This window comes from Deltaproteobacteria bacterium, from assembly GCA_029860075.1.
GTDB lineage: Bacteria > Desulfobacterota > JADFVX01 > JADFVX01 > JADFVX01 > JAOUBX01.
This window is the reverse complement of sequence record JAOUBX010000015.1, coordinates 1-57,671: the sequence shown is the minus strand read 5'-3', so window position 1 is coordinate 57,671 and position 57,671 is coordinate 1. Positions and strand designations below refer to the sequence as shown.

The 57,671-nt window shown below is 46.9% G+C and carries 18 protein-coding genes (1 of these 18 running past the window's edge); 16 read left to right on the top strand and 2 right to left on the bottom strand.

Annotated features, from left to right (window positions below):
• The 5 genes from OEV42_06670 to OEV42_06650 all read left to right on the top strand — a co-directional run.
• Window positions 1-1,770: the 3' portion of a hypothetical protein gene (locus tag OEV42_06670; GenBank protein MDH3973947.1), read on the top strand. It extends 405 nt beyond the left edge of the window; the window shows 1,770 of its 2,175 coding nt (coding positions 406-2,175); its start codon lies off the left edge, out of view; its stop codon occupies window positions 1,768-1,770.
• Window positions 1,770-4,982 (top strand): hypothetical protein, encoded by a 3,213-nt coding sequence (locus tag OEV42_06665; GenBank protein MDH3973946.1) that lies wholly within the window; start codon window positions 1,770-1,772, stop codon window positions 4,980-4,982. The genes OEV42_06670 and OEV42_06665 overlap by 1 nt, the downstream gene beginning before the upstream one ends.
• Before the next feature lie 67 nt (window positions 4,983-5,049).
• Window positions 5,050-15,237: a LysM peptidoglycan-binding domain-containing protein gene (locus OEV42_06660; protein ID MDH3973945.1), complete on the top strand. Its 10,188-nt coding sequence runs from the start codon at window positions 5,050-5,052 to the stop codon at window positions 15,235-15,237.
• 127 nt (window positions 15,238-15,364) lie between these two features.
• Window positions 15,365-18,910 carry a hypothetical protein gene (locus OEV42_06655; GenBank protein MDH3973944.1) on the top strand — a complete coding sequence of 1,182 codons (3,546 nt, stop codon included), beginning with the start codon at window positions 15,365-15,367 and terminating at the stop codon, window positions 18,908-18,910.
• Between the two features lie 141 nt (window positions 18,911-19,051).
• Window positions 19,052-22,018 carry a hypothetical protein gene (locus OEV42_06650; protein ID MDH3973943.1) on the top strand — a complete coding sequence of 989 codons (2,967 nt, stop codon included), beginning with the start codon at window positions 19,052-19,054 and terminating at the stop codon, window positions 22,016-22,018.
• A gap of 42 nt (window positions 22,019-22,060) precedes the next feature.
• Here the strand turns inward: OEV42_06650 and OEV42_06645 are convergent, their stop codons facing one another.
• Window positions 22,061-22,861, bottom strand: a complete 801-nt coding sequence (locus tag OEV42_06645; protein MDH3973942.1) for a C1 family peptidase — start codon at window positions 22,859-22,861, stop codon at window positions 22,061-22,063.
• 567 nt (window positions 22,862-23,428) lie between these two features.
• Window positions 23,429-23,617 carry a response regulator gene (locus tag OEV42_06640; GenBank protein ID MDH3973941.1) on the bottom strand — a complete coding sequence of 63 codons (189 nt, stop codon included), beginning with the start codon at window positions 23,615-23,617 and terminating at the stop codon, window positions 23,429-23,431.
• Window positions 23,618-24,092: 475 nt separating this feature from the next.
• Here OEV42_06640 and OEV42_06635 point away from each other — a divergent pair, with 475 nt between their 5' ends.
• From OEV42_06635 to OEV42_06585, 11 genes are all read left to right on the top strand, one after another.
• The gene (locus OEV42_06635) at window positions 24,093-28,028 is read left to right on the top strand and encodes an amino acid adenylation domain-containing protein (protein ID MDH3973940.1); all 3,936 of its coding nucleotides are present in this window, start codon (window positions 24,093-24,095) and stop codon (window positions 28,026-28,028) included.
• 163 nt (window positions 28,029-28,191) lie between these two features.
• The gene (locus OEV42_06630) at window positions 28,192-29,343 is read left to right on the top strand and encodes a radical SAM protein (GenBank protein MDH3973939.1); all 1,152 of its coding nucleotides are present in this window, start codon (window positions 28,192-28,194) and stop codon (window positions 29,341-29,343) included.
• 613 nt (window positions 29,344-29,956) lie between these two features.
• The gene (locus OEV42_06625; GenBank protein MDH3973938.1) at window positions 29,957-30,304 is read left to right on the top strand and encodes a cytochrome c; all 348 of its coding nucleotides are present in this window, start codon (window positions 29,957-29,959) and stop codon (window positions 30,302-30,304) included.
• Between the two features lie 10 nt (window positions 30,305-30,314).
• On the top strand, window positions 30,315-46,079 hold the full coding sequence (locus OEV42_06620) for an RHS domain-containing protein (GenBank protein ID MDH3973937.1): 15,765 nt from the start codon (window positions 30,315-30,317) through the stop codon (window positions 46,077-46,079).
• A gap of 19 nt (window positions 46,080-46,098) precedes the next feature.
• Complete coding sequence (locus tag OEV42_06615) at window positions 46,099-46,770, top strand: hypothetical protein (protein MDH3973936.1); 672 nt, start codon at window positions 46,099-46,101, stop codon at window positions 46,768-46,770.
• 120 nt (window positions 46,771-46,890) lie between these two features.
• Window positions 46,891-48,303: a D-alanyl-D-alanine carboxypeptidase/D-alanyl-D-alanine-endopeptidase gene (gene dacB, locus OEV42_06610; protein ID MDH3973935.1), complete on the top strand. Its 1,413-nt coding sequence runs from the start codon at window positions 46,891-46,893 to the stop codon at window positions 48,301-48,303.
• Window positions 48,300-51,740 carry a hypothetical protein gene (locus OEV42_06605; GenBank protein MDH3973934.1) on the top strand — a complete coding sequence of 1,147 codons (3,441 nt, stop codon included), beginning with the start codon at window positions 48,300-48,302 and terminating at the stop codon, window positions 51,738-51,740. The genes dacB and OEV42_06605 overlap by 4 nt, the downstream gene beginning before the upstream one ends.
• A 43-nt stretch (window positions 51,741-51,783) precedes the next feature.
• A complete protein-coding gene (locus OEV42_06600) occupies window positions 51,784-52,593 on the top strand; it encodes a rhodanese-like domain-containing protein (GenBank protein ID MDH3973933.1) in 810 nt (269 codons plus the stop codon).
• A 575-nt stretch (window positions 52,594-53,168) separates the two neighbouring features.
• A complete protein-coding gene (locus tag OEV42_06595; protein ID MDH3973932.1) occupies window positions 53,169-53,948 on the top strand; it encodes a response regulator transcription factor in 780 nt (259 codons plus the stop codon).
• Between the two features lie 164 nt (window positions 53,949-54,112).
• Window positions 54,113-55,066 carry a hypothetical protein gene (locus OEV42_06590; protein ID MDH3973931.1) on the top strand — a complete coding sequence of 318 codons (954 nt, stop codon included), beginning with the start codon at window positions 54,113-54,115 and terminating at the stop codon, window positions 55,064-55,066.
• 94 nt (window positions 55,067-55,160) lie between these two features.
• Window positions 55,161-57,671, top strand: a 2,511-nt coding sequence (locus OEV42_06585) for an Ig-like domain-containing protein (GenBank protein ID MDH3973930.1), incomplete at its 3' end; no start/stop codon positions are given.

The window sequence follows — 57,671 nt, the reverse complement described above, 5'->3', positions numbered from 1 at the left end:
GTCAGGGCGTTGATCAGGGACGATGGCGGCTCCCGCCTTGATCATGGCTCCGTCAAGTTTCTTCTCGACGGCAGTCCCGTCTCCCCTGTCATAGAGCCAAACCCCGAAAGCAGCAAATCCCTGGAGGTTGTCAACCTGGAGTACATGCCTTCCGCCGCCCTGGCTGACGGCCCGCACAGCGTAAGTATTTCTGCCAGCGATCAGGCAGGGAATGAGAGTATTCCCGTGACTCTTTCCTTCATAGTAGACACCACGCCTCCTGTCATAGAATCGATTTTTCCTTCGGGCAAGGTTTCCAAAGAGAGATTGGCTGAACCGGTGGTGATTGAAACATACGATAAAGATTCAGGCATCGTATCATCTTCGGCATGGGCAACTTTAACGGCAGCTAATGGAACAATTTACACCTTGAAACCCGCTAATGCGGAGAACTATGGTGCCGGTGTTAAGGGGAAAATAAACTTTGGCCCTTTGCCGCATATTGGATTATTGGGAATTGGCAGTCACCAGATGGAAATCGAATTAGCTGATTTGGCGGGAAACAAAATATCTAAAACATATAGCTTTGAGATTGCAGACGCTATCCCTTTTAAGAACGGCCTTTTCCAGGTTTTTCGCAACTTTACGGATTCCGCAGGCCAGACGACGCCTGAACCGTTCCTTTTGCCGCCTGACTTTTCCTATGGGGAAGATTTTCATGTAGAAGTTGGGGGTGTTGCAACAGGTGATACCGGTTTTTCAAGCAAGGTCGATACTCTGGAGGCATCCGTCTGCAAGGGAACAGACAAAGTGGTGCTGAAAATTCCGGGGGACTTCTTATGGAACTCTAAAAGTGAATCGCGGCTTTCCTTAAAAGAAAATTTCGAGAAACTTCTTGAGGAATTTGAACTGAAAGAGGGAACCAACTTAAAATACGGCGCTGCCGATTTGATCCGCAGTCGGGCGGTCAGGTCGCTGCCTCTGGCCATTTCCGAGGTTTTGATATGGTCTACGGGGATAGACCCTTTCACCCGGGGAGTTCCGCTTCGACCCGGTTTTCGCCTTAGGGTAACTGGGGCGTCTTTCCAATATTGCGGACCGGGTCGCGATGAAATCAACGGTATGGTTCCCTCGGGCGAGATGCTTCTTCCCGTCAGTCGCCAGCGGTTGAAGAACGGCTCTTTTATAACGTCGCTTAATCCAATGGCTACAGTTTTTTGGGAAGAGGGGTATACCACTTCAACGGAACCGGAGGATGGTATGATCGGCGGTCCGGACGATCTCCATGCCGGAGACCTGAAACGAAAGCATCTGGCTGTCGTTTTACCTGCAACCCTTTCGTCATCTGCGACCGCTTCAGCTGTCGATGAAGAGCATGCGGCGCTCGTGGCGGCCGACAACTCTTCCGCCCTTGTTGCCGGCATCAGGCATGCCGCCGGTGAATATAATGATTCTGCCGGTCAATACGTTATACGACGGTTCAGGGGGCGGACAGGCGTTGTCGTGGAAATTCCTGTCATTATAAACGGGAAGAAAAGTTTTGTTCCTATCGGCTCGACCCTTAGACAGATATGCGAAGAGCACCTTCACTGGTTCAGCCCGGACATGGTTGTACAGGGCCGGGTAAAATGGCTGCGCCAGTGGTCTGACTTAAACGGCGCCGGGGACACGATAAAAGTAAAAAGTACCGTCTGGTCCGACCTGGGGCTCGCACCGTCAGACCTTCATACCGATATTTCCGACGCGCCTCTCTTGCCGGGAGATCAGGTCGAATTTACGATGGGTTCATAATGTCAATCGTATTTTCAGACTACGGTGACGGGCTCTACGCTTCTGAAGCCTATCCTGCCCTCTTTCTTCATGACCGTGCAGGGAGTGCCGGTGAAAGAAGCCTGTCCGGTTTTGCCGATGATGAGAGTTGTCTCATCTTTTGCGATACCCCGCCCGCCGATATTGCCGATTTCAAGCTGCGTGTGAGTGCCTTCCGCCGCGACCCTCTTCTCAAGGTCGCCTGGTTGAAGTCGCCTGAACTGTTCGACGACCCCGGCGCGCTTTGCGGGCTGAGGGTTAAAGAGGGGAGACTTGCCGACCGGGGCCTGGTCCGCTTCAGGAACCACATTCTCTTCATTCACCCGGGCTCGGTTCTGACACCGGGTGACGGCTGCCTGATCCTCAGCGCATCGGGCGGAGAGCCGGCGCCTGCCCGCCTGCTGACGGCCTACGGTAAAAAGCAGGCAGGGAGCTTGCAGGGTGACCTGACTATCGAACTGGCTCGCCACCGACCGGGGCGGATTAAAATAGATATGGAAATGGATGAACCCGACCTGGACCTTCTCGATGCAGGGATTCGCTATTTTTTCCCCGATGAGGCTCAAGGACCGGAGGGAGTCGGCTCCATGCGTTTCCCTGTTTTTTCACCGGGTAGCCGGAAACTGAAATGTTCCGCCCTGCTTCATCCCCTTTATCCCCTCAGGAGGGACCACGAACCGCCCGAGACGCTATTTAAATTCTCACCTTCCGAAAAGATCAAAACCTATTACAGAACACCCCTCGGGCAGGTGTTGAGGCTGACTCCTCAGGAAGAAGCGGGACTGGTCTATGAACGGAAAATGGAAACGCTCGAAGGCAGGGATTCAGATGCCTGGTACCTTGCTCCATGGGGTTCTTTTGAACTTGGCGGTTTAAAGAGCGACTTCCCGGCCCTGATGCCGGGGGCGGTGGGAACAGAATTCTTTCAGGGCGGTTTTGATGGAAGCCCCTTTTACTTAACCTTTCGTAACGGCTGCAGCGCATATCTGCCCGGTTTTATCGCAACACCCGCCAGTCGGGCCGGCAGTGACAATGAAGAGGATTCGCTTGTAATCGAAAACCGCGCTACCACCTCCTACCTTCGTTTTCACGGTGGACTTGCAACCTATTTCGCACAGCCTTCTGAACAGCCATTTTATCTGCCGGCCGGACCCGATGATTCTGCCGCTTATCTCTCTACCCCTTTTGCGAACCTGGCCGATCGTCCTCCCGGCACTATCCCGCCAAACAAGGAGTGCGTACCGGTTCTTCCCCTGGCAGGAATTGATCCCGACAAAAGCGCTCTTGCGCTGCGACTGGAGTTGCGTATGGCGGCGGTGCTGCGGGGAGAGAATATGAAGTTTTTTCAACGCAATGAAGATGGTTCCACCCGGGAGGTTTATTCACCGCTGCCGGTTAATAGCGTGGGCGGAAGTTCATTTAAAATCGGAGGAATTACAGATAGTGCCGCTCCGGCGTCGGATGGACTTTCCATAGTAACCCCCGGTGGCTATATCGGTAATTTCTCGCATGATCTTTCAGAGTGGCGGCGCATGCTCATCACCACCGGCAGTGATCATAATCCATTTGCCATCGTAAATATCAACGGTCCGCTGCGTAATGCTTTACAGGCTGGCCGTCGCTTTACCGTTATCAGCGACCCCATTCTCTTTCTGGAAGATAACGCCGCCTTTGAAAATTTCCTCTTAAATATTTCCGGCTGGGGTTTTGATCTCGATCCTGAAGAGTGGCTGAAATACGGCACCGTACTACTTTTTAAAGATCATACGGAGTCGATGGCGGAGTTGGCTCGTCGTCCAGGCGAATGGACTGAGGGGCAGTATCTCAATCTCGATCCCTGGGATGTTTCCGAAAAACTGATAGCAGCCGGAGAGACTGCCAAAGGTGCTGTAGAGGGCGGAGACCTTGATTTTGCCCCTTTTCTCTATCAAATTTGGGAAAATCCCGGCTGGAACGGCTTTATTGCCTTTAACGTCAGGGTATCGCCGCTGGGTTTCCCCGACGATCTTGCCGTCATCGCCGGTGGCGTCGATCCGGCGCGCCTGATGGCGCACCATGTGGGGGTTAGCACTTCTTCGCTGGAACGTCAGGATTCGGGCGCTATCACCAATGGCCGTGGCGCCTTATTCGGTCTCGTCGATTATGAAGATGAAACACCCGTCGACACCGATTACACCTGGGAATGGACGGTTCGAAAGCTACGCGCCCGCTTTCGCAACTCCCGTCTCCAGAATTTCCAGGCCCGCATTGATCTCGGCATAGGCGAACTTTTCGGCGACAAGGCCTCCTGCCCAACTCCGGACCCGGAAGAACGCCCGGCTGACACCATTATACTGAACGGACACTATGAAGAGCACGATGGCAAAGGTCGTTACACTTTTCTAAGTAAAGAGAAGCTGCTCTACCAGATGTCGAGCGGCGTTTTGCAGGAGGTAATGCTAAATCGCGCAGGTTTTGAGACTATTTCAGTGACTAAATCGACAGATGGAAAGAATATGGACATGCGCGGCCGCTTTCTTCTGGCCGGTCATCTCAAGTTTCAGGCCCTGAAAGAGTTTGATATCTTCTCCTACGATAAAATTCCAATGCAGAATATGGCACTCAACCTCGCTTTTTCGATTTCGGCAGATGTAAGCGAGCGGCCCCCCTCAGAAATGACCTTTTCAATCGAACCTATGCGGATTCAGGTTGCTGCGGCTGAAGCGCGTGAGCGCTCGCTTGCAAACCGCTTTCCACTGGCCCTTGATTCGGTGCGGCACCTCCCTCCGGGGGGAGTGGCCACATTGAAGCTGGCTTCAGTAGTATCACCGCTATCGCAGACAACCCGCGAGGAAGAGGGTTTTCAAATGGAGTATCGCATCGATCTTGGCATTGGCATTAAAAGCTTTTTAAACCTGGCCTGGTGGCCTTCCGGTAAAGAGGCGGCGGTCAATCTGGGCCTGCGCATCCCCGGTTTTGACGGCGCATTCGATATTGTCGACGATCTCATCAAAATCGGTCCTGAACGGATTCAATTCATGGTCAATCCCGAAAACGGCGAAATAATTTTGCTATTTCGCCGCATCGGAATCGAAATGCCCCTTGGGCTCTCCTTGCCGCCCGAAGGGAGTATCGATGCCGCCCTCTTTGGCGATCCTGATGCGGGCGGTTCGGGCAAGATTGCCTGGTATGCCGCCTGGAACAAGCCAGGTTAACAGTACAGCGAAGATTAAATGAAATCGGTTTAAGATATAGATATAAAAAAGGAAGAAGGAAAAGAATTTGGCCTTAACTGCAGAAGATATAAAAAATCGATTGGATGAACAGCTAATCGATTCAGAAGAGGGCGTGTTGCTTTTGCAACCTCACGAGGATCTCCCCTGTATCTATGATCTTTTGGAGGCTTACCTGCCGGAACAGGCGATGGGCCTGGAGATCCTCCATACGGACATTAAGGCGAACACCACCACTACCGTTGTCAAGGGTTACGCCGCCCTCTTCGGTCTGCCGCCTGTTAAAATAGAGGCCACCTTTTTCATCGAAGGCGAAGAGATTCACCTGAAGCTCGATGTAAAACCGGAGATGGGCGTTACCCCTTCCGGACTTTTCCCCGAACTGACCGGTTCAGGCCTCTGGATTCCACTGGGCGCACTTGAGCTCGGGCTCCACAGTAACGCCTATGATCCCGGCAAGATCGAGATCAAGGCGGGACTCAATCCCGGCCTTGACGATCTGCTGGCGCCGCTCATGCCGCTACTCGCTGAATATGCGCCGGTGACCGGCCACGGTTCAATAGGTGCAACCGGTACGCTGGAGAGTCTGCGTATTGAAACCGACGCCTTAAAATCTGTCAGTTTTGGCATGGTAACTCTCTCCGATATCCGCATTGCACTTGTGGCTGAGGAGAACGAAAAGGGACTGCTCCAGGCTGCGCTGCAATTAGAGGGAAAGCTGACACTGGAACTGGACGGCAAAACCGTAATTGTCGATTTCAACCTGATACCGGCACCGCCCGATCGGCCCTTTCATGTTTTATACGCCGCGCTGGACGAAGAGGATGGCGACAGTCTGGACTCCGCCGGGCTCGGATTGCCGTTGCCCGATGAAATCCCGGCCGAACTGAAGCTACAGAGTATCCGGGTGCTCCTCGGCGCCGTCTCCGGCGTGCCGGAAGATATCACCATCGCCGCCCTTCTGGAGGGCGAGATGCAGCTGTTGCCGGGTATCACAATTTATCAGATTGGCGGCGCCTTTACCCTCTGGCCCACGGCCGATCCTGTTTCCGGCCGAGCCGATATCTACGGCAAGGTTTCGCTGGGCGGTGCAGTTCTCGATTTTACCCTGGAGATACCGGAACAGGCGTTTTCCATTGAACTCGATCCCGCCACCGCCCCCAACATCAAGCAAAGCATGGAAGATCTGATCGGTACCTCCCTGCCCGCCTCTTTTCCCGATATGGATATTGTCGGTTTTCGCATCGCGGGCAACGCCGGGAAAAAGAACTACAACTTCTACTTTGCCCTCGATGGCACCTGGGATTTTGAAGGTCTCATTGGACTGGATCTCAGTTTAAAGTCAATCTCGCTGCGGGGTAATGTCGACGCAAGTCAGGCCGAGACCCGCTACTACGGCGTACTGGCTGGAACCATACAACTGGGTGAAGAGGCGGCTGAAGGAGAGACGCCCGATGGAGTGTTGGATCTCAGCGTCGAACTGACCAGCGGCGGCGCCTGGATTCTCGAAGGGGGACTTGCCTCCGGCTCGGTGCTTTCTCTGCCCCAACTGGTTTCAGTCGTTGGCATAGCTGAAAACGATGTGCCTGCAGACCTGCGGACCCTGGTGATTACGGAGTTGAATGCCAGACTCAATACTGAAAGCGGACAGGCCGGCTTCAGGGCCGCTTCCGATTTTTCACTCAAGCTCCCCTTTGGCGGCAGCGGTCTTGATTTAACGGGTAGAATCGCTCTGGAGCGAGAGAAGACCGGTAATCCCTGGATAGGCGAAGCCTCCGGCGAGATGCGCTATAAGACGCTGCGACTGAAGGCCTCTTTCCCCATCAACGATCCTGATATGAATCTCTCTGTAGGGCTCTGGCTGCCAGAGGGGGGCAATCCTGATAACGGCGATTGGCTCGATTGCAGTCTGGATAAAAAGGGGACCGAATCCATACAGCTCATCACCGTACAATTCAATGGGATGAATATCTTTAACGCCATTGAACGTTTTATCAACCTGATGATTCCCGGGTATTATATCGATTTTCCCTACCCCTGGAGTGAACTTGAAAAAATTGATATGCCGGATACGGAGCTCAAAATCGACCTCCGGACCAACGCTGTTACGCTGTCGATGAGCGATTGCTTTGGCTTTATCAATGAGGTTCCCGGTATCGATATAAAATCGATTGCGCTCACCTACGACACCGATGATTCCAGGATAACTTTTAATATAGATGGGAAAATCTTTGACAGCCAAATAGAACCTTTCGATCCCGTTACCGAAGACCCGCCGGCCTTGCCCGTCCCCGATATCGGTTTTGAGCTGCGTTATCTCGGCCTGGGCCGTCATGTGGCGATGCGCAATGCCGCCGGTTATGATAAGGTCGCTCAGGCGATAGACGATTTGCGAAGCGCCTTTGACGAAAATCCACGCAAGGGCGGTAGTGCACTCGGGCCGCTTACTTATAACGCCGATAGTGAATGGCTCATCGGGTTTGATTTCACCGCCGCCGGTTTTCTCAGCATTGGCGCCATCTTCAACGACCCGCTCTTCTATGGACTCGTAATACGGCTCGACGGGCCCGCCGCCAAGGCCTTCTCCGGTTTTGAGTTTGAAATTCTCTATAAACGCATCGCGCCGGGCCTCGGGGTTTACAGCATGGAACTGGAACTGCCTCCCGCTTTTCGCGTTATAGAGCTGGGCGCCGTAACACTGAAACTGCCTGTCATCGGGGTAGATATCTTTACCAACGGCAACTTTAAGCTCGATTTCGGTTTTCCCTACGGCGGCAACTTCGGCCGCTCATTTTATCTTTCAGTGCTGCCTTTCACCGGCGCCGGAGGCTTCTATTACGGTTCATTGAACGGCGCCACCTCAACCACGGTGCCGCAGATAATCAACGGTGAATTTGATCCGGTTATTGAATTTGGCATCGGCTTTACCGTTGGGGTGGGCAAGAGCATCGGTTCCGGCTGTTTTTATGCCGAGATCAATATCGGTATTATGACCATAGTGGAGGGAACCTTCGCCACCTACCTTCCCTACGACAAAAACCAGGGCGAAGATCTCTTTTATCGCCTCTCCGGCACCTTCGGTATTTTTGCCTATGTGCGGGGACGGATCGACTTCAGCATAATCTGTATCAACTTCAGTGTGGATGTTTATCTCATCGCCAGCGTGACCTTTGAATGTTATATGCCCATCAACATAAACGCCCGTGCCGGAGTGCGTGTTAAGGCCAGGATAAAAATCGGCTGGTTTAAGATTACTCTCAGCTTCAGCACTGAGGTGCGCGTTTCCTACACCCTGGGCAGCCGACAGCCGACGCCCTGGATTGTGGGTACGAGGGCGCTGCCTGCCAGTATGGGACGCGGCTTCCACTTCCATAATGATCCCAGGCATCAGCCTTCGCTCCGGATGACGATGGGCAACGGTGCAGCACTCCACGAACTGACCGCTTTCGACTGGACGCAGCCGCCTGCGGCTGAACAAAAAGAGGATCTGACCTGGCACTCCTGGTACGGCGTCAGCATCGATCTCGACGCCAATAACGGCGACAAATCTTTTGCCGGCTACGCCGTCGCCTCGCCGCTGGCCGGTTTTGCCGAAGAGATAGATTCTGATAATCCCGAAAGCAGCCAGACGCCGCCCGTCCAGTTCGAGACCTGGCTTCGCGGTCTTTTCAACTGGCTCTTAAGCGCCTGGCATGGCGAACTGCCGCAGAGTATCCATATTTTTTCGGCAGAGCGGATGGACAGGGTCTTGCAGAGCGAAGCGTCGGTAAAGGGTATCGGCTGGAGCGAGCTTAACGCCTTTATTAAAAACAACTTTGTCATAAATCTTAAAAGCCAGCCTTCAGCCACTGAAGAGAGTCAGTACAAACTGGCGCTTGTGCCGCTGCCTCCCGCCCTCAACATCAAATTTGAGATCGAAGGCGTGGACAAAGAGGATGTCGACTTAAGTGCAGGACCGGTTGTGGCGAAGGAGTCCCTGGCTGATATAAAAGAGCGGGCCGGCCGTTACGCTCCCCTCCTCAGCGGCTTGAAGGGCAGCGGCTCCGGGGCGCCGGAAGAAAACGCTCCCATGTCGGAGTGGCTATGGCGCGATATCATTTCCCTTCAGCTTAAGGAGCTTGCAGCGAGGCTCCTCGCCTTGATGGAAAAATGCCCCCTTAAAATGGAGGGGGCCAACAGCTATACAAAGCTGGGGGATATCTATAAAAACCTGGTTTACGATCCCCACCCCAACGACGCCGACCGCGAACCCTTCTTTGAAGAATTTATCGAAGCCAATATGACGAAAACCGAGCTTCTCGATATTGGTGTCTCAATAACCATACCGCTTTCGACGGGCGCTGTTGAATATACTATAGAGGAAGATGACACTCTGGAAAAGATCGCCGGGGAGTACGGTCTGGCTGCGCTGGAACTGGCGGCGGCCAATCTCTATGTAGAGCTGGTTAAGCCGGGCAGCGAATGGCTGATCCCTTTTATAAATGAACTGACGCCTCAGGAGGCCTGGGATAAGCTAAGAGAGCTCAACGCCTATAGCGACATATCCGCCATGACCTCGCGCTTTCTTCTGCACGGCGTCCGCCTGCCGGTGGATGGCGACTGGCAAAATCTCTACGAGGCGAGCGCACTCCAGTTCAAACTGCCCGTTAGCGAAACCACCGGAGAAAGCGGCGCCGAATATAATATTGGAAAAGTGAAACTGACGCTCACTCCCGCCAACAACGGTCACCGGGCCGACTGGCTCCTTTTTAACGGTCAGCCGGTAACAGAACCGCCAAAGGCTACTGATGCAGAGGACACTACTGAAGGCGAAGCGGTAGAGCCGCCGAGCGTCAAACTCCATTTCGGCGACAGCGAAGTGGATGCCATTAGGAGCATTCTGGAAGACCCCGAATTCGACCCGCAGGCAACGGTCACCGCCATGGCTATGACGCGTGAGGAGATGGTCGATTTCAGTCTTGCCCGCTCCATCCAGTTGCGGCAAAAAAACGGCGACAAAATCGAAAACAGCGGGCGCCTGCGCACGCTGCCCATCACCTTTTTTAACCACCTGAAAGGATTGCCGCCAGCAGACTATACTACTTTCGAGTGGCTGGCGCTGCCGGCCAAACGCTCCCGCACCCGGACACAGGCTGCCGCGCCCGCCAGCGCAAGCGATCCGGAACGGATGGCTTTCAGTTGGGCGGCCCGTCTTGATATGGAAGTAACACGGCTCGACGAGGAGACGGCCGTCAAAGGACGCAGCATCTATCGTATTACCGGTATCGAACCCACATCAAGGCTGCTTCTGGAACAGACGCTGGCGGACCTCAAAGTTGGAAGCATAGGAATGGCTATCGCGCCGGCGCTAGGAGTAGCGGGGCCTTCCAGTAACGACGGCGGACTGGTCATGGGGAGCGTTGATGTCCAGGGGATTACCCTTTTTAGAAACGACGCCGACGAGCGGCCCGAAACACCGGCCTTTGCCACCAATCTTGCGCCCCTCGATTTCCTCCAGCTACTTGGCGAATCGCTCCATGAAGAGAGCGGCACCTTCTTTCTGGCCGACGTCCTGCCCGAACTCTCCGACGCTGACGAGCGCATCTTTGCCGGTTCCAAAAAGGGGATCGTTACCGTTGTTCTTTTCCCCACGGGCGATGTCGACCTGCTGCACCATGTGGATGCCATATACCTGGCAGAGGGAATTGATAAGGGGAGCGAGGCGCTGCGATTTACCGCCCCTGGACTTACCCGCAGGCGGGCCAGGTATAAGGCCGATATGCTGCACTTCCGCATTGAACGGCCGGAGCCGGATGTTACAAAGGATGGACAACTGGAGTCGCTCTACAGTCTCTTCTCCTACTACTTGAGCGATGAGAACGGAAATGATTGTTCGCCGCCCAGTCTGCCCGTCGGTCCGCGCGAAGAGACTACAGGGACCTGGCTTTACGAACAGGTAATCCCGGCGGAGAGCGCTCTTGAAAATCGCAGTGAGCATCCCCCCTACAGCCTGGTGGGAAGCACCCGTTATCTCAACATCACCTGGCGCGATATTTTCGGCAACGAGGCCGGCAGCGACGATTTTACCTTTACCGGTTTTTCCGTACCGCCCGAACCCGGACGGGAGCCGGCGGAAGATGAACTCAATCTGACCAGGCTGCCTCTAAAGTGCTGCTACTATGACGATATTATCGGCGTCAATCGCTGGCCCGGCGTCCAGGCCGCTCACCGCTTTGTCGGAACAAGCGGCAGCCCTGAACTCGAGGTGAATATAAACTTCGATCCTTCGCTGCTCGGCGCCCGCGAAGAAAACAGCGACGAGGCGGCAGGTATTATAGAGGAGTTGGCCCGGGTGATAGCCCAGCTTCAGGATGAACGGCTGATAGTTGAGATAGGGACCACGCTGGAGGAGCAGCCCGACAGCGAAATCAGGGAGATCTGGAAAAGCAAGCTCCTCAGGTTTGTGCAGGATGTTGAACTCCTGATGAGGCAGGCGGAAGATCTAAAACCGATGGAACTGACGCCCGAGAGTGATTCAACGCTCAGGGACTTCCGTGATGCCAACCGCATAACGGCTGAAGAGCTGGCCCGCCCGCTTAAGACGCTGCCGCTCGGCCAATTCCTGGATAGGGGCAACGGCGCTACTCTGCCGCTCATAAAGATTCCCATCAAATGGCAGGTGGGCCGTGATTCGCTCAATTCCATCGCCGGGGCGCTGGATGTAACCATCGACCTTTTGATTGAATCGCTAAGCGGCGCTTACGGCAATGAAGCGGGACTTTTGAAAGAAGGCCTGCTGAAGAGAGATGTAAAGGATGAAGGGGTGAAGGTTCGGGCCGACCACACCATTAACGCCGCCGCCGCCGATTTGAAGCTGTCGCCCGTTGAATTCCTGCAGGAGTTCGCTGACCGCGAAGAACTGCTTACGCCAAAAAAGGTGCTGAAACTTGTGGAGCGCAGCGAAGTACTGCAGCCTGACGAGAGCCTTGGCATGCTGCGAAGACGACTTATCTACGAAATCGAGACGGTAGAGGCAGGTAGCGCAGCTACGAGCGGCCTGGCCCTTGCTCCCGAAGCAAGCGAGATCGTAAGCGCCAACGATAATCTGATTTTAAACGGCGCAGCCCCCATCATGCTGGAGAATCGCCTGACGGCGCCGACTGAGGCGAGCGATTGGCATAACAGTGCGCTTGTGTCACCTGTTGCCGTGGCGGCGGAAATGGGCATCAGCCTGACTGATTTTCTGGTACTCAACGCCAGGCGCTCCGATGTCATTCAAAAAGATATTGTCATCTCTATCGAGGCGGAGACCAGGACTGGCGGCGCCCCCCTTTCCTTTGCACTGACGACCGTGGAGAGCGACAGCTTCGAGACGCTGCGCCGGGCCTGTTCGGGGCGGGCGGGGCGAACGGTTACCATGGAAGAGTTTGGCGCGGCCATTGGCGGGGCCAATCTGCTTCGCGGTGATGCTCGTTATCTCAAACCGCCGCCGCCGCTAAAATTGACGCGGCCCGTAGTTCCGCGCCAAAACCCCGCCGCCTTTGAACTGAAGGCGATGCTGGTGCTGCGTCGCTTTGCGCAGGTACCGACGGAAGAGGATTTTGAACTTATCCATCCCGAACTGCACGATGAGGAGCCGGTCTGGTTCATGAGTTCCGACATTGCGCCCGCCCTGGCCGGGGCGGTGAGCGATGATAAGACTACCGCCCTCCAGGGTTATGCAAAGGACTTTCAGAATGCGCTGGCTGCCGACACCCTCCATCTGGGCCTCGGAACGCCGCGCCGTGCAGGGAGCGAAAAACCTTCGCTCTGGGCGGTGAGGCTGGGCGCAGGCGGCTACAACTATCAGGTCGAAACGCAAAAGCCCGCTTTCTTATCGCTGCGGCCCCTTGCCACCACACCCATGAATCGCAAAAAGGTGCCCGTCTATAAATTTATCGAAGATAAGCCCAATCTCACTTTGGGCAAAATGGATGCCGAGAGCGGCAAATTTGTGGAAAATAAGGCGTTTACGCTCCGTAATTATTCCGATATCGATTTTGACGAGTGGGCGTTAACAACGCTTGCCCAACTCGACCGGCTCCTGCGTCCGGCCACAGCGCTTGCACTGGCCGAAGCGGGGCTTACGCCTGAAAGCAACAGCTACGACCGTCTGCTGGAGGCGCGGGCTGAACTGGCAAGTGCTCTTACGACGGGGCTTACAGAGATTATCGATTATGCCGACGGCGAACCGGCAAAAAGCGAGGTTACGCGCCGCATTATGAAAGAGCGGATAGGCAATCGTCTCGCTGCTGCCTATGATATTGACACGGCCGTCTTTTTCCCGCTCACTTTTGACGAAAGCGGCGGTGAACCCTTTATGGCGACCGGCAACTTTGTGGAGGACAAAACGGTGGCCCTCGATACGGGCTATACGCTCCAGCCGACGAGCTTTAAGCGTGAAGAGGATCACCTGGCAATGGCCGTCGATGTGCTCAAGCCCGAAGAGCACCGCACCATCGATACCGGCGTTGCCTTTCAACTGAGTGGTCTGGAAATTCAAAACAGTGCAGGTGAAGATATCCTCCTCTCCTTTGTCATACCGCCTTCGCCTACCGAACTGGGTGAGCTGTCGATCCCGGTACCGCTGCGCGATCTGCCCACGCCGCCCAGGCTGTCGCACCAGCAGGGAGTTGCCGATTACGAGATGGACGAAAAGGGCTATCCGGCGCTGGACTCCTACGATGACCTGCTCGCCTGGCGCTACGAGGTAGACTTTCAGGCCGAGTTCGCCGAGCAGGACACGCACAGCATGGAGATCTTTTTTAACCTGAAGGCTTTGGAAGAACTGGCACCCATGCTGGGCGTAAAGGGCCGTCTCTTCCAGGATCTCTTCCACGCCCTCGCCCAGTGCGATACTACGCTCATTAAGTATATCGATCTTCTCGAAAAACGTGTCGCGGCCAAGTATGAGGCGGGCGCCGGCGAGCGCGCCGACTTGCACTGGATCATCGACGATATGGTTGTGCTCATTAAGGAGTTGGCGCTTCACTGGCGAGAGCATTACGAGCGGGGCGGACCGCTTCAGCCGGTAAGCCTCGGCGAAGGGCTGCGCACCACGAAGCACCGCTACGATTTTACCGAAGAGCGTGTGACCGAAAGCAACACAGCGGGTGCGGTGGTGAAAGACGACCTTGTCTATACCTTCCGGTGCGCGCCGGGCGACCCGCCGCCCATGGTGCGAGTGGACGGCATTGAAGGAGAGACGGAAGGTCCCGAAATAGAGACAGGGGATGAGGACAGAGAGATAGCGGTCTTTACGGTGACCCTGTCCGACTGGTTTGCCAAAAAGGGGAAAAATACGGACGAACTGGAAGAGTTGCCGCGCCGCTTCGGCTTTACTGACCTCCATATCCTGGAAAAGCAGAATGTGCGGGTGCGCATTAAAACGGTGCGAAATGCCGAACTGCTGGAAGGGCAAAAGACGGCCGAGGCCTTTATCTACCGAACGCCGGTGGTAACCCTGCCCGATCGCTTCTTCCCCTCGGTGGAACTGGAAAAACGGATTAAGATCGACGCGCTTATCCCCGGCGGAGCGCCCAGGTTCAGCCATCCCACCGAGCTGCTGGCCGACGTGCTCCATCGTTTGCTGGGACTCGGCTTTGGCCCGGAGGCGGCGGGGATCAAACGGCGCCTGGCGCTGAGCGTGCGTTACGGCTTCGGGGTGGCCGGTGACTGGAGCGATACCGATTCCTTCGGCAGCGAAACGCCGCTATTCTTCGAGCCCCGTTTCATCCTGGACCATGTGCCCGATACTTCGAAGGGCGTTAATCCCGGTGCAGACGACGCCGTAAGCCGTCTCGGACGAGAAATGGCGGAGTGGCTCGATAACGCCGGAGCGCGCCGTGAAAATGCAGGTTTTGTTATAGGCATCGATGTCTATACGGATGAGACGATAAATCCGGCGCTGGCCGAGAAGAATGCAGGCGACCAGGGTGCGCGTGACGATGCGCGGTTGTTGAGGATAATGCGGCTGGAAGCGGATTTTCCGGGGATGGGGAAGTGGACCAGAAAAAATAAGTATTATATCAACATGAATGCCCAGGCCAATGGCGACCACGAAGTGCACCTTACGGATTGCCGATGGCTCCCTAACACAGAGAACAGGGCTTACCTGGGTGAATTTGCCAGCGGCAGTGACGCCGTTGCCGAAGGGAAGAAGCGTTATGATGCGGCTGATGGCTGCGCCCACTGCCTGCCGGAATGTCATACGAGTTAATCTTATGTTGATGAGATTGAAATAAAGGTTGCGTTAGAGCTTAACCTGGAACGGCGCGGATCGAGGGACGATGCAAGGGCGATGAGGATTATGCGATTGGAAGCGGATTTTCCAGGAGGGGAGTGAGGTGCAAAACACCGAAGAAAATATAATCGAACTGCAAGAGGTCGTGCGCTGCCAAACGCCGCGTTTGATGCGAATTCCCGGCGTAAAAAACGTTGCCGTAGCACTTAAGTTTAGAAAAGGCCAGCCAACGAATTTACTCTGCATACGGGTATCAATAAAGGAAATTAAAATTGAAGAAGCGCTTGCAGAAAATCAAAATGTAAACGGTCAGAACGCTCTTTCAGGCCAAGCATCTGTCTCGCCTTCTACAGAAAATCAGACGCAAAAAAACAAAGCCAATAAAGAAGCCGCCCGCAAAGAGGCTGAAAAAAAGAAAGAGCTGGAACTCCAGAAAATCAAAAGCCAGGTACGGCTTTCGGGGTATCTGATCGATGTGGTTGAGGTGGCAGATGACTTTGTTACGGCATTGGAAGAAACCAATGTCAGGATTCAACCCAAAGTATTGGAACAACTTGGCTGGGCAAATACAGGACCGCAGGAAACCCTGCAAAGCGGCATCAACATTCAAAAAGAAGGCAGCGACAATATTGGAACATTAGGCGCAATTGTCTATGGCCAACACGATTCATTTAATGAACCATTTATTTTAAGCAACGCCCATGTTATTGCAGACAGCCAAACAAGTGAAAACATTGAAGACACATATGTTTGCCAGGGGGGGCAGGCCGAAGAATATAGAATCGGGGCAGTAGAAAGTTCTATCTTTGGAGTAAGAACTATAGACGCAGCCATTGCCAGTGTAGAAAAAGATACAGGTTTTCCCATGGGCGATTTTTACAAAATGGAAGTGAAAGAGATCGGAGAAATACCTCGTGAAATAATATCGCCGGTTATCGGCATGAAGGTCATTAAATACGGGGCCAGAACGGGCAAAACTGAAGGAAAGATTATCTGCAGCCATTTATCACCAACCGATTTTCTGTTTTGCACCACTGACAAAGAAAATCAGCCTCATGTGGTAGCGCCGGGCGATTCGGGTTCCATTATCGTTGATGCCGAGACAAAAAGGGTCGTGGGTCTGGTGAAACGGGCGGTTCCATTTGAAAATGAAACCTGGGGTATTGCAAGCCGTATTGATGTGGTGTTGAGTAAGCTGGGTGTACGTCTTGAAAGTAAGTCCAATTATTTGCACTACTTTAAAAACCCTAAAACAAAAGATGTTTATTTGTCAGAAATGAAAGAAGGTTGCCACAATAATGGTTATGAATACCTGGAACCTGCTTTTAAAGGCATTGATAAGGATCATCCAAAAGCTGTTCCGCTTTACAGGTTTAAACAGGGTGATAACAAAACAAAATGTGTCGTTGGTGATAGAAGTGAGAGCAAAATTTACGACGGTACTTTTGATGGGCTTATTGGTTATGTGAGCACTTCAGGCGGGAGAAACCTGGAGAAGGTTAAATTTTTATATGATCAGAGTATCGAAATTCAAGCAAATTATAAAAATGTAGAAGTATACCTGGATGTTAAAAAAAGTTTCTGGAGTGTCGAAAGTCCAAAAGAAGGCGCACAATTTGATATGGACTCATTTCATTCATTTATAAACGAATTTTCTGTTGCTCCTTATTCTAAATGCCCCTTTGTAAAGCGTACAAAAGTTTTCTTTAATATTCCCCATGATGCAGAAATGAAATTCAAGTTTTATGAAGCTGAAGATATGGCTGAGCTAGTAGAAGATAGTGACTGGGTAGAAGCCCTTGAGAACCAAAAAATTGTCATCTCTTTAAACAATGCAAAGAGAGACAAAACGGATTCATACTTATCTATAATTAAAGCAGATATTAAGAAAAAGGGAGGGGATGCAAATGCAATAGATGTGTGCCGTGAATGGTTAAGCGATAATCAGCTAATGATTTGTGAATATGAAAAAGGCAAGGGAAATCAGGCTGATGATTATTATAAACTACTAATGGAGAAATTAAAAGATTACAAAAAAAGTTTTACAGAAAGGGACTTGATTATAATCATAACCAGCATAAAAGTTATACTTAAAAAAATAAACTTCATGATATGTAAAAAAACACAGGTTGAAGTAAGCTGGGATGGCCTAAAAAAGACACTTATCGCTGGCGAATATACAATGAAGGAAATTTTAGTAGACTACCCAGCTAAATTAGTAGAGCGAAATCAAGATATTTTTAATCAAGACAATGGGCCTTTAATATTTTTTAAAAATACCGTTTTTGAAAATTTTATAAAACTGCCAGATTTTCTTCAAGAGTATAAGGATAAAAAAACAATACTGGAATGGTTTAAAAATCAATTGTTACATTGGATAAAAATTAAAATCTACTTAAATAGTGTTCGCATTAGAAGTGAAAAGAAAAAATTTAAAATCTGGTTGGATGCAATAAAGTTTTATAAATCAATAAAGAAGGATTTATATAAAGAAGAGAAAGATGGTAAGTTTGGAATGGCGAGCACGCTATTACTGGCATATTTTCAGGAGTTATATAGAATAAATTATGATATTTTTAGATTAGAGACACTAATAAAGGTGAGGGGGAAAGAAAAAATACAGTATAAAATGGTTAAGCCTCCATTAGAAAGAGGCTTAATATCTAAAAAAATATTTCTATTTATCGTACTATATCATCAATACTCTCAACGATACCAATTTCCATCCTGGGACGCTTTGCTTGAATTTTACCCCACATTAGAATTATCTGAGATAAAAAAATATTATCCCCCAACAGAACAACCATTTGATCCATTACACCCATACTATATTGCTCTTGAAAAAGAATCTCTTGATCTGAGTTATATAGTGAATACAGCAAAGAAAAGAGAAATAAAAATGCAATCCTTTAGTTATATGAGTGCGAGAAATCTTTCTGTCAAGACTCTTGGGGAAGACAAAAGCTTGGGCATATATAATTCCATATGTCTCGTTAAGCCATCTTTTTGGAAAAACCTTAAAAGAATCATTGAAGATTTTAATATAGAAACACTCACGGTAAATAGTTTTTGTTATTTTAGACAGGACTGGAACACGCATAAGAGAGGTTTAGCTATGGATTTACATAGTATAAAGATGAAAGACGAAGCAAAAGAGTATCCCTTTCATGACCTTCAGTGGATGAAAGAGGCATTGGAATTTCACAGTAAAAATCACCCAAACTCCTTGATTAAAAAAATAGCGACAAATGCTTTGTCTAAAATCAGAAATGAAAGGGATTTATCATTTGCTAAGTTAAATTCTATAGCAAAGGCTTTGGATATTGATTTTATGAGATTATTTGGAACTGGGTCAAGACAAGACAGACATGATGATGACTATACACAAGAACAAATAGGGAAGCTTATGACTAAACACGCAACTGCAGCAAATAGAAATTCTAAAGCAATAAAATTCTTGAAGCAACTTACAGATGAAAAAGGAAAGTATAATGTAAGGTATTACAATACTCCATGGTATAACTGCATCGGTTGGAAGCAAGGTAATAATTGGATTTTTAGCAGAAAAGAGAATGTTTATTTAAATAATAGTCACGATACGCATGTACATCATCTCCATATTGATTTTTATGATAAAGATCCTGAATAGATGCCTTTGCTATGATGGTGTAAAGTGACGTGTATTTATGTGCGTTAAAATTGATCGATACATTAATCTCTACACCAGCTTCGCACATACACCGCACTAACGCCCTCAGAAATTCAACCGGCAAATGGAAGAATGGATTAAATGCAAATAACTGTCGAAAACATAAGGGAATTGAAAGAGGTTGTTAAACGGGAGACGCCGGGGTTGATGCGGAAAAAAGGCGTTATGAGTGTCGGTGTTGCTCTCAAGTTGAGAAACGGTAAACCTACTGAAACACTCTGCATTCGCGTTACGGTCAAGAAAAAGAAAGAACAAAAACTTCCCGGTGAAAATCAAACAGAAACTGGCGGCACAGGCGGTCAACCTGCGCCCGCCACCCGCCCGCCTGCTGAAAACAGTCAACCTATAGAACGTACAGAAGCACCGCGCCTTGAAGGCGTAATCCGCATTCCCGGCTATCCTGTCGATGTAATTGAAATAGCAGATAAGGTAGCGCCCGAAGAGCGCAAATGCCCTACCCCCGAATCAGAAGCCCGTACCGGCACCTATGATGAGCTTAAAGGGGGCATCGCCATCTATGCCGAGCAGGATGGCGTCAAACAGCCTTACGGTACGCTGGGCATGGTTGTTTATGATCGTTTAACCTGCCGGCCGATTATACTTACTTCGCGGGATATTCTCGGCGCACTGTCAATTAACAAAAAGGGGCAGCTTGAGCATAGCGACCTCATCTATCAAGGAACCTCCGGCACACCTGTCGGTGAGGCTTATAAGTCTGATCTGGACTATTACGAAGCAAGCGACGACCTGGTCTTTACTTCTAATTTTCTCCTCATAAAACCCACGGGTGAACGTGAGCCTTCAACGGAAGTCGAAGGCATCGAATTCGAGCGGATATTCCTTGAACCGCAATACGGCATGAAGGTATGGAAGTCCGGGGCACGCACCGGTGTTACACAAGGCATTATAACGCAAGTAGAAGGATATGATTTCCGGGTTGGCGGCGTGTCTGCCATTCCTTTTGCATGTGAAGGAGATACCGGAGCAATTGTCTTTGGTGAAAAGGACGGTAAAAAAAGACCTGTAGGCATTTTAACCCGTTTCATAGATGAATTAGGCGAGGTGCGCTGTGTTAGTTTGAGACCTGCTTTGATTGCGAATCCGGGCTTGGATATTTCATTAACGTTTAATTGTGTAGCAGATGTAGTACATGAATTTAATAACCCTAGTTACCATCTACATGCTTATACAAATTTAAGTCAGGGGTATTCTGACTCGCAACTGGGTTTGCAGTATCAGTATAGAGAACCAAAATTTATTTCTTTAAGTAAATATGAACCCAATGCAAAACCATTATATTGCTGGCATAATCATGAATTAAATAGATACCACTATTCGACTGATAATGGATCATGTAAGGATAACTTTGTTGGCATTACAGCGTATATAAGTACGGTGCAACAAGAAGGTATGGTGCCGTTATATTTATATGAAAAACCAACTGACAGTGATATGCGCCTTGTTACACAAGGTGAAGTTATAGCTATGACTCAGGACGGTTATAGCAATGCGGGGATAGGTTGTTCGCAAAATAGAAGCAATTTGTTAAATACTCAAGGACCAAATGACATAATAGAAAATACCAATGGTCGGGTAGGTTATGTAAAAGACAAGTCAGCCAAGGTTATGCCTTTCGAAAATTTTATGGATTTGACAGTCGAAATAATGGCTAACCGAATTAAAGAATTAGTTGATAAAAGAACGGGGGGGGCTGAAGAGGAAGAGATACTTTCTATTTTTCTTATGTTTTCAGCGGATACATATTTTATTAAACTTTTAAAAAAGCTAAGTAGCATGCGTGATGGAAGAAAAACCTATCTCGAGCGATTATATGAAGATATGCATAATGATAATTTTGATCTCTATTTAAAAATATATAATGCAAAGCTCGTAGCTTTGCACGCAAAAGGTAACTCAAGTCTGGAGAAAAGTATTAGCAAGCTGGAGGCGGGTCAGGGTGTGAAGAGCGTGCATGTTTATGCGCCTTCTGAAATCACTAGCCCTGGCACCTGGAGTTATAGGGAATATCCACAAAAAGCCAAATATGACATGAAAGGAATAGTGGATATAAGATGGAATGTACATGATGGTATTACAGCGATTAATGCAAAACATCATTATTATCAATTGTCGTTCAGTGATATTGCTTTGGTAAAATTTCGCGAAAATAATTATGAACCGCGACTTATGACCGCACCTGAAATGATAGCGCTTACTAAAGAGCACGTTAGTTCAGCAAGATTTGCTAAATTATTTTTGATTACATTGCCACTTTCAGTAGGTAGTTCCTTTGCTAAAACATTGATTGGGAAGTCATTATTAAATGTGGCAAAAGTGACTTTTCAAGTTGCAACACAATATATTATTGATCATCAAGAAGAGATTATGAAAATGGAAGGTGGTCCTGCTTTTCTTCGTGTTTGGAAAATATTTAATTTAGCTTTACTCGCTTATCATGTGGTTCCTTTCTTTGTTCGTGGTGGTTATCGCTTACTTAATAGAGTTCAAGATTCTTCTGAAGACTTGGTTACAAAGAACTCAGGCAACACTGTGGCTAATGGTGTAATGAGCGAAACAAGTAAAGTAAGTACCGTTTTGCTAGAAACAAAACAAAAAATTGATTTGATTAAAGCTAGGTTAACTAATTCACAACTATATAAAGTATTGTTAATAGACCCACGCAATAAAGGTCAGGTGTATAACGTTTATTTAGGTATTGATAAAATAAATCGTGAAATTGTATATGTTGGCATCACTCTGCAAGGTATTACGAAACGGGCTGCACAACACATAAGTAAAGGTAGAAATTTTGAGATAGCTCAAATTAACTTGACTCCTCTTTATTATAGGCAGGCACGCGCCATAGAGGAAGCATTTTATGTTTACAATAAAAGCAAAGGGCTTGATGAAGTGTTTGGTTTGAGAATGTTTAATGTGGATTTCGAAAATGCAATTCACAGCATACGTTTATCAAGGAGTTGGCGACCAGAAGCATTAGAGTGGGGAGAAATGTGGTTGCAATATCACAATTACATACCTTTTAAGTAATAAAAAACGAAGTAAATGCTAGGTTAATAGTGACAGCAACCGTTATTTACCCGTAGCGGCTTTCTCCACCGCGCTCACGCTGCCCGACATTTTCACCGGCACACCCAGTCGTCCCACCCAGACGTCCTGGCCGTGGGCGAGCCAGTCGTCGTATAACAGCTTGGCAAAGCCCTTGTAGCCCCACTTTTCTCCCCAGGAATTTTGCACCCAGAAGCCTTCCGAGTCGTAGCCGACGAGGGCAAAGGCGTGGCCGCCCACGGAGCGGGATTCGCGCCGGATGAGGGCCTCTTTTTTATCCAGGTTTTCCCCCATCTTTTTCCACCCCCCATGCACTATGGAGGCGGCGAAGAGGACGCCGCATTCGGCAAGGGCCGCGTGCATGGCGCTCAAGTCTTTGGGGGGGACCCGGTAGTAGACGCCGAGAGGACGCCTGGCCGCATCGGCGGCGCGTTCGTCCGTCAGTAGGCGGTCCGGGTTTTTGGGGTCGTATCCCCACAACTCTTCGGCACAGATGCCGTGCTTATACCACCCCTTCATTGCACCCCGCGCGCTGGATCCCAGGTAGTTCCGCCCCGGCCACTCGTCGTAGCGCCTGGCCATCTCGTAGATCATCCCCACGCTCACCTGCTTCCTGTCCGGTTCCCGGCGTGTACAGAGCTGGTAATGGATCATAGTCGCCATGGCGTAGCCTATGCAGGCCCCTTCGTCCACCTGGTCGAGTACGGGCACCTTGTGCTTCATGTACTCCTCCAGCGGCATTTGGGCGGGAACCTCCACGAGGGGCGGGACATACATCCTGTCCCTGAAATCCATCGAATCGGGCCGGGCCGCATAGCCCGGCATGGCTTTGCTTTTTTCCTTCATAGAGACAATGATACTACTATAAAAAACGATAATCCGAAAACAATTAATAATCGGATTATTATGATGGTTTCAAACTGTCAGGATTTAGCATCCGCAATTTGTGTGCTAAATTTGTGCTGGAATTTATCGGAAAATAGAGGGAACATTAAAATGTGCAGAATTAATAGACTCGTTAAAACTGCTTATTTTTTCAGGTAAAAAGGGGAAACCGACCTGTTTTCAAGCACTTACGTTTTTATAGTTTTTTAGACTTTCAGGTTGGCGACGGGGGGGAGGCAAGTCCCCCTGGGGACGCCGGTAATATGAAGGACCTGGCCCATTTCGGTTAAGTCCTTTTTTATTTCCTTTAAATCCTGCAACAAATCATTGATTGATACTATTTCAGCAATTCCAGAACCTGATTAATTTTCCCTATAAATGCTTTAAAATCAATAGGCTTTCGTAAGTATTCTTGGATATCCAGCTGTTGGTCCATTCGTCGCAATGGCCTCCAGTCATTATGAGAACCTTGGTGTTCTTGTTTTCATCCCGAACTTTTTTAAGCATTTAAGCGCCATTCATGACAGGCATGTTGAGGTCAAGAAGAACCATGGATAAGTCAGGGTGAGATTTATATTGCTTATAACCTTCTTGACCATTAAAAGCAGTGACAATCTCAAAATGATCTTTAAGATGAGATAGGCTTTTCAAAAGCCCTGGTTCATCATCGACTGTTAGAATTGAATGTTTCCCCATAACAACCCCATACATTAAATGAAAGCAGGACTTTTTTATTTCATATTTAAAAACAAAAATATACGACACATATTGCTCTGTTGTGCTTTTTTTTATTGACTTAATGTGCAAAAGAAGGTAAAAACGGAAATTGAATGGGGGTGTTACGTGCTGTAATGCAATGAGAATATCATGCTTGCAGCACCCCTTTCTCTAATTCAGGTCGGGAGGATTAATCGTCAAGTTCTTCCTGAAAGCATTATTATGTTTGTGGGGGTGAGAAGAATCAGGTGGCTTTTCTGGGGAAATTCCAATCTACATACAAAAAAACTCCGGTGAAATCTAAAATTAAGGACTATTTGAGTGTTTGCTTCTCAGGAAGAAAGAACACTAGTACTCCTTCAATGTAATAAATTAGGATTCAGAGCTTCACAAATAGAAAATTTAATCCCTTTTATCAATTACACCTATTCCAACCATTCCTATGCAAATTCAGATGAATGAATCTCAATTAAAACGGTATTCTCTTTCCCCGGCTCAGAAGTCGCTGCTGTTTATCAACCGATTAACGCCCAGGAGTATTGCTTACGACGTTTTGGCAGCATACCGGCTCAATAAAAATGTTAGTGACGCGGATCTAACCCAAGCCATTAATGAAGTGATAAGTCGCCACCCCGTACTATCATGCAGTATAGAAAACCGGAATAGTAAAGAGTGCCTTGTGGAGGGCCGATATACTTCCATTGAGCCTGAAGTGATTGAATTGAGTGATAAAAAGTGGCAAGAAATGCCGGATTGCATTTTACCTGGCGATTTCCCCCCTTTCGACCTCGGGAAGGAAATGTTATTTCAAGTCTATCTTTATCGAAATCGTAAAAATGCACCGGTGCTATTGTTCCGTACTCACCATATTTTATGTGAGTATTGGTCCATCGGAATAATTGTACGGGAGCTGCAACTCATTTTTCAGGGAATTATTGAAAATCGTCCCATAGATCTGCCTGAGGCCCCGGCTTATTTTGAATTTATCGATTGGCAGAGACGATTTCTCAATACTCTTGAGGCAAGTAAATCACTGGAATATTGGTACCATAAACTTGAAAAAGCTTCCCACCTTATCAGTTTGCCATATGACTTCAGGCACCCTGACAGGCCTTCATTGAAGGGAGGGATTGTCTCCTTTGAACTATCAAGTGAGAAAACAAAGAGTCTTGTAAAACTGGGGAAAAGTCAGGGTGTTGCTTTATATGCCACTGTACTCAGTTCTTTTTGTGTACTGCTTCATCGCTATTCAGGGCAATCTGAACTTCTGATTGGCACACCAACCCTGGGAAGGCCTGATGCTGATTTCCGAAAATCAGTAGGTTACTATGTCAATACAGTGGTTATTAAAGCAACTTTGGAGAGCAATCCCACGTTTATAGAATTAATGAAAAGGCTTGGAGCCGAGGTGAAAGAATCATTGGCTCAGCAGCAGATCCCTTTTTCCGCCGTTGTAGATCATATTAATCCGAAACGAAGGGCAGGCAGTTCCCCGCTCTATCAAGTGCTGTTCGATTTACTATCTCCGGACCGATTCAAACGAATTATAGAACGAACTGTTCCTTCTTCAAAAAAAGCTGGCAAAGACTTTGACTTTGCGCCGCTGTTAATTCCCCACCAGGAGGGACAATTTGACCTGTCGCTTCAGGTCATCGAAGACAAAAATGGGCTCGTCTTTCTTTTAAAATACAGCTCTGATGTTTTTAAAAAGACAACTATTCAGCATATTTCAGAAAATTTCAAACAATTACTGGATTCAATAATTGCCGACCCTGAACAACAAATCGGATCCATACCTCTTCTTTGTGAAGTTGAACGAAACTTATTAAAAAACTTATATCAACCGGCACGACAACAAATCGAAAAATTCCCTTTGACTGTCTGGTTTGAGCGAACTGCAGCTCGATTTCCTGAAAAAACGGCTCTGCGTTATGGAGAGAAAACAATCAGCTATTCACAGTTAAATCAACGTGCTCATATCGTCGCTTTTAAGCTATTGGAAAAAGAGTTAAAGCCAAAAACATTCATTGCCATACAATTGCAACCTTCCATCGAAATGATGGTTGCAATTCTTGGCATTCTAAAAGCAGGACATGCATATCTTCCTCTTGACCGCTCTCTCCCCAAAAACCGGGTGGATACTATCTTAACAGAGGCTCAGGCAAATACAATTATTAGTCGACGGAATCTAAATGAATACACCGGTCAATTTAATTTAGACTGGATTTGGATAGAGGATATCGATTTCAATATTGAAAAAACTGCCTCCTCTTCTCCAGGGGACAGCATAGAAATAAGTGGCCATGATCCGGCGTATGTCATATTTACATCAGGCTCTACAGGCAAACCAAAGGGAGTTATGGTAAGCCATGACAATGTGTCTCACTTGCTGGCTCATTTATTGAAAAAAATGGATTTCAGTCATAATGATACCTGGACGCTGTTTCATTCCGTTTCCTTTGATTTTTCTGTTTGGGAAATCTGGGGCGCTTTAGCTTCCGGCGCTACAATTGTAATTGTGCCTCAGGAAATCACGAAAGACCTTCGGGCCTTTCACCATCTCGTAAAGCAAGAGTGCATAACCATACTAAACCTTACACCTGCTGCATTCTTTCAATACGCAAAAATTGATTCCATAAACTCAAAACCTGAAAAAAACAGTTTGCGTACAGTTATATTGGGTGGCGAACGCCTTGACGTGAGAAGGCTGAAAAGCTGGTTTAAAACTCATTCAGATGATAGTCCAAAACTGATTAATATGTATGGAATTACGGAAACAACGGTAATTTCAACTTTTCGCCCTATAAAATCTGCAGATATATCTCAATGTTCAAGTCCAATCGGCAGTCCTTTTGATGATTCGGCACTTTATCTTCTGGATGATAATCGGGAAGAGGTGCCCGTAGGCGTAGAAGGTGAAATTTATATTGCAGGTAACGGCGTTACATCTGGATACCTTCACAATCAAGAACAGACAAATAAAGTCTTTAGTAAAGGAAGCCCTCGCCATCCGGAGGAATTCATGTATCGTACCGGTGATCGAGCCCGAATAACCACAGAAGGTGAACTGGAATATGTAGGCCGAAGCGATTATCAGGTGAAAATACGTGGATATCGTATTGAACTGTCCGAAATAGAAATAGTGGCAGAGAAACATGAAAAAGTAGATCAGGCAGTTGTCTGTACCAGAAAAAATGACTCATTTGAAATGCAACTGGTTATTTACCTGGTATTGAGAAAAGATGAGGATGAGGTTAACGAAGAGACTTTGCGGTTATTTTTCGGTAATTACCTGCCAAATCATATGATCCCGACACATATTATTTTTCTGGAACAGATCCCCATTTCCAGCAACGGAAAAGTTGACTATCAAAGGCTGCCGGATCCCCATAAATTACAACGGGCAGACAAGCTTTTTTCAGAAACTGAGGAAATGAAGGTGCTAAGACAAATTTGGTCACGGTTATTGGAAAAAGATATTACTGATGTGGATCTGGATTTTTTTGCTGCCGGTGGGGACTCTCTCTCGTCCATGCAATTGGAATTAGAGATAGAAGAAAAGCTTGGCAAGTCTATTCCTTTATCCCGTTTGATCAATAATCCCACGATTCGAGGGCAAGCTGCTTTAATTCGTGATGCTGCATTGAAAGATAGTCCAAAAGTCAAAAGACCTTCAAAGGTCTCAGCAAAAAAAAACGAGGGATGGTGGAAAAAAAACGTAGCCCTTATAAAACGAGCTGTATTAGCAATGATCATAACAACTATTTATAAAATGATTTTAATTACTGTTCGCATAGTCGAGCTGAACAAACCAAAAGAGCTGCCTGGTAAAAACAACGAAAAACAACCATTTCAATTCGCCCATTGGCATGGCGAAGGCTTAATGCTGCTATATCCATGGCGAAATAAAAATCTGAACCTGCTTGCGAGTAAAAGCCCTGATGGTCAACTGGCTGCTGCTGTCGTAAAAAAATTTGGTTATGAATTTGTCCATGGATCTTCCTCATCTGATGGACTTACCGGGTTACTTCAATTGGCTCAATCGGCCAAGGAAGGAAAAAGTACCGCTTTGGCTGTTGATGGTTCAAGAGGTCCGATACATCGTGTAAAACCGGGCGTTGTCGAGTTAGCACGTCAGACACAGGTGCCTATCCAGACTGTTGTTTGTATTTGCAATAGAGGGTGGGTATTGGAAAAAAGCTGGGACAAGATGCGCATTCCTAAACCGTTTAGCAAAGTATTTATAAAATATGGACCAGCGATACCACCTCCACCGCCGGATAAACATTTACATAGCGATTCTTTTAAAAAAACCGTGCAAGAGGTGGAAGACGCTTTGAAACAAACAAAAGGCGAAATCAAAGATTCCCTTTCTTGCAGCAATTATTAAAAAGCCAAGTGTTTCTATAATATTAAATCTAAATCAAGGTGAACGTTTTTTTGGGTTTGTTTTCTTGATGAGACAGATGATGCAGAACTGCTTCCTGATTATTAAAGCCTTTTACATCGAGCAAAAAACGAACAATTGAAAGATAAAATTTTGGAATAATTGCATGAAGAATAAATATAATTTTCCAGTTATATACATTGATGGTACAAGAAAGTGTAATTTGAACTGTCCACTTTGTATGACAGGGTCTAACAATCCGTCTATTGTAGATGAACATGCCCATAATGAGCTTACTTATGATGAAATTGTAGAGAAAATATTGATTCCGGGAAAGGATCTTGGAGCGAATCAGATACAGTTAGGGGGGGGAGAGTTTTTGATTCGTCCGGATGCTTTAGAAATTATTCGGACATCAATTAAGCTCAATTATGAAATAAGATTACTGACCAATGGCAAAATCCTTGATGAAAAGATGATTTTAAAGTTAAAGGAGATTGCAGAAAGAAAAATTGTTTTGGTGTTTGGAGTAAATTCATTAGAAGATATTGAAATGAATAACTGGACACGTGACACTCAACAAAATCATTTTAGACATTTAATTGAGTTGTGCAGCAAATTCAAGGTAAGAAAACATGTTGTGGTGACTGTAAGTAAAGAAAATCTTGCTTGTTTGGATAATACTCTTCAATGGTTAGATGATCATCGCATCTCATTTAACAGGTCTCCTTTTATTGGTAGAATGTCTGGAAAAGAGTTTTTTAAGGATTATGCCTTTTCTAAAGAAGATATGGAGAAAGTGATTCATCCCAGTCTAGTGAATAAAATAAGTGGTTATTTCAGTTATACTCCATTTTTTCTTTCCCCTGAGGTTCATGCAGAAATATCCGGAGGGAAAAGTTATAATAGTACAGTTCCCCAAAATCCACACATTGGATGTTGGATTGGATCGTGGATCGCAATCGGTTCAGAAGGGAATGTTTCGCCCTGCACAACAATGCTGGATGAAGTGATTGCCGGGAATATACGAAACCAGAGTCTTTTCGATATTATTGATAAGAGTAAAGTGTTCAATGACTTACTTAACAGAGACGAGGTAAAAGGAAAGTGTGGAAAGTGTCGCTACAAAAGAACTTGCAATGGATGTCGGTCACTGGCGTATTATCATACCGGGGATTATATGCAAGAAGACCCAACCTGTTTTTTTAAACCCAAAGATGAATCGACGGTTTCAGAATTTGAAGAAATTACAAATAAAATTTTTAGAAAATATGCAAGGTTGGCAAGACGAGTTGGCTTAGCAAAGAAAGTTGTTTGAAGGATATTTTCTATGTCTGTTTAAAATGATAAAAAGGACTTATTCGTCTTTATGGTTATTCTTAATGACCTTCCCGGCCTCTGGTTTTTCCAGCTTTCGAAAGACTCAATGAGCTTCATCATGAAGTATCTCCAAAATTTGATATTGTCTCAATGAAAGTTTACTTTTCTAACCAAAAGATAGAGAAGGACGGCAGCGGCGCGCAGAAAAGTTTGAAATTCGATTTTTAATTATACTGCACTCCTCTCTTTCAACCAGTAATCGCTATTTCTTTAAATTTATCACTTCGGTGCTTAGCAGGTGTAAGCCTTATTCCTCATCCTTACATAAAAACAGTTCTGACTGAAGATAAAGTAAACATAAGAGGATCCTTTCCTGATGATTTGTTCGCCATAAAATATTCCAGACAAATTGAAAATAGCAAGATTATCCGAAAAAAGCGCAAAAAAATCTGATAAAAACGCAAAATAGTCCGACAAATAAGCAAGATAGTGCAAGCATTTATTGCTTTTCAGGTGATAAACTTTTGAACACTGATAGCTATAATTGAAAATATTATGGAAACGATTAAACAGAATAGTATTATCCAGGCAATAATTTTGGAGGACCCTAAATGAAAGCGAATCTTGTTGTAACGGGCATATTTATTTCTATCATGTTAATTGCTAATGAGGCGTCAGCAAAAGATTCACCCCTTGAAAAGTCAAGAGGAGAAATAATTTATAGTGTCCACTGCGCTGTATGTCATGGCATCCAGGGGAAAGGCGATGGGCCGAGCTCTGCTGTTTTAATCCCAAAACCACAGGATTTCACAGAACCTGAAGTCAAGTCTATATTAACAAAAGACAGGATGATGAAATCTATCATGGATGGCAAGCCCGGTAGCCAGATGGAAGGATGGAAAGAGAAGCTGTCAAATGAGGATATTGAGGCTGTTGTAGAATATATTAAATTATTGTGATGAGTAAAATATGAAAAAAAGGTCCCTTTTATTCTTTTTATTTGCTTATTTATTTTTTGCTGCCAATGCATCTGATTCGCTTGCTGCAATGGGAGGGCCTGATTCTTACGGTTATTCCTGGGTTGATTCTAACGCGCCGTCACCTTCAATAGCTTACAACTGGATGGATATCTCCGCAACGGGGACGGTTGCCATTTCTAGCTGTGATGATTGTTCAGAGAATGTCCCCATCGGTTTCAACTTTATTTACTATGGCAACACTTTTTCTTCCATTAATATAAATTCCAATGGTTCGCTATCCTTAGATGGTTCTTTTAACCAATATTCTAACAGACCCGTTCCTAACAGTGCTTTTCCTAATAATATTATTGCTCCATTCTGGGATGATCTTTATATCAGTTCTCCGGCGCTTGTTCATTATCAAACGTCAGGTACAGCGCCAAACCGGATTTTCACTGTTCAATGGTCTCAGGCAAGGTTTTATAACCCCAGAGCTGCATCTTTGACTTTTCAAGCATTGTTTCATGAAAACGGCAATATCCTATTTCAATACAATTCAATGAGTGGTGGCGCATGGAATGGCGGCTCCGCAACTATCGGGATTGAAAATTCAGATGGAACTGTTGGTCTGCAATATTCATATAACAGCGCCGTTATCTCTCCCGGTCTTGCTATTTCATTTAGTCGTTCACTGGAAGTCGGGTCAACTTATCCGCCGAATGATGCTACTGGAGTAAAGCTCAATTCAAATATTCTTGCAACTTTTAATACGCCTCTCGATACGTCATTGATTTCAAATTCATCCGTTACGGTAGTCGGCTCTCTAAGCGGTCAAATGGAAGGTGTAATCAGTTATATCCCCTTTAGTAACACTATTGAGTTCAATCCATCAGTCGACTTCTTACCTGACGAAACGATCACAGTAACTTTGAATCCCGGGCTTGCCAATACATTGGGCAAAGTTTTGAGTTCCGAATATAGCTGGACTTTCGTTGCAGGTAATGTTTCTGATGGTGTTGCGCCTTTGCCGGTAGAGGGCCTTGTTGTTTCTGATGTACCCTATGATAGCGGGGGGGCAATAGATATTTTATGGTCTCCTGTGACAGCAGATGACCTCTTGTATTACCGGATATACAGGGGGGAGACAGTTCTGGAGAATGTTCAGGGACTGACGCCTGTCGGAATTACTGACGGAGGTTCGTTTGTTGACGATAGTGCAGTTGATGGTGTTGAGTATTATTACGCTGTGACAGCCGTTGACTCGAGTGGAAATGAGGTGTCTGTAGTTCAATCAGCCGGCCCTGTATCTTCGGCAGATGATCCGCCGCATGTGCCGACAGGTTTGAGCGCTGACTTAGCGGGCACAGGTGTATCTTTGTACTGGAATAGTAATACTGAGGCAGACTTTGCAGGGTATAAGATTTACTATGGAACCTTGAGCGGGAGTTATGAAGTGGCGTTGGATGTTGGTAGTAGTATCAGTTATGAACTCAGTGGGCTCCAGAGTTGTACAAACTATTATATAGCTATTTCAGCCTATGATTTGGCAGGCAATGAAAGCTCTCTTTCTCCTGAAGCAGTTGTTAATAGTGGTAATCCAGGGAATCCGACTGCGCCGACAGGACTATCGGTCTCGGCAGGAAATGGTTTGGCTACTATAAGCTGGAATGCAAATCCGGAATGCGATGTTAATAGCTATTATGTCTACAGGCGTGCATCTGGCGAGACCGGATATGAGTACCTTGGAATTGTTTATGGTGTTTCAAACACGACATTTACCGATTCTAAAGTAGTAAATGGGATGACATACTACTATGCTGTTGTGGCAAAAGATACTTTCAATTACACAAGTTTATATTCCAATGAAGTTTCTGTAATAGCAGTCGATACCACTGCACCTTCACAGCCGACAAACGTTAGCGGCTATCAGACAAACAGCGGTATTGGTATACAATGGTATCAAGGTTATGCACCGGATATTGCAGGTTATAAGGTGTCTTACGGTACCAGCAGCGGAAATTATGCGCAGACATTAAATTGGTCATACGCATCGGCAGGTTGGAGGTCTTATAACCTTAGTGGTTTGACGGATTGTACCGACTATTATATTGCTGTCAGTTCCTATGACCTCTCCGGGAATGAAAGCTTGCTTTCCGGTGAGCTTGTATATAACAGCGGTCAGGCTGGTAATCCTTCCGCTCCAATGGGTCTTGGAATCCTGTCGGAGGAGTCCAAAATTTCAGTCACATGGGCCTCAAATCCGGAATGTGATATTAAAGACTATTATGTTTACCGGCGTGCAGGCACGCTAGGTAATTACCAATATATGGGAACAGTTTCTGAAACCACATATATAGACACGAAGCTGGTTCATGGCACGACGTACTATTACAAAGTCGTGGCCCGGGATGGGACCAATAATACAAGCGGTTATTCTCAGGAAGTCTCGGCTGTTGCCATTGATACTACCTCGCCTGCTCCTCCATCGGGTATATATGTACAATCGAGTAATGGCACGGATTATCTTTATATTAACTGGAATAACAATACGGAAAATGACATAGGTAGTTACAAGATATACTACGGTACTTCCAGCGGTGAATATCTGCAATCGGTAACGACAGGTACTCAAAGCTACTTCTATCTTAGCGGTTTACCCGGCTGCATTCCTCATTATATTGTTGTGACGGCACTCGATTTATCAGGTAATGAAAGTAGTTATTCTCAGGAAAAAACAGGGATGGTTGCTCTTTCTTCAACGCTTCAGGCGCCGACAGGTTTAACAGCATCTTCGGCAGAATCTGTCATAACCCTTAATTGGACTCCCAATACGGAATGTGACGTCCAGGGTTATAAGGTATTTAGAAGTACGGCAAGCGGGAGCGGTTATCAGAATATTGCCTATGTTACGTCGGGAACTTCCTATGAGGATAAAAATTTAGCTCATGGCGCCAGCTATTATTATACGATTAAAGCTGCAAACTGGAACGGACTGGAAAGTTCCTATTCATCTGAAGCTTCAGCCGTAGCCATAGATACAACACCACCTCAGAAACCTTCCTGGGTTAATGCCTCGGCAGGGGAGAATCATGTGAATGTCAGCTGGTCGGCAAGTCCCTCTCCTGACATAAAGGAATATACGGTTTCTTATGGTACACTATCAGGCAGTTATGAAAGCAGCACAGTCACAGCAAATCTGAGCGCTACACTGTCGGGCCTGTCGAGCTGTACAACATATTATGTTGCAGTAAAGGCTTCAGACCTTTCAAACTTGTTAAGCAGTTATTCAAACGAAGTTAGCGTCAAAACCTTTCTTTCCGGAACTCCATCTTCTCCAACAGGATTAGCGGGAGAAGGCGGTAATAATTCTGTGCATCTTTCATGGGCAGCAAATTCAGAATGCGACATTAAGGAATACAGGATATACAGGAAATCCTCTCCTGGTGGCAGCTTCCAGCATGTTGCTACAACTTCAAATGTAACCTACACTGATGCAAATCTTGCAAGTGAGGCGACTTATTATTATCACGTCAAGGCCGTTGATATTTCCGGCCTGGTCGGTTCTGCTTCCCTTGAGATTTCGGCAACTACGCAAGATACAACGCCACCTGCGATACCGGTTCTTACTCCAGGTTTATGGTTGTTTACAGCTGAATCGGTATTTACTCTCAGTGGAACCAAAGAAGCTAATTCATCAATAAAAATAAACGGTGCAGAGGTCGTAGCTCTCAATCAAAGTACGGACTGGACTGCCGGGGTCACTTTGACTGAGACCAATAATACTTTCAGTATCACCTCTGTGGATCCTTCAGGTAATGAGTGCCAGCCTCTGAGTGTTACTGTTGTACGAGATACGGTGCCGCCCTTTATATCCGGTTCTGTCCCATCAAATAACCAGTCAACTATGCAGGAAGTGACGGCTGTAACGATCACCTTATCTGATTCAGGCTCCGGCGTTATGATAGGTTCTTCACAAACTGATGCCCTGGTTAAGAATAGTCAGAATGTGGATATTCCGGGTGCCTGGAGTACGGCAGGTAATGATCAAATTATTTTTACGCCTTCTGTCCCAATGCCGGAAGAAGTCTACACGATTACAATCCAGCCGGTAGATAATCTTGGTAACAGGGGCGTATCGACATTAGTATTTGCTGTTGATCAGACGCCGCCGCCACCGCCGGAAATATCCACCTTTTCATCACTCAGCAATGCTTCGGCACAAACCATATTGGGGACTAAAAGTACGGATTCATCAGCCGTAATTGTTAAAGTTAACGATACGGTCATGTCTCAGGGAAGTACGACATATCCCGATTCAACATCATGGCGGGCCGTTATAAGCGGTTTTGTTGAAGGCGCAAATATAGTAACGGCCATTGCAAAAGATAGCGCTGGTAATTTAAGTGAATCCGTATTTGTAGAAATTGTTTATGATACAACCCCCCCTTCGGTTCCTGCCGTCAATCCTGTTGCCTCAACAACAAGGGATTCCCTGATAACTTTGACCGGCTCTAAAGATGCCGGTTCCTATCTTTATGTAAATAGTGTAAAAACATCAGCCGATTTTTCAATTGATACATGGGAATATAATAAATCTCTTGTCGAAGGAATTAACAACATCAGTTTTTATGCAAAGGATGAGGCGGGTAACCAAAGTCAGACTGTTGCAGTACAGGTAACGAGAGATACGACGGGACCTGTTATTTCTTCTTCGACGCCTTCAAAAAATATCTCTACAAACAGCGCAGGTACGATTGAGATAACCCTCTCCGATGCTTATTCTTCCGTTGATCTCCAGGGGTCACTTGCAGGCGCCCTTGTGAAGAATAATGAAGGAAGTGAGAAAGAGGGGACATGGACGGTATCGGGCGACAATATCATCTTCAGCCCGCAACCTGCGTTGACGGACAATATTTATACCGTAATAATACATCCCATTGATGTTCTTGGTAATACAGGCGCTGCAAGCTTCAGCTTTACACTGGATACCACTAAGCCTGTTGCACAGTCGTTAAGTATGAATCCTTCTTCACCTCACAGGGCTGAGAATGTTTCCTTTACTGTAACCTTCAACGAAAATATGAATACAGGCGTCAAGCCGGGACTGGTATTTACCAAGGGACTGTTTTCTTCAAATCATACTGTTTCAAGCGGCTACTGGATTGATTCCAGGCGGTGGAGGGGCACCTACACCCTTACTTCCACTATGGGAGACGGTACATACACGCTTACCGTTAGTGATGCAAAAGATAAGGCAGGGAATGTCATTAATTCGAAGGATATGGGCATATTCATCCTTGACACGACGTCGCCTGAAACTCCGCTTATCAATACTGTAACCACTCCCACGAAAACGGCGACCCAGATTATCAGTGGGACAAAGCCGGAAGGCACGTCATTAATAGTAAACAACGTAAAACGTATCAATCATAATCAGGAAGCAACCTGGAGTTACAGCTACCCTCTGAAAGAAGGCGCCAATAATATAAATGTCAGGGCCAGAGATGAGGCAGGCAATGATTCAACGGCTGCAACGACATCTATAACCCTGGATTCAACACCGCCTCTCTTTACCATTGATGTCTACTCGGCCCGTTCAGCCTCTGAGACTCAAACCATATCAGGAAAAAAGGAGCCAGGCTGTGTAGTTATGCTTAATGGTGAGCTATTATTCGACGAGACTGATGTAGAGAGTACATGGTCTTACACGATAACGCTTGTAGAGGGTCTTTCCAATCATCTTGCCTTTACAGCGACAGATGCCTTAGGCAACAGGGTAAGTAAATCAATCGACATTGTATATGATCTCTCTGCCCCTTCACCTCTGGCAGTCGGGGTGCTGGCAGCCGATGGCAGCGGAAGGGGTGATACGATAAAGCTTGACTGGAATGCGTACAGCGAACCGGCTGACCTTGCTTACTATCGTATCTACAGGTCTTCGGAATCCATTAGTGATGTGACAGGTATGGATGCCGAAGCCACCACAAACAGGGGAGAAAAAACGTATGTTTTCACCGGACTGACGGAAGGCTCCACCTATTACTTTGCCGTTGAACCAGTGGATATGAGTGAAAATTCCAGAACCGATGTTAATGACGCTTCAGGTGTTCCTGTTGATGCATTGGCTCCTGAAAACGTTACAGTTAAGTCCGTCACAGCAGGCTATAATGTTACCTTGGGCAACTGGATAAAGGTAGAGTGGAATGCAAGTGCCGACAGCTGGGGAGACCTTACAGGCTACACAGTTTATTTCGATAACGGAGCCGGTTACGATGGCGGGACAAAGCTTGCCAATTCAACACTTTCTTTCACAAAGAGCGGTCTCGAAGATGCCACAGCGTACAAGTTCAAGATTACTACCGAGGATGATCTTGGCAACGTGAGTGGAGGTACCGTCACATCAGGTGTGACGAGGCTTGACAATCCTGTGGGACTTACCGCTACACCTAAAAATGCTAAAGTGATCCTCAACTGGGATGCCATCACTTCTCCTCATCTGAAGTACTATGTTATCTATCGCCTTGCATCGTCGGGACAACAGACGGACATCGGCGGCATGACGCAGGTAGGATCAACAGCAGGCACAGGCTTTACCGATACAGGGGTTGTGAACGGTACTACCTACCAGTATGCTGTCACATCGCTTAATAATTACGGCGCAGAAAAAACAACCGTCGCTAGCATAAGCGCCAAACCGAGGGAAGACGACGTTCCGCCTGTTGTGGACAGCATCAACCTGACCGAGAACCATGTCATTACGGCCAACAAGACGATTACCGCTACGGCTGTTGATTCCGAAAGCCCCGTAGAAAAGATGGATATCTATATAGACGGCGTGCTGGCCACAACTGTTACCGGCGCCAGCCTGAGTTACGCCTGGAATGTAATTGCTGTTGCAGACGGCAACCATGCCATCAGGGTCGTTGCTTATGACAAGTTTAACAACGCCGGTGAGGTGACAAGGAACGTGGTAGTGAGGCTTGCGCCGCCATCGAAGCCGACAATTACGGGCCATACGGTGGTGACTACAGCGCCGGAGTATAAAGTTAACGTCAGTTGCAGCGCCCCTGCCGATACGATGGTTACCTTCTACCTGAACGGCATAGCCATAGCCACGAAGGAGAGAGTAAGCGGTTTAACCTTTAGCGGTATCGTTCTCAATGAGGGTGATAACCTGCTTACGGCCAAGGCTTCCCATCGGGGTGGAGAGAGCGCTTATTCCAATCTCTACACTGTTACTGTTGATACAGGCGCGCCGTCAGCTCCGGCAGGTCTAACGGCGAAGGCCCTTGCAGGTGGAGCGCTGCAGTTTACCTGGCAGGCCGGCGCCGGGGAGGTACCGACAGAATATAACCTTTATGGAGGCAGTACTGTTTTTGCTTCATCTTCCGATGCCGGTGTTGCAAAGGTAAATACAGCTTCCATCAAATATCTCTTTAGCGAGCATATACCACTTGATGACAGCCTCAGGTATTATGCCGTTACCGCCCTTGATAGCGCAGGCAATGAGAGTGGCATTTCTAATGTTATATCCATTGCTTCCGACCGGTCTGCGCCATCCCTTAATTCGGTAACCTTCAAATATACTGATAACAATGGTTCCGTATTGGATCCGGTCTCAGTGGCAGGAGCGGGCACTGTTAACGTAGCGGTGTCTGTAAGCGAAACCCTTTCAGAGGTCCCCTTCTTCAGTCTGGAACCCCAGGATGGTTCGCCTGTAGTTGTATCGCTGAAGAATGAGAGCGAAAACAGGTGGACCGGCAGTTTCAGTGTTAACTACCTATCGCCTCACGGCCCCACGACCTACAAGTTCTCCGGTAAGGACCTTGTCGGTAACAGGGGCAATAACAGTGGTACCGGCATCAGGATTGATATGAAAGGCCCCGTTGCGACTATCCTTTCACCAACGGCGCTGCTTCAGAAGATAAGCAATCCGGTAACTGTAAATGTGCAGTTTGATGAAGCGCCCGTCGGAATACCGCAAATGCAGTTCAGAGACACAGAAGGTATGACTGCGGAGATTGCGGGACTTGCTCACGGGGGAGACGGAAAGACTTTTACAGGAAATGTAAACGTATCAAGTCTTGCAGATGGAGACGCTACATTCATCCTCGTTGAGGCAAGGGATAACTTTAACAACAAGAGCACAAAGGTGACTTCCGGCGAGAAAATCCTTCTTTATACGGACAGTGTACCGGCGCCTCCGGCGCCGAGTGGGCTTACTGCAAGGACCATTACAGGGGGAGAAGTTAAGCTTTCCTGGAGCGGTGTTGCATACAAGTACCAGGAGCCATCTTATAAACTGTACAGGGCAGGCGATGGGGAGACTGTTCCAACACTTATTTACAGTGGAACCTTGCTTACATATTCCGATGTTCCGCCCCAGGATGGTTCCTATGTATATTCAGTTGCTGCGGTAGGACTGCTCAACAGCGAGGGCGAAAAGAGCGCAGGAGTAAACGGCCTGTCCGATAGAACAGCTCCGCCTGTGCCGACGGGCCTTGTCCTGAACCTCGATGGAAACGGTGTAAATGCCTTTTGGGAGGGGGTGCAGGTAGCCGGCGATATCCCTGTAGAAGTGCCTAAATATTACAGGCTTTACAGGTCCGGTGGAAATATTGTATCCATTAGTGGATTAAGTGAGATAGCTACGGTAATTACAACTACTGCTACGGATTCGTCGCCTGCAACATCCAAGCGGTTCTATGCCGTGACAGCTCTTGATGCGCTGGGTAACGAGAGCGCGCCGTCACAGACGGTGGAGATTTCTTTCCCCGTAGCTCCCGTTAAGAACCTCTATATGAAGAGAATTGATGGCGGGGCTCCGGTGATTACCTGGGAGGCGCCCGAGCCGGGCCTTCAGGGGTATTACATATACAGAGATGATATTAAAATTACACCGGTACCAGTACAGGTGGCCGGTTATACGGATGCTTCCTACGAAGAAGGAATGACCCGTACTTATGGTGTATCGTCCATCAGCAGCCTTGGCACGGAGAGTCCTATTAAAGAGGTGACGGCATCGCCCTTCCATATCGGTCTGCCGGAAGGCACTCTCATAAAACAGGGTGTGCTGGAGAGAGTACCTGTCCTGCTGACGAATAGTGGAAATGCAGACATAGAGGTGAAGAAAATTACCATTAAAGTCGGCAGCAGTTCAGCCAGTACACTTAATGGTCCCTACCAGCTTGCTGCAGGCGGTTCGATAACTGTAGAAAAAGTTGCTGCCGCGGCATACAGTTCACAGCCGACTATAGCCGTTGCCGCCTCGGCCATCTGGCAGCCTTCTCCGGGCGTTACCGTTGAGGTTTCTGAAACGTCGCTTGCAGGGGTGGCTCCGGGGGGAGCATTGCTAGAGATTTTCAATGAGCCTCTGGTCAGAGGAACAGACGCCTCTATAACACTTCGGGTTCATAATAAAGGCTCGGCGAGGATGGAATTCCTGACAAGCCAGAATAACGGGCCGACAAATCATGTAGCGGTATACCTGAAAGACGAGGATGGAAATGTGCTTGCATCAGGCAGACTCGACCAGAGAACGGGGGGAGTTGTCAATTCGTCAGGCTATGCATCGGCAAGACTTGAGCCCGGTGAAAGCATTACAACGGATCCGATAATATTTAAAGTACCTTCGTCGGCACCCTTCAAGGTTTATCTGGAAGCCGTAATAAGTAATACCTATTATCACTATGGCCAGTCCGATCAGGTTACGGCGCCCGGAATCAAGCAGCTTACAGAAACGACGATAAGCAATACTACTTATCGAGCTGAGGCGTCTCTTGCTCAGGACTTTTATGTGAAAGCACAGCCCGTTTTGATTACAGGTCAGGCTATAAACAATTTAAGCGGTGAGCCTATGCCTTTTGTTCCGGTAAACCTTTATATCAGCGTAAAAGGCTACGACAGACATTATACGGTCAATACGAACTCGGAAGGGAGTTTCAGTTATACCTTCCAGCCAGGTTCAAACGAGGCCGGAAATTATTCCGTATGGGCAAACCATCCTGATATTGCAGATAGGAATATCCAGGCTACCTTTACTATTGCCGACATGTCAGTTGGACCTCGTTATGCAAGCATAAAATTGACCAAGGGAAAGACCTATGATATTCCGGTAACCATATACAACAAGGGCGAGACGCCTTTGACAGGTCTTACCCTTTCAACTGCCGCATCACCGGGGATTACAGCAAGGGCCCTTACCGACGGCAGGACGACAATCAGTGGTGGAGAGCGTTATAGTGTGAGGTTCAGGCTTACGGCAGCCCTGGACGCTCCGGATAGCGCTACGGCGTCTCTCGACATATCTACGGCCGAAGGGCTCACCGGTAAAGTATCAGCAAGTGTTGCACTGATCAACGCTATACCGGTCATAAGGACCAGCCCCTCTTATATCGATACGGGGATGGTCAGAGGCGGGCAGCAGGTAAAAACCTTTACTATTTCAAACACAGGTGGTGATGTTTTACGGAACGGTCGAATAGAAGGCCCGTCAAAGTCATGGATAAGCCTGACTACGGGAAGGGTTATCCCCGATCTGGCGCCGGGAGAAAGTTACGAAGTAGGTCTTATTATCAGACCTGAAGAAACGATTGGACAGGGCGTCTACAATGATTCCATCAGGATTGTGGCCGACAATCATATACCTTACAGCTATAACCTGCAGGTAACAGTCGTCACCGATGCCGTGGGCAATGTTCAGTTCGACGTCCTGAACGAACTTTTAGCCGATGTGAGCGGAGCCAGCATTCGCTTCCAGCATCAGCAACTGAGTGAATTGATATACACAGTCACAACGGCAGCAGACGGTACGGCGACAAAGTACGATCTGCCTGAAGGAAGGTATACTTTCAGTATTACAGCTCCCGGCCACAAATCTTTCTCCGGCTCCTTCGTTATTGAGCCCGGTGTAACCAGGATTGTTCCAATCGCTCTTGAAGTGACGCTTGTTGAAGTCGAGTGGAGCGTTGTACCGACAGAGATAGTGGATAAGTATGAAATCAAGATAAGCCAGACATTTGAAACGGAAGTGCCTGTTCCGCTGCTCATTACGGAACCTGCGTCACTGACCCTGCCTGAATTGCAGCCGGGAGAAGTATTTAATGGTGAGTATACAGTGACCAACTACGGCTTGATAGGCGTCACGGAAGTTAACATTAACTTCCCGCGTACTATCGGCGGGGAATACGATATTGAAATCCTTACCACAATCCCTGACAGTATCGATGCAATGCAAAAAATAACCATTCCATACAGGATTAGCAGACGGGAGGCGGCGCCGGATACGGTTGCGTCACTGGATAATGGCACTGCATATGCCTGTTCCGACAGCCTCTATGATGAAGTGAGCGGTTTTGGTGGATCATGCGGCGAGAGTTTTAGTATTACCGTTTCCGGTTCAACCATAATATGCCCTGGCGCCCTTAATGAGTCGAAGGTAACAAAATCGACAACCTTTTATGGTTCCATCCCAAAATCCTGTGGTGACGGCGGGACCGGTGAAGCTGATCCCTTTGGAGTCGGCGGAGTAAGTACCTATAGTGGGTACGGTGTGGGTGGCGGTCAGAGCAGTGGCGGGGAGATTATCGATGGTAAGGTTACGACTTCACTTTCCGGCAGCAGTGGCGATGGGGGATGTATATATCCTAGATCTCCCGAGAAGCCTGAATGTCCACTAGGCGGCTCTGGAGGCGGTTCAGATGATCCCTGTGATAAGTGCGATACTGATAAAACCTGTGTTACAACAGGCAGTGCCGTCAGTCTTGGAAACGGGACCTACCAATTTGAGGAGACGGACCTGAGAATACCGGCCAGGGCTATACCTATTGAATGGAGTAGAACCTACCGGTCAAACATGATCATGCATAACGGGACGAACTGGGTTTTTTCTGCTCCCATGGACGGGCCTTTAGGCTACGGCTGGAGCAGTTCCTATACGGCAAGGGCGGGCGCCGGCAGTTACATGGATGGAAAAGGGAACTACTTTACCTTTGATATAGCCGATGACGGCACCTATACAGCCAAAAAAGAAAACGGCCTCAGCCTGAGGCTAACCGAAACGGGTTACGAGGTAACGCACTTTGGCGGCAATACGGAGACCTTCGATAGTTCCGGAAGACTTCGGACAATCAAAAATATCCGGGGCAAGACGGTAACCATAACCTATGCCGAGGAAGAGCCCCAAACGATGAAATGGCCCATGCCACTGTCAGTAATAGATGCAGTGGGCCGGGAGGTTCTCACCTTTAGCTACGATACGGAAGGCCATATTACAGCCGTAACAGACATTGCAGGAAGGACCGTCAGCTATGAGTATGATGAATCGGGGAACCTTACAACAGCAGTTCTGACGGCAGGAGACGCCACTCCCATAACACTTGGCAGTTATACTTATGACCTGACCGTTTACCCCGTTCCGCCGGTGAAGTGCTCATATAAAATTGTTTCGCATAATCCCAGAGTGGTTATCGGCACATGCCAGACAGGAGAGCAGGAAAGCGCTACAAATAATTACCATAATATGATAGGCAAGACCAATGCCGTCGGTGATACCTACACCATTGCATATAATCCGAAATGGAGAAATAAGGGAATCGCACAGAGCATAACCGACCCTGCCGGCAATACCATGTCCTTTGAACAGAACTTTACCGGAGGGAGCTTCACCTATACCGATTATAGCGGACGAAAGAAAAGGAAGACCCTCAACTCGGTAGGAGACCTTATCCTGGAAGAGCTTATTGAAGAAGGCAAAGATCCCATAATACTCAAAAAAATAGAGTATCTTCAAAACCGCGTAGAGAAGATCACCGATGAGGTGGGGAATGTAAGGCTGCTCCAAAGGGATGAGTGGGGGAATGTTATCAGCAGAACCGATGGTGAAGGGAATGAGACAACATATACATACGATCGGGACGGAAACAAGCTAAGTGAGACTGATCCGCTGGGGACAATAACACAATATGAGTATGATGAATTTGGGAACAGGACGAAGCAAATTATGGCGGCAGGTACGTCTGACGAGGTTGTTAGTATTTATGCCTACAACGAGTGGGGTGAGATAACGTCAAGCACTATAAGCGATTCTATAACGACATACGCCTATGACGATACGGGTAACATGATCTCTATGACTGATCCTCTAGGCAATACTACCAACATGGAGTACGATGACCTTGGCAAGATGACGATGCTTATAGGCCCAAATGGCATCAGGACAGAATTTACTTATGATAGTTTAGGAAACAAGAAGATGGAAACGGATCCATTAGGCAATGAGACAAACTACAGCTATGATCTCAAAAACCGTTTAGTAAATGTAACGGACTCTCAAGGTAACGAAACAACATACGAGTATGATTTTAAGGACAGATTGATCTCCGTAACGGACGCCCTCAATATGTCAACAACCATGTCCTATGATGGTGCTGGGAATCTTGTTGAAATGACCAACGCAAAGGGAAATACGATTATCAATACCTACGACAGTTCGGGCCGGATAACTTCTGTTACAGACGCCGAAGGTAATATAGCACGATATGAATATACTTCCGTTGGGAGTGAATGTTCGTCCTGTTATGGCGGTAACAAGTCTATACCTGGAAAGATGACGGATCCGCTTGGGAATGAGATATTCCATTCATTTAATATGTCCGGTAGGCTGACGGTCCGGTCCGATGCCATGGGCTACAATACGTCCATGCTTTACGATGCTGTGGGGCGAATAACTGCAAAGACAGACGCCGAGGGGAATATAACGCGCTACAGTTATGATGCCTTGGGGCGGATGATAGAAGAGATTGATATGGAGGGTGGTATAATCACCTATACCTATGATAAGAGGGGCAATATGACTTCCCTTACTGATCAGGCAGGTAATACTACTACATTTACCTATGACCTTGCCGGGAGAAAGATAAAAGAAACGAGACCCATGGGACAAGTGACGGAATATAGTTATTACCTCGACGGACTTCTTAAAATGATTAAGGATCCTAAAGGCCAGGTAACGAGATATTCCTACGATGAGGTAGGAAGAGTCATAGAAGTTAACTATGATGACGGCAAAAAGGATACCTTTGGATATGATGCTGTGGGTAATATGACGAGTTATTCCAGTGCTGGAATCAGCGACACACTTACCTATGATGCGCTTGGTCGAAAGCTTTCGGAGACGGTTAATTACGGCGATTTCAGCAAGACCTATTCCTACACCTATGATGCTGTGGGGAACAAGGAGTCATACACCTCACCCGAGGGTGTAGCCTATACCTATTCATACAACAAAATAAATCAAATTAGAGCAATTAACTTTAATAACAAGACTATTAGTTATGATTACCAGTGGAAGAGACCAGTCAAGAAAACACTCCCCAATGGTTTCAGCTCCAATTATCAGTACAACGCAAATAGCTGGCTGGTAGAGCACAATGTAGGAAATGCGTCCGGTACACTCATGAACAGCCAATATACTTTCGACAGAGTAGGTAACACATTGAGTGTCACTTCGGGAGGGACAAGCCGGAGCTACAGTTACGACAAGATCTACCAGCTAACAGGGGCTGCGAATCCAGATCTTGCCAATGAAAGCTATGTTTATGACAATATTGGTAATCGGCTTACATTGGCAGTGGAAGGTACAGTGGCAGATGATTATAGCCATAATGCAAATAATGAACTGCTCTCTTCAGGTGATGTTGTATATTCATATGATGCCAACGGGAATACGGTAAGCGCCACAAAGGATGGAAAGACAACAAATTATGTTTATGATGCGTCAAATAGACTGGTGCGTGTAGAACTTCCCGATGGTGGTTTGGCGACATACGCCTATGATCCTTTCGGGCGTAGAGTGAGTAAGGTAGTAGATGGTCTTACCACCTTCTACTTTTACAGTGAAGAGGGCCTCATTGGTGAGTATGGCCCAGACGGAACTCTTAAGAAAACCTACGGATGGAAGCCCAATATGACATGGGGCACAGAGCCGCTTTTCATGATAGAAAATGGAGATTACTATTACTACCATAATGACCATATCGGAACGCCTCAGAAAATGACTGACAGTGGTGGTAATGTAGTCTGGGGTGCCAGATATACAGCCTTTGGTGAGGCAGTGATTGAGCAACAGTCGACAATTGAGAATAACCTAAGATTTCCAGGACAATATTTTGATGAAGAGACAGGATTGCATTATAATTGGATGAGATATTATGATCCTGTTGCCGGAAGGTATACGCAGGCTGATCCGATAGGTTTTGAGGCGCTGGATGAGAATCTTTACAGGTATGTCCAAAATAATTCCATAAATTATAGGGATCCGCTTGGACTTTTTCTAAATGCACCAAAATGTTGGGATGTTGAAGAGTATAATGAAAATTCAGGTTGGAATGATAGCGTGGAAACGGATGTAACAGTAGCAACCTACTTTCAGCTCCCTCGCTTTATTTATGAATATGGTGGGCCTGGAGTCAATAATCCTTTTACTGCTATAAAGTTTCCAGCATCACCAACTATCAACATTAAGTATCAGTGGTATGATATTCAGCTTGTCACAACTAAGACTTATGCAGTTTCTCAATATATGAAATGGGTGACAGTGGTGTGTGAAGTAGAATACTATGATGAATGTGGTAATGTACAAACAGATAAGACTTTTGAACCAAATGTGCCTAAACATGGTGAACCACTGAGGAATTTAATTTCTGAAACCAGTGAATGGGACACTAGCTATAGTCATGATAATCCTTATGACTCAAATGTGCCAATTATACCTTAAAAATTTTATGGAGCTAATTATGAAATTTAGATTATTTATTAGAAAAGCATTATGTAGTTGTTTGCCCTTACTCTTCATAATTGTGGTCAGTGTAAATGTATCTGCTTCACAAGATGATTATATTGACACTGAAGAATTAATTTCAGTGATAAACACAAAGAATGTTGATAGTGTGATCGAAGCTCTCAATAAAGTAAATAAGATGCGCTATCAGGGAGAAATACTGCCATTAATTAAGGATTTATGGGGTGGGAACAAAGACAAGTATCCAGAGTTGTCATGGGAAACAATCAATAAGAATATAGTAAAGGTAAAAATTGCCGGAGTATTATTGCAGGCAAAAAGAAATAAAAAGATAGATGTTGATACGGAAGAAATAAGAAAATATGTCACTGAGTATATTGTGAGTGATGATGTTCATTTATCAATTAATGCAATGTTGGCTTTATCAATTATTGATGACGAAAGAGATGTAGAAAACATATTTAGCGTAGCTAAACAGCAAAAGAAAGTTACTTTCAGAACATCTATCTCCACATTGTCTCTAATGTGCAATAAAGCGGCAAGTGATGCATTAGATGAATTAGAAAAAATTGTTAAAAGCAATGAATTAAAGTTAATAATTATTGAAACGAGGAAAGGTTCGAGCGAATTTAAAAAGAATACTCATTGGTGTGATAGAAGTAGGTGATGTGTGATGATATTGAGGAATAAATAGAGATAGCCGACTAGCCAAGTAGGATGGGCACTGCCCATCACAAACACTGAAATTCCATGAAATGTATTTAGTTATTTATTGATAAAGTGGACTATGGGAAAGATTGTGCTGTGGGTTTGTTTGATGTTTATTTCGGGGTGGCCGCTCTTAGCTTATGGTGGAGACGTAAGAGAGGCGATAGCGGAAGGGAAGCTAAGGGAAGTTTTAACGAAAGATACTCGATGGAGTCTGAATGTGGTTGATATGAAAACAGCCAGGGAGACAATAAATGCGGGAAGCGCCAAAGGTGAAGCGCTTGTGCCGGCCTCTCTTATGAAGCTGGTGGTGGCGGGTGCAACGCTTGACCGTGCATTTGCAGGGGATGGGCTGCACATGACGACCACTATTTCTTATGACGGGGTGTTGGAGGATGGGCTGCTCAGGGGTAACCTTTACCTGGTAGGACTAGGGAATGCGCTTTTGTCTGCCGCTGAGCTTGAAACAGCTGTCCGTGAGCTTTCCCGCAAGGGCTTAAGAAGTGTTGAGGGAGATATCATTGCTGATTCCACCTTTTTTGAAAGTGGCGGTTTTGAAAGAAATCGGAAGGGTGCGGCCTATGCGATCCCTTCGGCCCTTGGACTTGATCTGCATACGGCAGCAGTGACGGTAATCCCGACAGAAGCGGGGGAGCCGCCGCAGGTTCGTGTCGAACCCGGGAATGGTGACGTCAGGTTTTCGGTCTCGGCGAGGACTGTTTCGGGGATGAAGAATACCATTAAAATCAGGAAGTCGAAAGATGATCTCTATCATATCGAAGGTAATATCCGCAAAGGCGGCGGTCATATAAAGAAAAGATTTGCACTGGAATCTCCCGCTCTTTTTGCGGCGGGCGTTTTAAAGGTAATACTTGTCGAGCAGGGGGTGAAAGTTAGGGGCAAAGCGATAGAGGGCAAGGTCCCTGCAGACTCGACAATGCTTGTAAAAATAGCTGCCCCTGAATTGGAAAAGTTAATCCATGATATGAACATGAACAGTCTTAATGTTGTCGCCGATAATCTATTGCTCCTGCTCGGCGCTGAGCGCTTCGGGAGGCCGGGATCGGCTGAAAAAGGAATTAAGGCGGCAGAGGAATTTCTTGCAGGGATTGGGGAACTAAGGGGGCAAGTGGCCAAAATGGCAGACGGGTCGGGACTCTCTGAAAAAAACAGAATTAATTCTGCGTATTTCACTGGTTATCTTTATGAGATTTCGAAGAGGCCATGGTTTAAAACTTTTAAGGAAAGCCTCCCCGAGGCAGGCAGTGACAGGGTGTTGATGAATAGCGGTTTTGATAATCCCCGTTTCAGGGTTAAAACAGCAAGGCTTGAAGAGGCTTATGGCTTGGCTGGGTATGGGATCGACAACAATGACAGACCCTTTGCCTTCTCATACATAGTCAACGGTAACAGGGGCGAGGTAATTGCCGCCGAGAGAAGCGGAGGTGTCATGATGAGAATACTGGAGGGAAATAATGGAGGTAATCCATGATGAGACGTTATATACAAGGATTATTGATAATTTTTACAGCATTCATAACGACATATTCCTACGCTGCCGATACGGCCTGCTCAAAGGTATCGATGGAGATTATACAGGAGCTTACCCTTGAGCGGATCGCTTTCGACGCCAAACTGGTAATATCCAACAAAATCCCCGACAAGGACCTTACAAAAGTCAGGGTAGATGTAATGCTCACTGATGCTAACGGCAATATAATGAACGACCTCTTTTTTATTAAGCTTTCCAGTACTCAAAATATTGATAGTGTGACAGGTGACGGCATTGTACAGGCGAATACGGCAGCTGAAGTCCATTGGCTGATCATTCCCTCACCCGGTACGGGGGGGGATAATGAAAGGGGCGTCTATTATTGGGCCGGCGCTACCCTGACCTATAGTGTCGGGGAGACAAATGAAGTCGTGCCGATTGCTCCTGACAGGATACTGATTAAGCCGCAACCTCTTCTGGTGCTTGATTATTTTATGCCTTATGAGGTTCTGGGAGATAACCCTTTTACACCGGAAAAGGTAGAGGCCCCGGTGCCCTTCCCGCTTGCTTTGAGGATACTCAACGATGGATATGGGATGGGTAAAAACCTTAAGATAGAATCTGCACAACCGAAGATAGTAGACAATAAACAGGGCCTTCTCGTTGATTTTCAAATTCTGGGTTCTCAGGTAAATGATACGCCTGTAACCCCGACACTTACCGCTGCTATAGGAGATCTTCAGGGTAAAAAAGCCTCTACGGCTTCCTGGGATATGATAGCAACATTGAGTGGAAGGTTTATTGAATTCGGAGCTGAATTTACACATGCGTCGGAACTGGGTGGTGAACTGACGTCACTAATTCAGGAGACTAATGCCCATTATCTGGTCCACATGGTCAGGGTTAATCGCCCTTACAGCGATAATTATCTCGATTTTCTGGCCGACTCTGACAGGGATGCAGATCACCTCCCTGATACTATATTCGAATCCGAAATTCCTAATGGATCAACGGACAGGGTGGATTCTGTTTCTCCTGTCTATACTGTGAGCGCCACCAATACTCCTGCAAGACCTACAAATGATAATCCCAAGGTAGAATTAAAAACGTCAAACCCTGTAGATGCAGGCTGGACGTACGTGAGAACTTCTGATCCGTCCAGGGGGATGCTGGCGCTGATAGATGTTGTAAGAAAGGACGGCACCCATCTGGATCCGCATAATTTCTGGGTAGATAAGAAGCTGGATGAGGACTATAAAGAGATATTCATGCTTCAGCTTCTTGATTACCGGGAAAGCAATGTCATTGATGGAACCTACATGCTTGTATACGAGCAGCCCGATGAGGATATCACACCGCCGGTAACTGCACTTATTTATGACGGATATGCTTATGCAGGTGACGCCGTTGTAATTCCGCCTGCTACGAGGATTGTCTTTACCGCCTCTGACAACGATGGAGGGAGTGGTGTTGATTATATGATGAAGAAGCTCAATGGGACAGATTCCGATTTTGTTCCTGCTGTTCCCTTTAACTTTAGCAGTGCGGGAAGCTATGCCGTCGATTACTATAGTGTCGACGCCGCCGGGAATACAGAAGAGATAAAGAGTACAACTATTGTTGTTGATGATTCACCGCCGGTCATTTCTTCCTTTACGGCAAACCCTGCTGTGATCATTCCACATGCTCCGGAAGGAATTGCTGCTGCAAGGTCACTCAACCTTAATATAACTGCTTCCGATAATGTGAGTAATCTTCCCCTGACGATCGAGATTGCAGCTGGAGAAAGTTTCTCGGCAGATGCTGTTGTAAGAACCATTGAAGGAGAACTTTCCGATAATACTGCCGGAGATTTTATATGGTATGGGAAAGAGGACGGCGGTATGTTGGCGGCTACAGGCAAATATACGGCAAGGGTAACCGTCAGGGATGGTCTGGGTAATGATGCTGATGTGAACCATCAATCTCAAATGACCGTTTCACTTGAGGTCGCAGAATGGTTTTCCGGTGACCGTGTAAGTTTCGGTGACGGTGAGGAGAAATATCCTTCCATTTCCGGGACGAGGGTCGTATGGCAGGACCAGCGGGCAGGCAACTGGGACATCTATTTCAGGGACCTGCCTGACGGTACGGAAACGGTGGTTACCTCCAATATTTCGGACCAGATATATCCTGATGTGGACGGTGGCCGCATTGTATGGCAGGATAGCAGGACCGATGGTGGGGATATCTATGGATATGATATAGCCACAGGCAGTGAATTTGCAGTCAGCACCGACACAGGCAATCAGGAAAGACCGGCAATTAACGGTGATTGGGTGGTCTGGCAGGATAATGGGGCCGGTAACTGGGATATCTTTGCCTATAACCTTTCTACTATGGAAAAGATACAGATCACAAACCATGAGCGTGACCAGATGAACCCGACCATAGAAGGGACGACCATTCTCTGGCAGGACTATCGCCATGGTCTGGGTGAAATTTACAGCTATGACCTTCTGAGCAGAACGGAAACGAGGCTTACCACAAATATTGACAACCAGACCGATCCGGTTCTTTCCGGCAATATCTATCTCTGGACGGACCACCGCAACGGTGGCAGGGACATCTACTTAAAGCAGGCCAACGGTGAAAGGCGGCTCACCTATGGCGCCGGTGATCAGGCCGGCGCTGACATTAACGGTGGTACCATCGTTTACACTGATTATGAAAAGGGGCTCAATGATCCGAACCTCGCTTTCTACGACATTGCCACAGGTCTCGGAGGCATCCTGAATGCCAATCCTGCAAAACAGGAGGAACCGGCTATTGGTGCCGGCTATGTGGTCTGGCAGGACAACAGGGGAGGAACATACAGGATCTACATGGCAGAGCTTGAGGTTGTAGCAGTTCCCCTTGATGTGACGGTACGGCCCGGCTTTAACCTGATTGCTGTCGGAGAGAGCCTCACCTCCCAGTATCCAACAGTGTCGGCGCTTATTTCCGCTTACGGTGTTGAACTTGGTATTGAAAAGGTCATGGCCCTTGATGCTCTTCATGGAACCTATTCCGTATTTGAGTATGATGGTGCCGGGACAAGCGGTGAGGACTTTGCTCTGAGAGCAGGGATGGCCATCGTCCTTTATACCGCAACAGAGGGGGCGATCAATGTGGCCGAAACAGGTGAAGTTGCTACTTACAGGCTATTGACCGGCACAAATGAGATTGGTATCCTCTCCATACCGATTGGTTACAGGGCCTATGACCTGCTTGAATCAGTCGGTTTGGACAAAATTCAGAGTGTAAGACGATTTAACGGCATCACCGGCAGATGGGAGACGGCTGCCGTTAAGCGTGACAGTGGAGCGGTAGCGCCTGTGGGCGTTAACTTTGACATTAGCCCCGGCGAAGGCCTGGTTATTACCATGATAGAGCGGATTGACGGATGGAAACCGTAACGATAGGCTCTGCAAGGTATAGGACCCAAGGGGAAAGGGGTATATGAAAAAGATTATTTCAATATTTATAGTACTACTGTTGTTCAGTCCTGTTGTTTTACATGCCGCTGAAAAGCCCGTTTGGAAGTGGATCAGCGCCAAGAGGGTTTACGATCTACTAAAAGAGGGAAGCGGTCTTTGGCTCGTTGATGTAAGAAGTGAGCACGCCTTTAACCGGGGGCATATGGTAGGCGCAATGAATATTCCCGGTAATACGTTGAAAGTAAAAAAGTTGCCTGAAAACCGTATTGTTGTACTGGTCGACCATTCTATTGGACAGAAGCTTGCCCGTGAAGCTGCTGAAATCCTTATTGGAAAGGGAATGAAAAAGGCCTTTGTCATGAAAGGGGGCATCGGCGCCTGGAGTTTGACGGGATACCCTGTGTGGGGAGATGCGGGAAAAAAGACCGCTTATGTTACGGCAAGAGATCTCAAGTGGGCGCTTCAAAAAGGAACGGAAATGAATGTTTATGATATGAGGGGGAAAGAGGTGGCTAAGGAAGGAACTGTTTCCGGAGCTGTTGTCGTTAAAGGTACAACACTTGATGAAAGGATTGAAAACCTTCAAAAGATATTTAAATCGGAACAAAAAAAGAAAAATCTTGTCATGAAGTTGAAAGGGGCGGGTGAACTGGTGCTTGTTTTTTCGGCTTCAGATAAGGGAAAAGAGCATGCTGAAATGGTTGCAATGTCAGCCGGCAGGCATGTGAGATATCTTCTTGGTGGATACGAGGCATTTGCCATGGACGGCAAAAAGGGGGAAACAAAGACCATCGGATCATGTCCCGTGTGCCCCCGTTCGGGCAAACAATAAGCCTGAATAATGACCGCTTAACTTGCAGGTGAAGCTAAGATTTTTTGAAAGCGCTGTGAAACCATATATTACACTGTAATTTCCTAAGTCCAACAGGCTCCTGGGATAAAAAGGTTGAGGTGTCCCGGTTCCGGAGCGTAGCAACCTCAACGTTTAACGCTTCTTGTTTTTCCCCTTTCTTTCAGCAGCAACGATCCCTCCAAATCCCGCTTAAAGTCAGATACTGCTTTCTTCTCCTCATCGTCCAGGTAAGTACGGTTGTGTTGCAATTCAATACTTTTGCAATCATCCTGGAAAGGTGAATCTACGTCATAAATGCTTGCCTTCAGGGTGTCTCGATAGTTCGCTCAAACGCCTGATTTGGAATTCAGGCTTCGGATAATAAAGTCTGTTTTTTCAAAAAAAATGCAAAAGAGCAATATATGTCGCTAATTTAGCAATATATGTCGCGACAAGGGTTCTATATTGTGCAATAATAGGCAAGTTCAAAAAAAGAGCAGTTTGTCTTGCATGGCTTTTTTGGTGGAAAGAAGGATGAGAGTATATAAAATTATTAGAGGCTGAGGTTTCCCTATATGGAGCATACCATACTGTTTGCGAATGCCAGGAATGAACATAGCGCTTCGATTTTGCAGTACCTGAGAGATGACTTTGAAATATTAATTCCCCCTTCCTATGAAGACATCTTTGTAGATCCATACCTCGAGTCATCACTTGCAATAATAGACCACGATTTTTCTGAGCAGCGAGGTCTTGACGCCTTAAAGAGTCTGAAAACGGCAAAACCATCCATTCCGGTAATATATGTGGCATCATCAGGTTCGGAATATCTTTGCATGAAGGTTTTTCGTCTTGGCGCCAGAGATTACTTTTCAAGGCCTTTTCGGGCCGATGATATCATAAAAAGTGTAAAAACAATTCTGGAAACTATCTGGAAGAATGAACGGTTCAGGTCGGTGCCGCAGTTAGACAAACTGGATACGGGAAAAGGTGGCCGACCCAGAAACGGGAATAAAAGAAGCGTTTACCAGAAAATCGAGAAGGCCAGGGTATTTATACATGAGAACTACAGCAAGGAACTTCCTCTTGAACTGGTAGCCAATGTTGCATCCATGAGCAAGTATCACTTTTCAAGGAAATTTAGCGAGTTTGCAGGGATGCCCTATAAGAAATACCTTAACAGCATAAGGCTGCGGGAGGCAAAAAGGCTATTAAGGTTTTCACCCTTTACGATTATAGAAATATGTTTTGCAGTTGGTTACAATGATATTACCTACTTTGAACGGGTCTTCAAAAAAAGTGAGGGCTGCAATCCCACAACCTACCTTCAAAAGTTCAATACCAGCCAGGATTAGCAAGATAGTCCGAAAAAAGCGCAAAAAAATCCGATAAAAGCGCAAGTTAGTCCGATAAAAACGCAAGATAGTGCAAGCTTTTTTTTGTATGCTTCTGTAAAGTTAGTTTAAATGCTGAGTAGCATCAAAAAATTCGGGATTATACTTTTAAATCGGACTGAAAAATGAAAAAAATAATTTGTCTTTCTCTTGCAGCGCTCTTATTGATGAAAGCCGAAGCCTCTCTTTCCGCTCCCGAAACGGTTGCTGTCAGGATAACCGATGTGACAACCTCGTCTTTTTCTGTTGTCTGGATGACGGATGTCGACGCCGAGCCGGAACTTGAGGTGGCAATGGATTCTTCCATGTCGAACCTTATTAATGCGTCTATTGAGATAATGACTATGTCCGGTCTTTCTCCTTCTATTAAAAACGCGGCAAAGATTAAAGGCATCATGAGGGCTACCGTTGCCCGTTTGGAGGCGGGAAAGACCTATTATGTGAGGGCCGTTACTCGAAATGCGCTAAACAGCGCTGATGTGAGCTATTCCATCGTTCTTGAGGTGACAACGGCGGCAAAGGTTGCTCCCTTTACCTACAATACAGGCGTGGCCGAGAGCTTTTCTAACGATCTGGCCGTTTTCCCCGTTTATGTCAGGCCCTCCGATTCATCGGATAAGCCCGGTGAAGGCGACCTTGTTATCATTGAGACAGATAATTCCCTTTATCCTGTTTCTGCATTTGTGGGAGAAGGGGGGACTTTGTCTGCCGGACTTCTTGATATGAATAACCTCTTTGACGGCAGCGGCACATCGATGAAGCTGGCAGGGGCCGAGAGATTGACCTTAAGAGTGTACCGGGGCGACCTCCTGTTTACTTTAACTCATTTCAGAAAAATGTCTGCAAACTCCGGACTTGTTTACGTGGCTGAGCCGGAAAAGGGTTTTTTTGCGGACATTGATATAAACAGTATTGTTGATGACAATGATTTTGGTTTATTCAGAGAGCAATACCGCTCACTGCCGGATGATGCCAATTACAACCCTGATTACAACTTTGTTACCGATACGGAAGGTAAGGTGGATGTGCGTGAGTTTTCCAAGTTTGCCCTTGAATATGGAAGGACAGATGTTCAATGAGAGACTGTGTGACAATAAGGGGCGGGGATGAAAAGGTGAAAAATCATAAGATCGTGTTATGAGTTAAAGTAGGAGTAAAAGAGAGGGAACTATTATGAAAGGAATGAAGGGCCTTTGGCGAAACTGGATTTTACTGATATTCTCCATTTTTATTTTTGCAGGCTTTTCCCATGCGGCTACCATCAAGGTCGTTCCTTCTTCTGATAGTGTTAAACCGGGGGAAAGCCTCTGGTTCGATATTGTCGTTAGCAGTATTCCTCATGAAGGATTGAGCGCCGTACAATTTAGGCTGAATATGGAAGCCGGGGAGGCTAATGTTTCCGGTCTTTCCGACCTGACCCAGGGAGAGCCTTCTCATGTTGTCGTTGGCAGCCCTCTTTTGACGGCAGATGTATTGAGTTCAACGTCTCACATCGGGAGCTACTTTACCGCAGGTGCCGGCTCTAACGGTGTGCTTGTTATGGATAATGAGACTGTTAAGAATGGGAGTGCCCTCTACACCTTTGCACATACAAACGGCGCAACGCTGCCAAACGGCACAGGCGGATCTGTGGCACATTTTAAAGTTGCCGTTGGAAATGACGTTGTCGCCGATAATATTTTGGTAACACTCTCGGATGTTGCTCTTCTAAACGGTGAGAATAAATTTACAATAAGCAGCAACGAGGGAGCCCTTATTCCTCTAAATATTAACCTGGCGCCTCAAGATGTAAGCAATATGACGGCAACAGATAAAGTCGGTGATGAAAGCGGAACTATTCAGCTTTCCTGGACGCCTTCACCTTCAAGTGATGCTACGGGCTATAAAATCTACCAGTTATATGCAGCATCGGAAAACCTTCTTCAGACAATCAATAATCCGGCGGCAACAGGAACTGAGCTTTCCGGTCTTGAAAGCGGAGTGGCTTATAGCTTCAAGGTCAAGGCTTTCAGTACGTCAGGTGAGAGCACAGGTGTGATTGCAAATGTAACGCCTGTTGATGATGTTAAGCCGGTTATATCAATTGCCGGTGTGGAAGAGGGAAAATATTATACCTCTCAGCTTACGCCATCCATCTCTATTACGGATGCCAATCTTTCTGCTCAAACGATAACACTCAATGGGGCAGCCTATGACCGGTCGCCTATAACAGGTGAGGGAAGTTATACGCTTACTGCGTCGGCATCGGACCAATGGGGCAACCAAAGCAGCAGCGCTGTTTCCTTCGTCATCGACAAGACTCCGCCTTCGGTAACCTTTTCCGGTGTTACCAGTGGGAGTTACTATAACAGCAGCCTTTCAATAGCTGTATCTGCACAGGATACGAATATTGACAGCATCCTTGTCAAGCTTGATGGCTCAACGGTTTTGACAACAGGCGGCGTTGTGCCGGTGAGTAGTGAGGGAAGTCATACCCTTTCTGTCGAGGCAGTCGATAAAGCCGGTCTCGGGACGACGGATAGTGTGAGTTTTACAATCGATACAACAGCTCCGGAAAGGGCGGCCATTGCTGCCGGTTTAGACGGCAGCTACCTCGATGCAGACAGGGCGCTTATCTCAGGCACTGCCGAGGCGGGAAGTAGGGTCACTGTTGTTCTTGGTTCAATGGTTTACACCGCTGCAGTTGGTCAGGACGGCGTCTTTACGGTAGAGGGAATCATCCTTGCCGAGGGCAGCAACACCTTGTCCGTTAAGGTGACGGATAGAGCTGGAAACGAAAGTAGTGAAGCTACCCTCAATATTGTGAAGGATACGATTGCTCCCGTAGTTGCTGTAACGGGGGTTGAAAACAGCGGCTACTACAATACCGATGTAGCACCCTCTGTTTCGGTGACCGATGCGAACCTTTCAGGTACAACCATCACCCTGAATGGTCAGCCCTACACCGAAGGGAGCGTTATCAGTGAAGATGGCAGCTACACTTTCTCTGTCAAGGGAACAGACCATGCCGGGCACGAGACGGTTCAAACAATGACCTTCGTCATTGATAAAACAGCGCCATCCATAACCTTAACGGGCATTGAAGACGGCAGTCATTACAACACAGACCTGACACCGGCTGTTTCAGTTACCGATTCAAACTTCTCGGGATCGACAATTGCACTGAACGGCCAGACCTATGTTGAGGGCGCCGTCATCAGTAATGAGGGTGACTATGTTCTCTTAGTTACAGCAACAGACCTTGCCGGGAATGAGCGGACCAGTACCGTTGGCTTTACAATAGATAAGACAAACCCTGAGATCGCTGTTACAGGCGTTAATGATGGAATCTATTACACCTCTGATGTAACACCGAATGTATCTGTTTCAGATGCACATCTTTCAGCGCAGATGGTGACACTCAATGGTGAGGTTTATACTGGAGGCACGGTCATCAATGTTGAGGGAGAGTATACCTTGTCGGCATCTGCATCCGACCTTGCAGGGAACGAAGTGACCAGTACCGTTGTCTTCACCATTGACAAAACAGCGCCAGTCATCACCTTAACGGGCGTTGAGGAAGACAGCTATTACAACATTGATGTTGCGGCTAATATTACGGTGATGGATATCAACCTGGAAAGCTCATCTTCCACACTTAACGGTAGCTCCTATCAAAGCGGTGACATCATCTCTGCTGAAGGA

Bases quoted from the DNA above. Each gene is read 5' to 3' on its own strand.
- OEV42_06640 (MDH3973941.1), bottom strand. From the start codon at position 23,617: ATGGGGAAACATTCAATTCTAACAGTCGATGATGAACCAGGGCTTTTG.
- OEV42_06650 (MDH3973943.1), top strand. From the start codon at position 19,052: ATGCAAATAACTGTCGAAAACATAAGGGAATTGAAAGAGGTTGTTAAA.
- dacB (MDH3973935.1), top strand. From the start codon at position 46,891: ATGGGAAAGATTGTGCTGTGGGTTTGTTTGATGTTTATTTCGGGGTGG.
- OEV42_06595 (MDH3973932.1), top strand. From the start codon at position 53,169: ATGGAGCATACCATACTGTTTGCGAATGCCAGGAATGAACATAGCGCT.
- OEV42_06635 (MDH3973940.1), top strand. From the start codon at position 24,093: ATGAATGAATCTCAATTAAAACGGTATTCTCTTTCCCCGGCTCAGAAG.
- OEV42_06645 (MDH3973942.1), bottom strand. From the start codon at position 22,861: ATGCCGGGCTATGCGGCCCGGCCCGATTCGATGGATTTCAGGGACAGG.
- OEV42_06630 (MDH3973939.1), top strand. From the start codon at position 28,192: ATGAAGAATAAATATAATTTTCCAGTTATATACATTGATGGTACAAGA.
- OEV42_06600 (MDH3973933.1), top strand. From the start codon at position 51,784: ATGAAAAAGATTATTTCAATATTTATAGTACTACTGTTGTTCAGTCCT.
- OEV42_06620 (MDH3973937.1), top strand. From the start codon at position 30,315: ATGAAAAAAAGGTCCCTTTTATTCTTTTTATTTGCTTATTTATTTTTT.
- OEV42_06605 (MDH3973934.1), top strand. From the start codon at position 48,300: ATGATGAGACGTTATATACAAGGATTATTGATAATTTTTACAGCATTC.
- OEV42_06590 (MDH3973931.1), top strand. From the start codon at position 54,113: ATGAAAAAAATAATTTGTCTTTCTCTTGCAGCGCTCTTATTGATGAAA.
- OEV42_06665 (MDH3973946.1), top strand. From the start codon at position 1,770: ATGTCAATCGTATTTTCAGACTACGGTGACGGGCTCTACGCTTCTGAA.
- OEV42_06625 (MDH3973938.1), top strand. From the start codon at position 29,957: ATGAAAGCGAATCTTGTTGTAACGGGCATATTTATTTCTATCATGTTA.
- OEV42_06615 (MDH3973936.1), top strand. From the start codon at position 46,099: ATGAAATTTAGATTATTTATTAGAAAAGCATTATGTAGTTGTTTGCCC.